This window comes from Cypionkella sp., assembly GCF_034376685.1.
Classification (GTDB): Bacteria; Pseudomonadota; Alphaproteobacteria; order Rhodobacterales; family Rhodobacteraceae; genus Cypionkella.
Genome location: NZ_JAXMJJ010000057.1, coordinates 1 through 49,734, shown reverse-complemented (window position 1 = coordinate 49,734; position 49,734 = coordinate 1). Strand labels below are relative to the sequence as shown.

Genomic DNA, 49,734 nt, shown 5'->3' with positions numbered 1-49,734 from the left:
GCCCCGCATCGTCGGCAAGTTCGATGAGGCGGGCAAGCCGTTCCTCAGCCTGTCCGCAGGGCTGAGCGTGGGCAGCGTCGCCGGGGCGATTGCAGAACGGCTGCTGCGGCTTGATCTGCCCGCTGATCTCGCCGCCCGGCTAACCGCCCGCGTCGAAGACCTGCATCGCATCGAGGCGCGTGCCGAGGCCCATATTCCCCCCGTCCTGCGCCTGCCGCATTACTGCGCCGGTTGTCCGCACAACACCTCTACCCGGGTGCCTGAAGGATCGAAGGCGATGGCCGGGATCGGTTGCCACTTCATGGCGCAATGGATGGATCGCCGCACCGATACCTTCAGCCATATGGGCGGTGAGGGTGTGGCATGGACGGCAATCAGCCGCTTTACCGATGAAAAGCACCGTTTCGTCAATATCGGCGATGGCACTTATTTCCACTCGGGCCATTTGGCGATCCGCCAGTCGGTCGCGGCAGGGATCAATCTGACCTACAAAATCCTGGTCAATGATGCCGTGGCGATGACCGGAGGCCAGCCGATTGACGGCGAGTTGACGCCCCAGCAGATCACCCATCAGGTCTATCACGAGCGGGTGGCGCGGATCGTGCTGATGTCTGACCATCCCGAAGTTTACCGCGCCGCAGACCTCGCCCCCGGCACCGAAATCCGCCACCGCGACGACATCGACGCGGTGATGCTGGCTTTGCGCGAAGTGCCCGGCGTCACGGTGATCGTCTTTGAGCAGACCTGCGCTGCGGAATTGCGCCGCAGGCGTAAGCGGGGCACGGCGGTGGACCCCGATATGCGGCTCTGGATCAACCCTGCGGTCTGCGAAGGCTGTGGGGATTGTTCGGTGCAGTCGAACTGCATCGCGATTGAGCCGCTGGAGACCGATCAAGGTCGCAAGCGCCGGATCAACCAATCGGCCTGCAACAAGGATTATTCTTGTCTCAAGGGGTTTTGCCCTTCCTTTGTCACGGTGCGCGGCGCGGCGTTGCGCAAGAACCAACCCCAAAGCGGGGCGGATGTTTCCGCCCTGCCCAATCCCCTGCTGCCCCAAATCGAGCGGGCTTGGAACCTTGCCCTTGCCGGTGTGGGTGGCACCGGCGTTCTGACCATCAGTGCCATTCTGGGCATGGCTGCCCATGTAGAGGGCAAAATCCCAATGGTGCTGGACATGGCGGGCCTCGCGCAGAAAGGTGGTGCGGTGATGAGCCATGTCCGCATCTCGCGCCCTGACCGCCCCATCGCCGCGCCCCGCATCGCGGCTGGGTCAGCCGACCTTCTGCTCGGTGCGGATGCCGTGGTGGCCGCGTCGAAGGACTGCATCCTTGTGTGCAGCCCTGATCGGACGCAGGCCGTGCTGAATACACACGTCACCCCGGTGTCGGACTTCATCCGCAATCGCGACTTTGACTTTAAGGAAGCCAGCTCCGAGGCCTGCGTGGCGGGGGTCGTGCGCTCGGCGCGGCATTTCCTGAACTTCTCGGATCTGGCCGCCCGTCTGACCGGCGATACGATCGGGGCGAACCTGATGATGCTGGGCTATGCGTGGCAATTCGGGATGGTGCCGTTGGCCAATGCCTCGATCCTTGAAGCTATCCGGTTGAACGGCACGGCAATCAAGCCAAACACCGAGGCTTTCAACTGGGGCCGCTTGTTGGCGCATGACCCGGCGAAGGTGGCCACTTTTGCTGGCATCGGGCAGGAGCCGCCCTCGCCCGACACCCTGCCGCTTGACGCGCTGATCACAAACCGCGCCGACCATTTGCGGGCATATCAGAACACCGGCCTTGCCCAGCGTTATCTGGACGGCGTCGCGCGGATCGCTTCCACCGCCCAGCCCGAACGCGTCGGTGACAATGACCTGACCCTTGTGGTGGCCCAGATCTACGCGAAAGTCCTGGCCTACAAGGACGAATACGAGGTGGCACGGCTGTACAGTTTACCCGACTTCCGCGCCGGGTTTGAGGCCGAATTCTCTGGCCCTTACCGCCTGTCGCTGAACCTCGCCCCGCCGATCCTGTCCAGCAAGGCCTCTGACGGTCGGCCCAGAAAGCGTGAATTCGGTGCATGGATCCTGCCCGTGCTTGGCCTGCTCGCGCGGTTCAAATTCCTGCGCGGCACTTGGGCGGACCCATTCGGGCATAGTCACGACCGCAAGTTAGAGCGTGACTTGATCGCGCAGTACGAGGACGATCTGACACTGGCAGAACGGGTGCTGTCCGCCGATACGCTGCAACTGGTGCGGGACCTGCTGTCGCTACCGCTAGAGATCCGCGGCTATGGTCCGGTCAAGCAAGCGGCCTATCAAAAACAGATGGCGCGGCGGGAGGATCTGCGCGCCACCTTGCAAGGCAATAGTCCCGTGGCGATGGCTGCGGAATAGGGAGGACCGGAATGTTTCTGGCATCAATGCAGTTCGATCTGGGCGATGAGGTCGGCGCGCTGCGCGACATGGTGCACCGTTGGGCGCAAGAGCGGGTGAGGCCGATCGCAGCCGAGGTGGACAAGCGCAACGCCTTTCCCGCCGAGCTTTGGGCCGAGATGGGCAGTCTTGGCCTGTTGGGCATCACGGTGCCCGACGCATATGGCGGTGCCGGCATGGGCTATCTGGCTCATGTGGTTGCGGTCGAGGAAATCGCCCGCGCATCCGCCTCGGTTGCCCTGAGTTATGGCGCGCATTCCAACCTCTGCGTCAACCAGATCAGACTGAACGGCAGCGCGGCGCAGCGGCAGAAATACCTGCCGAACTTGGTCTCGGGTGCCAATGTCGGTGCGCTGGCGATGTCCGAAGCAGAGGCAGGGTCGGACGTTGTATCCATGAAGCTGCGGGCGGACCGGAAGGGCGACCACTATGTGCTGAACGGCACGAAATGCTGGATCACCAACGGCCCAGACGCCGATGTTCTGGTAGTCTATGCCAAGACCGATCCCGATGCCGGATCAAAGGGCATGACTGCCTTCATCGTGGAAAAGACCATGAAAGGTTTCAGCACCTCGCCACATTTCGACAAGCTGGGGATGCGGGGGTCGAACACCGCCGAACTGATCTTCGACAATGTCGAGGTGCCCGCAGAAAACCTGCTGGGTGCCGAGGGCAAGGGCGTGCGGGTGTTGATGTCAGGTTTGGATTACGAGCGCGTGGTGCTGTCGGGCATCGGCACCGGCATCATGGCCGCCTGTCTGGACGAGATCATGCCCTATATGGTCAGCCGCAAGCAGTTTGGCCAAAGCATCGGCCATTTCCAACTGATGCAGGCCAAGATCGCCGATATGTATACCAAACTGAACTCGGCCCGCGCCTATGTCTACGAGGTGGCCCGCGCTTGTGATCGGGGCACCGTCACCCGGCAGGATGCCGCCGCCTGCGTGCTCTATGCCTCGGAAGCGGCGATGGAGGTCGCGCATCAGGCGGTGCAAGCTATGGGTGGCGCTGGGTTCATGAACGAAACCCCGGTCAGCCGGATTTTCCGCGATGCCAAGCTGATGGAAATCGGCGCAGGCACCTCGGAAATCCGCCGTATGTTGATCGGGCGCGAATTGATGGGGGCGATGACCGCATGACAGTCCTTGCCACGAATATCTCGCCGCGCAGTGCCGCGTTCCGCGCCAACCTTGCGGCAAACATGGCCGCGCTTGACACGGTGCGGGCGGCGGCAGAGCTGGCGTTTGCAGGCGGCGACAAGGCGCGCGACCTGCACCAAAGCCGGGGCAAGCTGTTGCCGCGCGAACGCATCGACCGCCTGCTTGATGCAGGTTCGCCCTTTCTGGAGATCGGCCTATTTGCCGGGCATGGGCTGTACGACGGTGCCAGCCCCTCGGCGGGCCTGATCGCCGGGATTGGTCGGGTCGAAGGCCAAGAGGTGATGATCATTTGCAACGACGCCATGGTGAAGGGTGGCACCTATTATCCGATGACGGTGAAGAAGCATCTGCGCGCACAGGAAATTGCCGCCGAAAACCGGCTGCCCTGCGTCTATCTCGTGGATTCTGGCGGGGCCAACCTGCCCAATCAGGATGAGGTGTTCCCCGACCGCGACCACTTTGGCCGCATCTTCTTCAACCAAGCCAACATGTCAGCGCAGGGCATCGCGCAAATCGCCGTTGTGATGGGGTCGTGTACCGCAGGCGGGGCCTATGTGCCCGCGATGTCGGATGTCACCATTATCGTGAAGGGGCAGGGCACGATCTTTCTCGCTGGCCCGCCTCTGGTGCGGGCTGCGACGGGCGAGGTGGTCAGCGCCGAAGATCTTGGCGGTGGTGACGTTCATACCCGGCTTTCCGGCGTGGCCGACCTCCTGGCGCATGACGATCTGCACGCACTGGCCCTTGCCCGCCGCGCCGTTGCCAACCTGAACCGCCAAAAGCCGCCGCAACTGGTGCTGCAATCGCCTGAAGAACCGCTTTACGACCCCGCCGAGGTGATGGGTGTCGTCCCGGCTGAGTTGAAGACGCCCTATGACATCCGCGAAGTGATCGCTCGCACGGTCGATGGCTCGCGCTTTGACGAGTTCAAACCACGTTACGGCACCACCATTGTCTGCGGCTTTGCGCATGTGATGGGCATTCCGGTCGGCATCATCGGCAACAACGGCGTGATCTTTTCGGAAGCCGCGCTGAAAGCCACGCATTTCGTCGAGCTTTGCTCGCAGCGCAAAATCCCCTTGGTTTTCCTACAGAACATTTCGGGCTTCATGGTGGGCCGCACCGCCGAAAACCGCGGTATCGCCAAGGATGGTGCCAAACTTGTGACAGCGGTTGCCACCAGTCAGGTGCCAAAGATCACACTTTTGGTCGGCGGGTCCTTCGGGGCGGGCAATTATGGCATGTGTGGCCGCGCCTATAGCCCGCGCTTCTTATGGACCTGGCCAAACAGCCGCATCTCGGTGATGGGCGGCGAACAGGCGGCAGGCGTCTTGGCCACCGTCCGCCGCGATGCGATTGAACGCAAGGGCGGCAGCTGGTCAGCCGAGGAAGAAGCCGCATTCAAGCGCCCCACGGTTGAGATGTTTGAGCGCCAGTCGCACCCGCTTTATGCCGCCGCCCGGCTGTGGGACGATGGTATCATCGACCCCCGCCGCACGCGACAGGTGCTGGCGCTGTCGCTGTCGGCTTCGCTGAACGCTCCAATCCCAGAGACGCGCTTTGGCGTGTTTCGTATGTGAGGCAAGCAAGATGTTCCGCAAGATCCTGATTGCCAACCGGGGCGAAATCGCCTGCCGTGTCATCGCCACCGCCCGTCGCATGGGTATAGCCACCGTCGCTGTCCATTCCGACGTTGACGCGGCCAGCAAACATGTGGCGATGGCCGATGAGGCGGTGCGTATCGGTCCCGCCGCCGTCGCCGAAAGCTATCTGAAAGGTGACGCTATCATTGCCGCAGCGCTGCGAACCGGGGCCGAGGCGATCCACCCCGGCTATGGCTTCCTGTCGGAAAACCCCGGCTTTGTCGAAGCAGTTCAGGCGGCAGGTCTGGTGTTTATCGGCCCCCCTGCCAGCGCCATTCGGGCCATGGGGCTGAAGGATGCTGCCAAGGCGCTGATGATCGAGGCCGGGGTGCCGGTCGTGCCCGGCTATCATGGCGAAAGTCAGGGCCCGACCCATCTGGCCGCCGAGGCTGGCGCCATTGGCTATCCGGTGCTGATCAAGGCCCGCGCTGGCGGCGGTGGCAAAGGAATGCGGCTTGTCACCGACCCCGACGATTTTGCCCAGGCGCTGGAAAGCGCACAACGCGAGGCCCGCACCAGCTTTGGCGATCCGGCCTGTCTGGTCGAGAAATTCATCACCCACCCCCGCCATATCGAGATTCAGGTCTTTGGCGACAGCCAAGGCAATGTCGTGCATCTGTTCGAGCGCGATTGCAGCCTGCAGCGTCGCCACCAGAAGGTGATCGAAGAAGCTCCCGCACCCGGCATGCCTGCCGAGGTCCGCGCCGCCATGGGCAAAGCCGCAGTCGAGGCAGCACAAGCGATCGGCTATCAGGGCGCGGGAACCGTCGAGTTCATCGTGGACGGCTCCGGCCCGTTGCGGCCCGACGGGTTCTGGTTCATGGAGATGAACACCCGGCTGCAGGTCGAACATCCGGTTTCCGAGGCAATCACCGGGCTGGATTTTGTTGAGTTGCAATTGCGCATCGCCGCAGGCGAACCGCTGCCCTTCCGGCAGCAGGATCTTACAATCAACGGCTGGGCCTTCGAGGCCCGGATCTATGCCGAAGATGTGGAAAAGGGCTTTTTGCCCGCGACTGGTACGCTGGATCATCTGCATTTCCCGCCGGGCGTCGAATTCACGCGCGGCGCGATCCGCATTGACAGTGGCATCCGTCAAGGCGATGAAATTTCGCCGTGGTATGATCCGATGATCGCCAAGGTCGTGGTCCATGGACCAGACCGCGCGGCGGCGCTGAACCTGTTGTCCACGACACTCGAGCACTGCCGGATCGCCGGATCGACCACCAATCTGGAGTTCCTCGCTGCCCTTTTCCGGCATGACGGGTTCCGCACCGGTGAAGTCGATACCGGCCTGATTGCCCGCGATCTGGATGCGCTGACTGCTGCAACTCCACTGCCCGCAGAGGCCCCGGCGCTGGCGGCACTTGCCGCGCTGAACCTGCTCGATCCACCCAAAGCGCCCGATCCGTGGGATCAGCTGACGGGCTGGCGCAGCTGGTCAGAGGCCGAAAGTTTTGCCGCGCTGGATCACAAGGCTGGCCCGCTGGCCCTGCGTGTCATCCATCTCGGCAACCGGCAGTTCCGCGTCACCGGGGCCGGGTTCGACACCACGCTCGCCCTGCTGGATCATCGCGATGGCGCGGTTCGCTTCGCCTGTGATGGCCTGCAATCCGTCGCGCATGTGGTCGCAACCGCAGACCGGATCAGCCTGTTCCTCTCAGGCCACAAACACGATTTCACCCGCGTCGATCCCCTGCGGGCTGCCGAGCACGATCACGCAGGCGGCGACGCGATCCTTGCGCCGATGCCGGGTCTGGTGGCCTCACTGCGCACCACGATCGGCGCGCGGGTGACCAAGGGCGACGCGCTGATCTTCCTTGAAGCGATGAAGATGGAGCACATTTTGACCGCCCCCCGCGATGGTATCGTGGCCGAGGTTCTGGTGGCGACCGGTGATCAGGTCAGCGATGGCACCGTCTTGGTACAGTTGGAGCCCGAAGATGGCTGATCCTGTCACGCTCTACGAAGTGGGTCCGCGCGACGGCTTGCAGAACGAAGCCAGCTTGATCAGCACCGCCGACAAGATCACGCTGGTCAACCTGCTTTCCGACTGTGGCTTCAGCCATATCGAAGTCACCAGTTTTGTCAGCCCGAAATGGGTGCCGCAGTTGGCCGACGCCGCCGAGGTCATGGCAGGCATCACCCGAAAACCCGGCGTGTCTTACGCAGCACTCACGCCCAACCTGCAGGGCTTTGAGCGCGCGATCACCGCCCGCGCCGACGAAGTGGCGGTCTTCGCATCGGCTGCGGAAGGCTTTTCGCAAAAGAACATCAACTGCTCGATCCGGGAAAGCCTTGAGCGTTTCCGGCCCGTGCTGCGCAACGCCCGCACCGCGATGATCCCGGTTCGGGGCTATGTATCTTGTGTGACCGACTGCCCCTATGATGGGCCGATTGCGCCTGATGCCGTGGCCGAGGTGGTCAAGGCGCTGTTCCAGATGGGCTGCTACCAGATCAGCCTTGGTGACACGTTGGGGGCGGCCACGCCCGATGCGATCGGGCGGATGCTGGATGCCGTGCTGCAGCACCTGCCCGCCAACCGCCTTGCGGGGCATTATCACGACACGCGCGGCCTTGCGCTGTTGAACGTCGCGGCCAGTCTTGACCGTGGGCTGCGGGTGTTTGACAGTTCGGTCGGCGGGTTGGGGGGATGCCCTTACGCGCCCGGCGCCAAAGGCAATGTCGCTACCGAATCCGTGGCCGCAATGCTGCACAGCTGCGGATTCGATACCGGGCTGGACCTTGATCGGCTGGCCGCTGCCGCCAGTTTTGCCCAAAGCCTGAGGAGACCCGCATGATCTGGCAAACGCTCGACATCCGCACCGATCCGCGCGGCGTGGTCTATGTCACACTGAACACCCCGGAACGCCGCAACGTGCTGTCCCCTGCGATGATCGCAGAGCTGACCGAGTTCGCGCGCACGCTGGATCAGGCCCGCGCCGTGGTGCTTTCGGGCGCGGGCCCGACGTTTTGCGCGGGCGGAGATCTGGCTTGGATGCAAGCCCAGATCGAGGCCGACCGCCCGCAGCGCCTGCGTGAAGCCCGCAAGCTGGCCGACATGTTGCAGGCGCTGAACACGCTGCCGTTTCCGCTGATTGGTCGATTGCATGGCGGCGCCTTTGGCGGTGGGATCGGCATGGCCTGCGTCTGTGACGTGGTCGTTGCGGCACGCGGCACGCAGTTCTGTTTCTCGGAAACCCGGCTGGGGATCATCCCCGCGACCATCGGCCCCTATGTTTTGGCCCGCATGGGCGAAGGTCATGCCAGACGTGTCTTCATGTCGGCCCGTGTTTTTGGCGCGGAGGAAGCCGAAACACTGGGTATCGTTTCGCGCGTGATTGATGCCGAGGGCCTTGGCGCCGCCGTAGAAGCCGAAGTCACGCCCTATCTCTCCACCGCCCCTGGCGCGGTGGCCGCCGCCAAGGCGCTCGCCCGCGCCCTTGGGCCCCGGATTGATGCCGAAGTGATTGACGACAGCATCCGGCGTCTGGCCGATATCTGGGAAGCCCCTGAGGCCGTGCTTGGCGTCAGGGCCTTTCTGGACAAGAAGAGCTCTCCTTGGAGTTGAAGGCGAATAAGATCAGAGGGGCCAGTAATCCGCCTAGTCTTCGGAGCTCGGCCCGTCACGACTGATCTGCTGGTGACAGGCGATCGCAGCCACCACCACGAGATATGAAGTGGCCCCCTCGACCTAATCCAGTTTGAGCCTGCCTCTGACCCAACCGAAAGGACCAGAGATGAAGCATAGCAGGTTCCCTGAAGACCAGATTATCGGCATTCTGAAAGAGCATGAGGCCATGTTCCAATTTGAGTTTACAGACATGGGTGGAGCTGCAGGGCTTCGGCTTCAGAGTTAAACTTCGCCGTGTACGGCGGTGTCGTGAGATCCCGCTGCACAACGGCTTTAGGCCCATTTCGATAGTTGGCCATAAACTAGGACGAATATGTGTTCTTCTATGTTCTCTTTCGGTATGTTGGCTGCGTAACTCCACTGCGGAGGCAACCAGCTCAATCAACAGCGCAAGTTCTAAAGCATGAAAGTCCTTCAGCCGGGGATCGCGCCTTCGTTATTCCCAATCCATGGGAAGCGGGGTTGGTTAGTTTGATGCCGACCTTGGGTTCGAGGCAATTGTGACTTCCAGCATTGTTCAAGCAAGTTGCGCACGCAACCACAGCGCTGCCACCATTTCTCCATCACGGTGGCAGGCATTGAGGCTATGAAACTCACCGCCGTTTAGAACTTTTTGGCTAGCGTCAGCGTGATTTCGCGGCCCTCGCCACGAATACAACCGACCGAGGCATCACATGTTGCCGCATAGTCTTTGTCGAACAGATTGGTCACACCAAATGCGGTCGAATAGCCGTCCTTCTCATAGCGTAGCGCCACATCAGCCAAGAGATAGCTGTCAACCGAGCGGGTGTTAGCGGTATCGCCCCACGATTGACCGACATAACGCAGCCCGCCGCCGAGGCTCAGGCCTTCAGCGCGACCCACAAAGGCGTAATCCGCCCAGACCGAGGCCTGATTGCGTGGCACCAAAGGCGTGCGGTTGCCAGAATCGCCATCGTTCGATTTGGTGATCTTGGCGTCGAGATGGGTGTAACCAGCGACCAGCGAAAGCTGTTCGGTCAGCTTGCCACGCGCTTCCAACTCCAAGCCGCGATGCCGCACTTCGCCGGTTTGGATCGAGAAGTTCGGATGATCAGGATCCGAGGTCAGCACATTCGACTTGGTAATGTCAAACAGCGCCGCCGCGAATTGCAGCTGTGTGCCGACCGGGGCATAGCGCACGCCGATTTCATATTGGCTGCCTTTGGTCGGGTCATACTGCGCCCCGTCAAAGGTTGTCCCGATATTGGTGGTGAAGCTTTCGGCATAGCTGGCATAGGGCACAAAGCCGTTGCCCAGATCCCAAGTCGCGCCGATCATACCGGTGGTGGCGCTATCGTTCTGCGTGCTGGAGGTGCCAGCCAGATGATCCACGACGCTGTTTTCCACCCAAGACCGCCGTAGACCCGCCGTCACTGTCACGCCATTGGACAGGCGCAGGTGATCCTGCACATAGATGCCTTTTTCTTCGATGGTGGTTGTCTGATCCTGATATATCCCCGGCATCGTCACCGGGAAGTCATAGCTTGGATCAGAGATCGGCACTTGATAGCTGTTGTCCCACCCCATCGTGCCAGACACTTCGCGACGCGACAGGTCGATACCAAAGGTCACAGTGTTTTCGGCCTCACCGAAAGTCGATTTATACTCAAGCTGGGTATCAAGCGCTGCGGTGCGCCCGACTTCCTCTACGGCGAAGGCCGCGAAGTTCATGCTGTCTGCGGAGGGGGTGTAATCCGGCAAGATCATGCCGTTGAAATAGAGATGGTCATAGCTTGTCGACTGCCGCGCCAGACGGAAGTTTTGCCGCAGCTTCAGATTGTCGCTGAACGCATGCTCAGCTTGCCAACCGATCGAGGCCTGTTTGGTGGCAAATTTGTTCCAAGGGTGTTGGGCATTGGTGAAAGAGTCCGGCAACGCCCCAAGTGCTGCATCATAATCTTCGCCAGCCACGGGCATGAAGCTGTTGGCGGTCAGATTGTCTTGCTGCCAATGCGCTAGGAAGGTGATCGAGGTGCGGTCGGTCGGCGCATAGGTAAGCCCGAACGCCAGGAGATCGCGGTCGTCTTGCGAGCCTTTGATCGCGTTCGCGCCGTTGCGGGTCAGCCCGGTAAAGCGCCACGCCAGTGTTTTGTCAGCATTGCTGCCGCCGGTATCCAGACCAAATTCGACGGTGTTGTGCGAGCCGTAAGAGACGCGGGCTTCGGTGAAAGGTTCAAACTCGGGGCGTTTGGTGATGATGTTGATCATCCCCGCCGCATCGTTTGAGCCATACAACACCGAGGACGGGCCTTTCAGCACGTCAATGCGCTGCACCATATAGGGGTCGATCTTAAAGCCGGTGAAGTTCATCGCTTTGTTCAGCAGACCATCGCGGTAGATGCCCGAGGTGCCAAGGTCAAAGCCACGGATCAGAAATTGGTCATAGCGATCATCGACTCCCCAAGGCGAGGCGACAACGCCGGGCACATAGGCCAAAGCATCTTCGATCTGCACCGGGTCGCGATCTTCAAGCTCTTGGCTGGTGACAACCCCGGTGGCTTGCGGAACTTCGGTGACTGGAACGCCGGATTTTATGCCCGTCGCGGTCGTTTGGACAGAATATCCGGTGCCGCCCGAGATGGGGGACGCGCCAGTGCCTTCAAGCACAATGGTGCCGAGATCCACGGCATCTTGCGCGAAAAGTGGCAAGGTGGCCAGCGCAGAACCGGTCAGAGCAACAGCAAAAAGCGGGCGTCGGCACAGGTGAAAGACAGTGCAAAAAGACATGGCAGATCCATCTGATAGGGGCCGCATCCAATCCGGTCTGCCGGAAAGTAGGATGGCGGGACGCAGCGAGGTTTGTTCGATGAGGTGCTTGCGCACATCGGTTCCTGCCGCGGTTGCATGGATATGCTGCCTAGGTGCGCCGCTTTTGCGGGGCGCAACCTGCGGTGTCAAGGCGTTGTGGGCATGCTTTGCAACACTGCGTCGGGCGATGTGGCCGGATCGCCATCGCTTGCCGCTGCCAACAGGGGAATAAGGCGGCCCAACGCCCAGTCAATCGACAAAGGCGACTGAAAGCTCATCGCGCCCATCATCTCTTTGTCAGACCAGATCGCGCGACCTTCGCGCGCAAGCCGCAGATTGCGCCATGTGGGCAAAGCCTCGATCACCGGGCGCACCGGTTCTTCGACCAACCAAAGCACGACATCCAGATCGAACATATCGAAGCGTTCCGTGCTGACCAGAAAGTTGCCACCGGGGCTGGCCATGGTGTCAAACACCACAGGGGTCTTAATGCCAAACATCGACAGCAGGCGATTGGCACCATCATTGCTGCGATAACCCATGATCTGGCCCTCGCTGAAATAGGCCGCCGTCCCGGTCAGACCGTTGAATTCTGAATGATCCTTGACGGCTTGGGCAACCTTGCCGCCGATCTGGGCGATCACCGCTTCGGCCTTCGCCTCTCGTCCGGTGGCCTGGCCGATCAGACGCAATTCTTCCTCCCACGGTGCCCCCCATGCGGGATAGCCTTTGGGTGGGCCGAGGACGGGGGCAATTTCAGACAGCAACGCATAGGTCTGCGCATCCATCGGGGCGAAAGTTGCGACGATAAGGTCGGGTTGCATCGACCAGACCCATTCCACATCAATCTCGAAACCCTTTTGCACGTCGGGCGTGGCGGCTACGGCGGCGCGTGCGGCTTCTGCCCACGGCCATGTGGCATAGGGGTATTCGCCAAACCAATCGTGAACACCGACGGGTGCTAGACCAAGCGCGTAAAGGAAATCCTGTTCGTGATAGCCGACCGAGACGATGCGCTTGACCTTGGCAGGGTCGATCACCGTCTCGCCAAAGCTGTTTTGCAGATGCACCTCCTCGGCAGCAGCGGGCAAAGGCATGGCTGTGCCAAAGCTAAGGGCAGCACAGAATAGGGCTCGGCAAAGCAGGCGCGCGCGGGTCCAAGCGGTCATGGCGATATCCTTTAAGGCTGATCGGATCACCTGGCAGACGGCTTGGCTTTGTCGGGCTAGCCCGATCAAAGTCAGGCGTCAAGTACCGGGGTTGACCTTCGCCCATGCGCCCGGCATTCAGGGGCCGGGCAAGCAGCCGCCAGCCGATTCCATTCGGAGCCTGCGCTGTGCACGTCCAATCCTCTATCTCGGCCCACATGATGGAGGGTGTCGCGCGTCGGATCGCGCTGCGCCTTGGTCTGTTGTGGCTGCTGGTGCTGTCGGCTTTTGTGGCAGCGCTTTGCCTTGGCGCGCGGGATTATGGGCCGGGGTTGCTGTGGCAAATCCTGCGAGGCTACGATGTCAGCAATCCTGCGCAAGCCATCATGGTCGAGATGCGGTTGCCGCGTGCGCTGGCGGCGGTGGTCGTGGGGGCGGCGCTGGCGGTCGCGGGGTTGATGATGCAGTCATTGGCGCGCAATCCTTTGGCTGATCCGGGGTTGACCGGTGTGAACGCCGGGGCCGCGCTGGCGGTGGTAGCTGGGCTTTGGCTGACCGGACCACTGACGGCAGGCGGCACGGCGGCGCTTGCGCTGACGGGGGCAGGGGTGGCGGCACTGGTGGTGCGCGCGCTGGCAGGGCAGGGCGATAGCACTCTACGTTTGCCGCTGGCTGGCGCGGCTTTTGCCAGCCTGTGCATGGCCGTGGTGGCGTTTGTGGTGCTGCTGAACCCCGAGGCACGCAACATTTATCGGTTCTGGATGGTCGGCTCTTTGGCCATCGCGAATGGCGAGGGCTTGATCCGGCTGGCTCCGGTGGCGCTTGTCGGTATCGGGATCGCGATCATGGTGGCGCGGCAGGTTGAGACGTTGATGCTGGGGGACGAGTTGGGGGCGGCGCTGGGCGTGAATGCCGGGCGGGTGATGAGCCTTGGTCTGGCGGCAATCACCTGCTGCGCGGGGGCTGCGGTGGCGATTGCGGGGCCGGTGGGCTTCATTGGCCTGATCGCACCGCACCTGGCGCGCCGTGTTGGCGCTGGGACGGGATTGACGGCGACCGTGTTGCTGGCTTGTCCGTTGGGGGCGATCATCACCTTGCTGGCCGATACAGTCGGGCGTCGCTTGGTGCGGCCCGCCGAGCTGCCTTTGGGCATCGTGCTGGCGATGGTCGGCGCGCCGGTGTTCATGTGGCTGGTGCGTCGCATCTTGCGGGGGGAGGCATGAGGATCTGGCTCTTGCTGCTGGTGACGCTGGCGCTGACGATGCTGGCGCTTGCGGCTGGGCGCAGTTGGCTTTGCCCGGTCGAGCTTATTCAAGGGATGCTTGCAGGGCCGGACGGGGCAGGCCGGATGATCTGGTCGCTGCGACTGCCGCGGGTGATCGTCGGGCTGGTGGCTGGCCTTGGCTTCGGCATGGCGGGGGCGGTGTTTCAATCGCTGTTGCGCAATCCGCTGGCCTCGCCCGATGTGATCGGACTGACGCAATGCGCGGCGCTTGGGGCTGTGGCGGCGCTGTTGTCGGGGGTGCCGCCGATGCTTGGGGCTTGGACCGGCGGGCTGCTGGCTATTCTGGCGCTTGGCTGGCTGGCCTCGCATCCGCGAGAGGGGTTGGCCCCGCGCGCCATGGTGTTGCAGGGATTGGGTCTTGCGATTTTGGCCAGTGCGGCAACCGAGGCGCTGATCTTGCGCGCGGGTGACGGCAATGCCTCGATGGCGATGGCATGGCTGAGTGGCACGCTGAACGGCGCGGGTTGGCCCGAGGCGCGTCGGGCGCTGTGGTTGTTGCCGCTGATGTTGCCGTTGATCTTGGCGGTGCGGGTGCTGGATCGGCTGGAGTTGGGCGATGATCTGGCGCGGGCACTTGGCTTGCGGGTCGGACTTCTTCGGACGGGGCTGGGCTTGAACGCGGCACTCGTCGCGGCAGGTGCGGTAGCACTTTGTGGGCCGCTCGGGTTTGTCGCCCTTGCCGCAGGCCCGGTGGCGCGTTGGTGCAGCGGCGGGCGGCCCGATCCGCTGGTTGCAGGGTTGGTCGGTGCTGCATTCGTGACACTAGCCGATATACTCGCCCGCTCGATCGCCCCGGCGGCGCTGTTGCCGACCGGGCTTTATACCGCGCTGATTGGCGCGCCGCTTTTGATTTTTGTCGTGCGCCAGCAGGCGCGCCGCGAAACCATGTGATGAAAAACAGGATGCGCTATGCCCTTTGATGTTCAGGACTTAACCCTGCGCCTTGGCGACACGACGGTGCTGAACGGCATCAACTGCCGATTGCCAGAGGGCGGCATCACCGGCATCATCGGTGCAAATGGCAGCGGTAAAACCACACTTTTGCGCTGTCTTGCCGGTGTTCTGCGGCCTCAGAGCGGCCGCGTCTATCATGCGGGCAGCGATATAGCCCAACTGGCCCCCAAGACCCGTGCCCGTCGCATTGCCCTGCTGCCGCAAACGGCGCTTGCTCCAGCGGGCCTAACTGTTCAGCAGCTTGTGGCGCGGGGGCGCACGCCTTGGCTGCGCCCGTTTCAGCCCATGACGCACGGCGATCATGCGGCGGTTGCTCGGGCGCTAACGGATGTAGGAATGACCGATCTGGCCGCGCGCCCGCTCGACAGTCTGTCAGGCGGACAGCGGCAACGTGCCTGGATCGCTTTGGTGTTGGCGCAGGACACCGGCACGGTACTGTTGGACGAGCCGTTGAATTTTCTGGATCTGCCACATCAAACCGAGCTGGTGCATCTGCTCCGCCGTTTGGCCAGTGTGCGCAGCGTGGTGATGATCCTGCATGATCTGACCATCGCAGCGCGGGTTTGTGATCATGTGCTGGCGCTGAAGGCGGGGCAGCTGGTAGCAAGTGGCCCGCCAGCCGAGGTATTGGCCGAAGCCCCATTGCGCGCTGCCTTTGGCATTGATTTTGAGTGTCTTTCGCTGCCGGGCAGTGGCAAACCTGTGGTATTGCCGCAAGGTTTGTGACCGGGTGCCTGCCTAACGTGCCAATGCCTCAAGGCAAAGCGGTGCAAGTTGCGTATGCACGCGCCCAATGATTGCGTGGACCCGTGCGGCGGACAATCCAAAGCGTTCGGCCAGATGGTTTTGCGCCTCACCCATCACCCGATGCTGATAGAACATCTCTCGGTCGCGGTCGGGACAGCTTTGCAACAAAGTGTCGATGTTTTTTAACGTCTGTCGCCCGAAGACGCTGGCCTCGGGGTTGTCGCTGGTCACCGGCAAATCGGGCAGATCGCCAGTGATCAGGTGGCGGTCGCGCCGCAAGCGGTCAATCGCCAGATTGCGCACCATACGCCGTGCGAATTGTGCGGGACGCTCGATCTCGGCGGCGGCTGTTTCGCGGCTGAGGCAGCGAAGCGCCGCTTCCTGCAACACATCCTCGGCCCGATCTGCCGCGCCAAGAATGCGGATGGCTTGGCAGAGCAGGATCTGCCTTTGGCTGATCAACTCTTGCAGCAGCGGGCAAATGCGGTGTTGCGGCACTGGCTCTTTGCGCACAGGCCGGTTCGAACCGTTGGTCACGGCAGTTCTCCACAAGGCAGGACCGTACCCGGTTGGGCGGGTCAATTCGATTGCTTTCTGCCGACGTGCAACGTAGGTGGATGGCCGTCACATTTCACAACCAAAAGGTGAGCGCAAGACATGACGGTCCGTTTGCCGCCTCATTCAGCGGCGATCAGCCGGACCGCCTGCGCCTGCTCTGCCGAGATGGCGATTTCTTGCGCGCGCGCCGCCAGAACTGACAGCAAAGTGTCGGAAAGGCCGTGGGTTGGCTCGCTGTAGCCCTGCACATAGACCGCAGGATGAAAGCCCTTGCGCATCGGCAGGCGGTATTGGCGATCCGGTTCGGGGGACTGCATCCAAGGCGTCAGGGTGGACAAACAGGTCGCCGCGATGTCGCGCCGATAGCCGGTGCAAAGTATCACATGATCGTAAACCTGGTCCTGTCGGCCGTCTGGTCCTGTCAGAGTCAGGGTGACCGTGGCAGTGTCGCGCCGCGCCGCGATTGGGCTAGTATCGCGCAGCAAAGCATGCCGGTTTTCCCCCACAACATCTTGCTCGTAAAGCAAGCTGTAGATCTGGTGCAGCAGGTCGCCATCGGTCACCGCATAATTCGTGGTGGCGAAATCGCGCAGGAAACTGTCACGCTGCTGGCTGGGCATCGCGTGCAACAGATCGGTATGTGCGATGTCGAATACCTCATTCACAAACGGGCTGTCATCAGCGGGTTTCAGAGCATGGCCGCGCAGGATCAGATCCACCGACAACTGTGCCGGATGATTGGCGAGGGTGGCGAAAATCTCTGACGCGCTTTGGCCACCGCCAATGACGGCAATGCGCTGATTTGGCCTGACCTGCGGCAACAACTTTTGGGTGAAATCGTTGGAGTGGCTGATGCAAGGGCTGTCCCGCAGCGGCGCGAACAGCTCGGGCCAGTGCTGTTGGCCGCCCGGTGCCAGCACGATCTGGCGGGCTTGGCGGAGGGTGATACGGCCCGCGCTGTCCTCGGTATGGATGCGCAGATGCGTCACCTCGCCATGCTGCTCGACGGGCTCGACTTTGGTGACACGCTGGTCATAGGCGCAGGCACTGCCCAGCTTGGCTGCAGCCCATGACAGATAGTCGTTGAACTCGACCCGGCTGGGGAAAAAGCTTTTGCGGTTGATGAAGCGCTCTAGCCGGCCTTTGGCGTGCAGATAGCTGAGGAAGGAAAAACCAGAGGTTGGATTGTGAAGCGATACCAGATCTTTAAGGAAGGAAATTTGCATATCGGCGCCGGGCATCATCATGCCGGGATGCCAAGAAAAGCTAGGCTGTGTCTCTAGGAAAAGTGCATCAATCGGGCTTTTGCGCTCGTGCAGCGCAATCGCCAAAGCCAGGTTGGACGGGCCGAAGCCGATGCCGATCAGGTCGTGAATGCGGTCTGACATGGGGTGCCTCACAGCAGGGTTGCGGGGGACAGACGCAAAGGCTGGCCATCGGTTTCGGAGGGGCGTGCCCAGAGGCGGCTTTCGAAAAAGTGCTGGCGGTCAAGCTGCACAAGCGCTGCGCGCTTGTGGGCAAAGTCAAAGTCGCGCAGCCGGGCAAAGCCGCCACGGCCAAGGTTGCGCAACTGTTGGGCGTGGCTGGCGCGTGGCTCGCCCAGAATGGCGGTTGTGCGCGGCTCACTGAGGAACATGTAGTGCATCAAGGAGGGCAACCATGCAGTGACATAATCGGCACCCCGCACGTCGTCTTCACCGATCAAGACATGCCAGCCGCGATCCCATGCGCCGCAATCATGCACCGCACCAAGGCGGTTTTCTCGCGCCCAATACAGCTCAAAATAAGCAAAGTCACAGCCATCCAGCGCGCCGATCACCTGCATCATATGCGGGTCGGCGGCCATTCGTTTGATATAGGCGTGGTGCTGATCGAGGCTGCCAGTTTCCTCAAAAAATTCAGCAACACGCGGGTCGTTTTGCCAGCGGTGGAAGGTGGGCAGATCCTGCATCGTCAGAGCGCGCAGGCTGAACCATTGGCCCAACCACGGGATGTAGCGGCGATACAGCAGCCCCTCGGGTTTGGCGGGGCGCAGGGGGTGGCGGCCATGCGGGCCTTTGATGTGCAAGGTTGGGAAGCTTGGAGTCGGTCCTATCAACCAGCGATCCGGCACCTGCCAGAACAGCGCGGGAAAGATGGCATGACCGCCCTCGAATGCCACAGCTGCCCCGCAGGCCACCAGGGCGGGGATCAGCGGTTGCCAGCCGGGGCCATCCAACAGGATCAAGGCTTCATCGCCTTGCGTGCTCAAAGCCTCAAATGCTGCGAAGGCGGCGGCGATTGTGCCATCTTGCGGGGCAGACAGCCGCAAGCGCCCCGTGCTTTCCTCAACCACAGAGAGAGTCTGCTCTGCCGATCCAGACAGATGCAGGCGGTCGCCATCGCGTACGGCGAGATACGAAGCGGGGTGGGGAAGGGGGTGATCGAAGCTCATGCGGTCCATCCTGAATGGGTCTGTCAGGTAGACGTGGGGCTGGGGTCAAAATTAACCCCAGCCCAGAAATTAAATGCTGAGAAGATGCTTGGGTTTGGAAATGTTCAGATCAGCGTAGCGCCAAAACACAATGCAGCGCCCGGTTCACCGCAACTGGCAGCACCGACATATGGGTTTCATTGACATAGGTTTCATAGCGGGCCGTCACGCCCGGCAGGCTTGCCAGATGCGCGGCCATATCTTGGGCCGCAGCAATCGTGCGGGTCTTGGCCTTTTCAGCCAACCGCTGAGGCGCATCCTCGGCCTCGCGCTGGAACGGAGCGAGCAGGTCGCCCTCCCACTCACCAGCCGACAGATGCACGCTGAGTTGGCGTCCCGCCGGATCGAAATCTTTCAGATGAGCCAGCAGCGCGCTGTCTTCCCATGTGATCGAGGGACTGGCGGCGATCCAATGGCTGAACGCACCCGGTTGGGTGAACAGCAGCCAAAGCGCGAACAAACCGCCGAAGGAATGCCCGAACAGCCCGGCATGGTTGGGGTCAAGCTTGACCTGTCCCGCCAGAAATTCGCGCATATCTTCCAGAATGAAACGCGCCAATTCGCCACCGCCCCCGGTTCTGACGTCGGGTGTGCTGGGCCAGAATGGCGGGTAGGTCGCACCGGGTGGCGGGCCCAGATCCCAACTGCGCTGAAGTGGATCATAGGCATCCTCGGTCGGATAACCGACCGCGATCAGCACGCCCCAACCTAGATTGCTGCCCGTGGGATAGCTCGCCTGCGCACGCATGATATCAACGGCGGTGCCGATCACCGCATTGCCATCGGTCATCGTTAGCGAGGGCCAACCGGCCGCAGGGGCTTCCCCCGGTGGCAGCCACAGAAACACCCGCCGCAGGGTGCCACTGATGCTGTCTTGCAGATCGAACCAGCGGGTGCCGCCGCTGTTGGCTTGGCCTTCGGCCATCAGTTTTGCTGTCATCTTTTCGCTTCTTCAATGGCGTTCAGCACATCTGCCACCAAGGCGCTTGGTTCCTCAAGCCCTGCCGCGAAACGCACCGACCTTGCACTGACACCAAAGCGTTGGAAGGAATTAGCACTGCCCGACAGGCCAAGCGCCGCCTGTGCCGGGATGATCAAGCTTTCCGGCCCACCCCAGCTGACGCCGATCTTGGCCACGCGCAGCGCATTGGCAAAGCGAGGAATGTCGATGCTGTCGTCAAGATCAAAGGCAAACAGACCGCCATAACCCGACAGCCCCGCGCGACCGGCATGCGGGTGAAAGCCGGGATGCCTGACGGCCGCCACCAGCGGATGGTCTGTCAAAGCCCGCCCCAGCGCCAAGCCGTTCTCCATGTGCCGCGCCATCCGCAGGTTCAGCGTCTGCATCCCGCGCAGCACAAGCCACGCGTCAAACGGCGACATTTTGCCGCCCAGATAATGGTAAGCCTCGTGGTTGATGCGGGTCATCAGCGCCTTTGACCCCGTCACCAGTCCGGCGATGGTGTCACTGTGGCCGCAGAGGTATTTTGACGCTGCGTGGATGATCAGATCAATTCCAGCCTCGGCTGGACGTTGGTAAAGCGGCGTCGCCCATGAATTGTCGATCACCGAGATCACCCCCAGATTTCGGGCGGCCTGCGCAATCGCGGGCAGGTCTTGCAAGGTGAAGGTCCAGCTGGTCGGGCTTTCCAAATAGACCAACTTAGCGCCGGGAAGCGCTGCGATCACCGCATCGGTGTCGCTACCGTTCACATAGGTCGTGGTCACACCGAATTTCTTCAGCACCACCTCGAACAGCCGGAACGCATCAGAATAGAGGTTCTCAACCGCGACGACCCGGTCGCCTGCCTGCACAAAAGGCATAATGGCCGCCGCAACCGCCGCCATACCCGAGGCAAAACCGCGCGCGGCCTCGGTGCCTTCCAGCCGGGCGATCAGGCTTTCCAACTGCGCCACCGTGGGGTTGTTGCCGCGGGTATAGATGAAGCGATCGGAAGTTCCCGCGAACACCTCAGCCATATCTTCGTACCGCTCGAACAGGAAGGATGAGGTCTGAAAGATCGGCACCGAAGTCGCGTGATGCGGCTGTGTTGTGCCGGGGGCAAGCAGCATTTCGGTGAAGTCGGGGGCGGCGCGGAAATCGGGGGCGGCGGGCAGATGGGTCATGCGGGAACTCCGGTTGGATGGCTGTGCGGCAAGCGCCACAGGATGAAACCAGCCGCCATCCCGGCAAGGGCGGCGGCAAGACAAAGCGACAGGGCAAGCCCTTGGAAACCATAAGCAGGGGTGAACAGCGCCAACAGCGGCAGCAACAACCAGCAAGAGGGCGCGAGGCCCAGGAGGGCGGCGGTTCCGGCGCGCTCGGTGGCTTGCAAAGTGACTTGCGCGACACTGCGCAGCGCGATCAGCGGGAGTACCGTGGCGATCATCAGCAGTGCAGGTTTGGCCAGCGCCGCCGTGGTCGGGCTGGCGGCAAAAAGCATCAGCGCAAGATCGGGGATCGCGAAGACAAACCCTGCCGCCAGCGCCGCAGCCCCACAGCTTAACACCGCAAGCTTGCGCGCAGCCTGCACCAGCCGCGCGGTATCCCCCGCGCCTGCGGCATGGGCCAGCACGGCTTGCGCGCCAAGGCAGAACCCATCAATCGGCAGGCTGGCCAATGTCACCAGCCGCAAGACGATGCCAAGTGCGGCCAGCCCCTCGACCCCACTAATGCCTGCGGCCAAGCGATACAGCAACAGCGCCGATCCGGTGGCGGCCAGCACGGTCGCGGTTTCAGGAGCCCCGACGCGCAGCACCGGGCCAAGCCCACGCCAGTCAAAATGCGGCCGCAGCAGAACCTGCCCGCGCCGGGTGGCGAAGTACCAAGTGTAGAGCCCAAGTGTGATGACTTGCGACAAAATCGTCGCTGCCGCCGCCCCACCGATACCCCAACCAAAGCCAAAGATGAACAACGGGTCCAGCATGATGTTCAGCCCAAAACACAGCGCAAGGCTGATCAGGCTGAAGCGGGCATTGCCCTCACCTATCGCGATAAAATCGCACAGGATCTGGATGATCCCCAACCCGGCAGAAATTGCCATCAACAGCAGGTAAGCCTCGGCTGGTGCGCGGATTGCGTCGGAAGCACCAAGCAGATCCAACAGCACCCCGCGTCCAAGCATCAGCGCAAGCATAGCCACTACAGATAGGCATAGACACAAAGCCATCGCCGCCGATGCGATGCGGCCTGCCTCGGCAAGTTGACCTGCCCCAAGCCTGCGCGCAATCGCAGTGGCGGTGCCGACACCAAGACCGACGCCCAAGGCTGCGGTCACCCCGGCCAGCGGCAATGCAAGGCTGACCGCAGCCAAAGCCTCGGTCCCCAGATGGCCGAGAAATGCACCATCAACGCTTTGATGCGCGGCATTCAACGCCAATCCACCCATCGCCGGAAGGCCACCGCGCAGCAAGGTGCGGGTCAGATCGGGCGAGCCAAGATCAAGCGGGCGCATCGGATATCCCTGTTAGGTCACAGTCCGAAGACGGGTGGGGATCAGAGAACTTCACCCCCGCCGGTAAATTTTGTCGGATTGCGTGTGAGGGGTGAATTTTTTGCGCCTCCGCGCGTCTGAAGGTCAAACAGCCATGTGCAAGGGAAAGCTGATGACCCGTTCTTTCACCGCCGATGCCGATTGGTGCATCTTGTGCAATGCCGAGGGCCGCTATTCCGTCTGGCCCGCGCTTTACGACCTGCCCGTCGGTTGGACCCGCATCGGTAGCCCCACCAGCCGCGACGCTTGTCTGACCGAGATCGAGGCGCTCTGGCAGGATCCGCGCCCGGTTGCTTTGCAACAGGCGATGGATATGCAGTTGGAGTCAACACAATGAACGAAATCCTGCATCTGAAACCGGCTGATGGCTTTCCTCTAACCGACGTAGAGCGTCAAATCTGGGCGCATGATCAGGTAGGCGAGCTTGGCCCCTTCGCGCGATCCGTCCTCATGCTGCGCTTTACACCCGCCCATAGCGGGGCGGCACTGACGGCGGCGGCAGAAGCGATGATCCTGACGCATCCGGCCTTCGCCACGCGACTGATCAGACTGCCGGGTGGAGAGATGCGGCGTGTGCAGGAAGAGGCTGCACGGTGCGTCTTGCATCGCCACGGCCCGGCGGTAGACCCGGCGGCCGTGGCGGCGGAGCATCTGGCGGCTTTGCGATTTGATCTGGTGCAGGGCCCGCTTGCAGCGGTTGATTTGTTTCCGGGCTATGGCGGCACGCATGTGATGAGCATCGCGCTGCATCCGCTGCTGGGCGATGCCAGCGTGCTCGACGCGATGCAGGCGGCGCTGCTGAGCGTGCTTGCGGGCAGACAGGTGCAGTCTCTGCCGCTGGCAGCGCCGGAAGCGCGGGTGTCGCGCGAGGTGCTGCACCGCTGGCGCGCACGGCTGGAGGCGGGTCATACCATCGCCCGCCTGCCACAACGCCACGGCGGCAGCGAAGGCGCAGTTCGGTCGACCACCACGCATCGGCTTTCGATGCCGCTCGTGGATGCAGAGGCCACGCTGACCGCCGGTTTAGCTGCGCTGCTGGCGCGCTATACTGGCTTGGATCAGTTGCGCTTTGGCTTTGGCCAGCTATCGCTTGATCCGGCGCGGCGCGGCGATGATCTGTTGCCGCTTTGTGTCGATTATCACCCGGCAGAAGGCTTTTCCGCCTTCCAAAGGCGGATCGCCCAAGCGATGCGTGATGCCCGCGCGGATCGGTTGCCGTCCGAGCTGTTGGTGCAGGATTTGCTGCGGCAGGCTGGGGCGGATCGGCATCCGCTGGGGGCGTTGACGCTTCATGTGCGTCCTGCGCCAGACTTGCCCGCAGGCGTTGCTTGCCTGCTGGCCCCCCGGCCCGCAGCGCAGGGTGAATGCGTGCTGCTGGCCGAAGTTGCCCCGGATGGTATTGTGAGCCTCACGGCGGATCACGCCGAGGGGCTGCATGAACCCACTCTGATCGCCCGCTTTCTCTGCCATCTTGACCGCCTGCTCGCGGTGGCTTTGGCGAAACCAGATCAGCCCCTCGCCACCTTGCCACTGCTCAGTGATAGCGAGTTGGCCGATCTGTCCGCGCCTTATCCTGATGATACCGCGATAGACCGCCGCGCCACGCATGAGATCATCGCAGCCCAAGCACAGTTACATCCCGAAACGCTGGCACTGATCTGCGGTGAGGATCGCCTGACCCATGCCGAGTTGAACCGTGCCGCCAACCAGCTGGCGCATAGCCTGATCGCTTTGGGTGTTGGAGCCGAGGTGCCGGTCGCCATTCTGATCGAACGCGGGGCAGATGCCGTGGTCGCTATTCTTGGCGCGATGAAGGCAGGCGGGGCCTATATTCCTGTCGAGCCGGATCACCCGGCCAGCCGGAACCACCATATCCTGACCGATGCCGGGGTACGGGTGGTGGTGACGCGGCGGCGCTTCGTGGATCGTCTGCCGGCCGGGCTTGTGGCGCATGTGCTGTGCATTGACGATCTGTCACCCGGCGATTTCCCCGAAACCGATCCGGCGGTGACGATCCATCCCGATCAGATCGCGTATATCATGTATACCTCAGGCTCGACCGGCAAACCCAAAGGTGTCGCGGTGGAGCATGGCCCGCTCTCCTCGCACAACCAGACCACCGCGCGGGTCTATGAGATGAGTGCGGAAAGCCGTGAACTTCCCTTCCTGCCATTTTCCTCGGATGGCGGGCACGAGCGTTGGATGGTGCCGATGATGATGGGCGGCGGGGTGGTGATCCCAGATGGTCCGCTCTGGACGCCCGAGCAGACCTTGGCCGCGATGCGCCAGCACGGCTGCAACAATGCTTCGATCCCGACGACCTATCTGCAACAGCTTGCGGAATGGGCGGAGACCACCGGGGAAGCGCCGCCGATGCGCCTGTATTCCTTCGGCGGCGAGGGTTTGGCGCAGACCACTTTTGACCTTTTGTCACGCGCCCTGAAGGCGAAAATCCTGATCAACGGCTACGGCCCGACCGAAACCATCATGACGCCGATGGTCTGGAAGGTGAATGCGGGCACCAAGTTTGACGGGACCTATGCCCCGCTGGGCCGCGCTGTTGGTGATCGCCGCGCCTATGTGCTCGACTGCGATCTGATGCCATGCCCGGTGGGCGTGGTGGGGGAAATCCACCTTGGCGGTTCCGGTGTGGCGCGCGGCTATGTCGGCCGCCCCGGCACCACCGCGGATCGCTTTATCCCCGACCCGTTCGGCCCGCGTCTGGGTGGGCCTGCGGGGGCGCGGCTGTATCGCACGGGCGATCTGGGGCGCTGGCGCGAGGATGGCACCATCGAATTCCTCGGTCGGGTCGATCTTCAGGTCAAGCTGAATGGCTACCGCATTGAGCCCGGTGAGATTGAGGCCGCTTTGCTGGCCGAACCCGACGTCAGTGAGGCTTTGGTGCTGCTGCGCGACGAAGATGGCGACAAGCGGTTGGTGGGCTATGTCGTGGCACCGTCCAGCGTGGCAGGCGAGGATCTGCTGGCTTCATTGGCCGCGAAGCTGCCCAAGCATATGCTGCCTGCGGCGGTGGTGGTGCTCGACCGCATGCCGATCAACCCCAACGCCAAGCTGGACCGCGCCGCCCTGCCTTTACCGGGCCGCGTGCAGCGCCCTGCGAAAGGTGAACCCGCGCTGGGCAAGGCCGAGACAGATATTCTGGCGGTCTGGCGTGCCGAGATCGGCCATGATCAGATTGGCGTCACCGATGATTTCTTCGCGATGGGCGGGCAATCATTGACGGCGCTGAAGGTTCTGGTGCGGCTGCGCAAGCTGTGGCCACAAGTGGCGCTGACTGTGGCGGATTTGTTTGACGCTCCCACAGTGCGCGAACTGGCGGCGCGGATAAGCGCGGGCAATGCCACCGGACGCAGTGCGATCACCCTGCGCGCCAGCGGCTCCAATCCCCGGCTGTATTGCTTTCCCGGCCTCTTGGTCTCGACCCGCGAATATCTGCGCCTGACGGATTATCTGGGGTCAGATCAGCCGGTGACAGGGTTTCTGTGCCATTCATTAAATGAAGCCAAAGCGATGAATGTCTCGGTGCAGGATGTGGTGGCGGAATATGTCGACCATATCCGCGCGGAATCACGCGGGACCCCTTGCGCTTTGCTGGGTTGGTCTTGGGGCGGGCTGCTGGCTTGGGAAGCCGCACGGCAGTTGGCAAACGATGTCGATATCCGGTTGATCGCGCAGGTTGATGTCTGCGATCTGGGCAGCGACTTCGCCCCCGGCGCTGTGCCGCGCTTTGCCCCCGGCGAGCGCGCACGTCTGCAGGTAGAGCTGGATGATTGGCTGTCGCACAGCCAGATGCGCAGCGAATGGGATCGGCTGATTGGCGCGATGGACGGCGAATGCTACGCGCAGTTCCTGCGCTTTATCGGCAATGAGGCTGATCCGCTGCCAACGGACGGGCCCGAAGTATCAAGTCGCGAGCACACGTTCTGGGTACTGATCGACAATGCGTTGGTGTTCCGCCGCCACAGCCTTGCGCCGCTTGATGTGCCGGTTGCCTCGTTCAGCGCGGGCGACAGCCTGAGCCGGGGCCTCAATCTGGTGGATTGGCGTCGCCTGTCGCCGCGCGCAAGTGCGGCGGAGATCATACCCGGGACCAACCATCTACATGTTATCGGTGATCGGCTTTTCCATGCCCGGCTGAAGATCCACATGGACCGGATATCGAAACAGGTCTAGGCTGGGAATAGACGGTGTTCCTGTTCCGGGGCTGCTTGGCGAACTGAATGCCGTTGTCGGTGAGAATGGTGCGGACTTGGTAGGGGGACGGTTTCGAGCATGTGCTGCAAAAACTCCCACGCGGTGCGTCTGTCAGCCGTTTCAACGAGTTGAGAGACGGCGAACTTGGCAGTTCGGTCGATGCCAACGAAAACGTAGAGTTTGCCTTCAGCCATCTGCACTTCGGCGATGTCGATATGAAAGAAGCCGCCTCTCGGCGATGCACGCATCGCCTGCTGGCCAATGGATAGGATAGCGCTTGAACTTCTGGCGCTTGGGCTTGTCCCCTTCGACATCCGGCAAATGCGAGATGCCGTGTCGTTGCAGGCACCGATGCAGCGCTGACCGCGTCAGGTGCGCGATCGACGGTTGCAGTGCATAGAGGCAGTCATTCAGTGACAGCAACGTGTGGCGCCGGAATACGACCACCATCGCTTCTTCGGCCTCGGTCAACACCGTAGATCGCGGTTCCGACGGCCCAGTCTTCATATCCTCGACCGCCGCGCGTTTCCGCCACTTCGCCACCGTCTTGGGGTTGATGCCCAGTTCCCGGCTCAGCTGCGTGAGCGAAGCTTGCGATCGCTGTATTGCTGCTCTGACGGCGTGCGTGGTCGTGGCGCTCCCGTGACGGACCTGTCCCATATAGCTTCCTTCCATTCCTGAGAAAAGGATCGCACCATCAAACCGGGGGATCAAACACCTAGGATGTACACTTGCGATCAACTCGACCGGCGACACATGGAGGTTGCGCGTGCGATCTTAAATGCGCCGGCACGCTGATACAGACAGTTGCTAGTCCAGCGGCAGTTCGGTAGTAGATTTGATTTGTCGCAGCACGAAACTGGTCGACGCCGTGTGCACGATGCCACGCGAAAGCAGGTGGTGCATCAAGAAGCCTTCCAGATCCTCTGCATCGCGCGTCACGACTTTCAGGATATAGTCGAAACCGCCTGTCACACGGGCGCAGTCCGTGATGCGGGTCTGTCCCTTCACGAAGCCGTCGAACTGCGCCACGGTGGCCTCTGTATGTTCGGTCAGAGAGACTTGGATGTAGGCCACAGCACCCAGGCCAAGTTTGCGTTGATCAAGCAGCGCCACATAACCCCTGATCACCTCCAGATCTTCCAATCGTTTCAGCCGCCGCCACGCGGGGGACGACGACAGGCCTGCCGCCTCGGCTAGTTCCTGAGTCGAGGCGCGACCATCCCTTTGCAAGAGCCGCAGCAGTCGGCGATCTGCCTCAGTTATTTCAAATTCAGGCATAACATTTCCTATTTTGGCATACTTGGAGAATTTGATTTCATGAAACTGCCGCTGATACCGAAATCAGGCAAGAAATTTCTACGAAGCCGGGCAAAGCTGTTAGAGCTTAGATCAAAGGGGGCAATCCAATGCCGAAATCCACCGATTACGTTGCAAAACAACCAGACGCGGCCGGACGCATCCTCTATGACAGCGCCGAAGACAGTGTTTGGCACGATCTGATGATGCGGCAGATGCCCTCAGTGGAGGAGCGGATGGCGACACCGTATCTCGAAGGTTTGGCACTGCTGGATTTGCCAAGCGACCGCGTAGCGCAGTGTAAGGAGGTGTCTCAAACCCTTGGTGCCACGACGGGTTGGCGGGTCGAGCCTGTGCCTGCGTTGATCCCTTTTGGACGGTTTTTCTCGCTTTTGGCGGATCGATGTTTCCCGGCGGCTTCGTTCATTCGTCGGCGCGAGCATTTCGATTACATCGAAGAGCCGGACATTTTCCACGAAATTTTTGGCCATGCTCCCCTCTTGACCGATGCGCGCTTTGCCGCTTTCAGCCATGCCATCGGGCAGGCGGGAATGCAGGCTGAAAAGACCGATTATGTGTGGTTGATTCGGCTTTACTGGTTCTCGATCGAGTTTGGTCTGACACGGGAAAATGGAGAGATCAAAGGGCTTGGCTCTGGCTTGGCGTCATCGATAGCTGAGTTGCAGTGGGCGATATCGGACAAGCCGGAACTGCGGCCTTTCGATGTGATCGACATTCTGCGTATGCCATACCGGATCGACATTTTGCAGCCGGTCTATTTTTTGATCGAAGATCTGGATGATCTGTTCGCGGCCGCCCAGCGGAATCTTTTGGCCGATGTGGCAACCGCGCGTGCGCTTGGTCTGCATGCGGCAAGATATCCAGCGAGGCGGGCTTGAAGGACGCTGTGGGCGTGCCGCAGGTGCGAGGCTTTGTCACGACAAAGGGGTGACGCTGCCTGATCCATTGGATGGCAGCGCGTCGGGATCGTGGAGGATCTGCACTATCCTACCCCCCGCACCGCGCATCGGCGGCCCGGTTTGTTTGTCCGGTATCAGACCTCTGCCCGCGCCAGCCTGCGACGCTCTACCCTTGCACGGATTGCGGCGACGTCTGTCACCGGGGTCGCGGCGAACAACTGCTGGGTGTAGGGATGCTGCGGATTGGCGAACAGCGCCTCGCGGCTACCCTGTTCCACCGCCACACCCTTGCTGAGCACCAGCACGTCGTCAGCGATGTAGCGCACCACGGAAAGGTCATGGCTGACGAAGACATAGGTCAGGTTGAATTCGTCCTGCAGATCGGCCAGCAGGTTCAGCACCTGCGCCTGCACCGACAAGTCCAGCGCAGAGACCGGCTCATCCAGCACCAGCAAGGCCGGATTGAGCATCAAGGCCCGTGCAATCGCGATCCGCTGTCGCTGACCGCCCGAGAACATGTGGGGGTAGCGGTTGAAATGCTCGGGCGCGAGACCGACTTTTGCCAGCATCGCTTCGGCCTTTTCTCGGCGCTCCGCTGCGGGCATTGTGGTGTTGATCAGCAGCGGCTCCATCAGCACATCGCCGACCTTCTGGCGTGGGTTGAGGCTGCCATAGGGGTTCTGAAACACCATCTGCACCTTGGATCGCATCTCGGGCGTCAGGCGTTTACGGCCAATATCCACAGGCTGCCCGTCGATCTTCAACACCCCACCCGAGGGCGCATCAATCAGCGCGATGATCCGCGCCAGCGTCGATTTGCCAGAGCCACTTTCGCCGACGATGGCGAGGGTCTTGCCCTTCTCCACCGTAAAATCCACGCCTTTCACGGCGCGCACATGTTTGGAGCCTGCGAACATGCCGCTGCTGACCAGATAATCCTGCGTCAGCGCCTTGCCTTCGATCACAACCTTAGAGTCTTGGCTCATAGCTTTGCCTCCGCTGCCATGAAATCGGCGACAGTGGGCAAACGATCGCCTTTGGCATTCTCGGGCAAGGCCGACAACAGCGCACGGGTGTAGGAATTCTGCGGGTTTTCGAACAGGCTTAGCACATCGGCTTCTTCCATCTTGCGGCCCTTGTATTGCACGATCACCCGGTCGGCGGTTTCGGCCACAACGCCCATGTCATGGGTGATCAGGATCAGCGCCATGCCGTGTTTTTCTTGCAAATCCATCAACAGATCAAGAATCTGCTTCTGGATCGTCACGTCCAGCGCGGTCGTCGGTTCATCCGCGATCAGCAGACGCGGATTGCTGGCAATCGCAATCGCGATCATGACGCGCTGGCACTGCCCGCCCGACATCTGATGCGGGTAGGCGTTCAGCTTGGTTTCAGGTTCAGGGATGCCCACGGCATTGAATAACTCCACCGCCCGCGCGCGGGCAGCTTTGCGGTTCATGCCAAGGTTGAAGCGCAAGACTTCCTCGATCTGGAAGCCCACGGTGAACGAGGGGTTGAGCGAGGCCACGGGTTCCTGAAAGATCATGGTGATCTCGCGCCCGATCAGCTTGCGGCGCTCGGCCGCGCTCATCTTCAGCAGATCGCGGCCGTCATAGGTCATCTCATCGGCAGTGACGGTGGCGGTGTCGGGCAAAAGGCCCATCACCGCCAGCATCGACACCGATTTGCCAGAGCCGCTTTCGCCGACAATCGCCAGCACTTCGCGGGGGCTGACCGAGACGTCGACGCCGTCAACTGCGGTGAACGCTCCGGTTGAAGTCGCAAAGCGCACGGTGAGGTTTTTGATGTTCAGAAGGGCCCCGGTTTTGGTGTCCATCGCTCAGCTCCGCTTCAGCTTGGGATCGAGGGCATCACGCAAGCCATCGCCCATCAGGTTGATCGCCAGCACCGAGATCAGGATGGCTAGGCCGGGCAAGGTGACGACCCACCACGCGCGCAGGATGAACTCGCGCGCTTCTGCCAGCATGGTGCCCCATTCCGAGGACGGCGGTTGCGCCCCCATGCCCAGAAAGCCCAAGGCGGCGGAATCGAGCACGGCGGACGAGAACGACAAGGTAGCTTGCACGATCAAGGGGGCGAGGCAGTTCGGCAGGATGGTTTTGAACATCAGCCGCATGGTGCCTGCGCCTGCGACGCGGGCAGCGGTGACATACTCGCGCTCCTTCTCGCCCATCACGGCGGCGCGGGTCAGACGGGCGAAATGCGGTTGATAGACGATCGCAATGGCGATCATCGCATTGGTCAGGCCCGGCCCCAGTACCGCCACCAGCACCAAGGCCAGCAGCAGCGACGGGAAGGCGAGGATCACATCCATCACCCGCATGATCACAGTATCGACCCAACCGCCGAAGAACCCCGCCAGCAGGCCGACGAAGATGCCACCGATCAGCGCAATGGCGACCACAACCACGCCGATGAACAGCGAGTACTGTGCACCATAAATCAGCCGCGACAGCATATCGCGACCCACGGCATCGGTGCCAAGCAGGAAGTCAGCCCGCCCACCCTCTTGCCAGAACGGCGGGGCCAACAGCGCGTCGCGGTATTGTTGCGTTGGATCATGCGGGGCGATGACTTGGGCGAAAATGGCCAAGATCACCAAGCCGATGAACACCCACATACCGACAACAGCACCGCGGTTTTGCCGGAAGTAAAACCAGAAATCGGCCAACATCTGACGGCGGATCGCGGCATCGCTGAGTTTGATTGTTGTATCGCTCATTTGTGACGGATCCTTGGATTGATCAGGCCGTAGGTCAGATCGACCAGCAGATTGACGACCATCACCAGCCCGGCAATCAGCAGTAGACCGCTTTGCACGACCGGATAGTCACGGCGCGAAATCGAATCAATCATCCACTTGCCGATGCCGGGCCATGAGAAAATCGTCTCAGTCAGAATGGCTCCGGCCATCAGCACGCCGATTTGCAGGCCAATGGTGGTGATCACCGGAATCATCGCGTTGCGCAGCGCATGCACGCCGATCACCCGCGACGGCGACATGCCCTTGGCCCGGGCGGTGCGGACATAGTCTTCGCCCATCACTTCCAGCATGGCCGAGCGGGTTTGCCGCGCGATCACCGCCAAGGGGATGGTGGCCAGCACGACGGAAGGCAGGATCAGGTGCGAGATTGCCGATGTGAACGCGCCCTTCTGCCCCGAAATCAAGCTGTCGATCAGCATGAAACCCGTCACATCGGGGAAGAAATACATCAGCGAGATGCGGCCAGACACCGGAGTCCAGCCCAGAATGCCGGAAAAGAAGATGATCAGCAGCAGGCCCCACCAGAAGATCGGCATCGAAAATCCGACCAAAGCGGCGGTCATCGATACCTGATCAAACCACGATCCGCGCTTGATCGCCGCCATCACGCCGACCGGCACGCCAATCAGGGTGGCAATCAAGATGGCGACCAGACCCAATTCAACCGTCGCCGGGAACAGGGTCAGGAATTCGGCCATCACCGGCTTTTTGGTGACCAGCGAGTTGCCAAGATCGCCTTGGAACAGCCGTCCGAGAAAATCGAAATATTGCACCCAGATCGGGCGGTCAAAGCCAAGCTGTTCGGACAGGATGGCGTGACGCTCGGGTGAGATGCCACGCTCGCCTGCCATCAGCAACACCGGGTCGCCGGGCAGGATGCGGACAAAACTGAACGCAATAAGGGTGATGCCCAGAAACGTCGGCACCAGATACAGCAGTTTGCTGAGAATGAATCTGATCATGGGGGATCCTTAGGCCAACACTTGGCCAAAATGTCGGATGCGCGGGAATGGTCCCCGCGCATCCGGTGAGAAGGGCTGACTTATTCGGTCAGATCGACGGTGTCGAAGGTGAAATCGCCCAGCGGGCTCATCACAAAGCCGGTGACGTTCTTAGCCATCGGCACATATTGCGTCGAATGGTCCAAGGTTGCCCAAGGCGCTTGATCCTTAAAGATCACCTGCGCTTGTTCATAGAGCTTGGTGCGCTCTGCCACGTCTGCGGTCTGTTTGGCGGTTGCCAGCAGCGCCGAGAACTCTTCGTTGCACCAGAACGCGCGGTTTGCACCGCCCGGCTGCGCAGAAGCGCAAGACAACAGCACGCCCATGAAGTTATCCGGATCGCCATTGTCGCCGGTCCAGCCCAGGATCACGGCACCATCACGGCCCGCTTCCATCGACTTATCAAGATATTCGCCCCATTCGTAGGACACGATTTCCACCGTGACGCCGACTTTGGCAAAGTCTTCCTGCATCAGTTCCGCTGCACGCCGCGCGTTCGGCATGTAGGGGCGCTGCACCGGCATCGCCCAGATCTTCATCGACAGATCCTTGACGCCTTCGGCTTCCAGCGCTGCTTTGGCGGCAACCGGATCATAGACGTCGTCCGCGATGGCATCGTTATACGACCACATCGTTGGCGGGATCGGGTTTTTGGCGACTTGGCCAGCGCCCTGGAACACCGCGTCAATGATGGCTTGCTTGTTCATCGCCATGTTCAGCGCTTTACGCACCTTCGGATTGTCGAACGGCGCTTGCGTGGTGTTATAGGCGAGGTAGCCGACGTTCAGGCCAGCCTGCTCTTCAACTTTCAGGTTCGGATCTTCCTTGATCGCCGCCAGATCGGCCGGAGCCGGGTACGGCATCAGTTGGCATTCGCCAGCTTTCAGCTTTTGCAGGCGCACCGCCGCATCCGGGGTGATCGCAAACACCAGATCATCGATCTTCGGGGCCGGGCCCCAGTAGTCGGCGTTTTTGGCGTAACGAATCACCGCGTCTTTTTGATAAGCTACGAATTTGAACGGGCCGGTGCCGATTGGCGCGTTGTTCAGATCTTCCTTGGTGCCAGCGGTTTCCAGCACGCTTGCATATTCCGCCGAAACGATCGAGGCGAACGGCATCGCGATATTCGCCAGGAACGGTGCTTCCGGGCGGGTCAGCACGAATTTCACGGTGTAATCGTCAACCTTGACGATGTCCTTGATCAGCGACGGCATTTCCATCGAGTTGTAATACTCATAGGTGATGCCCGCGATGTATTGGTTCCACGGGTGATCTGCCGCAGCTTGACGTTGATAGCTGAAGATCACGTCATCGGCGTTGAAATCGCGCGACGGGGTGAAAACTTCGTTGGAGTGCCACTTCACGCCCTGACGCAGCTTGAAGGTGTATTCCATCCCATCAGCCGAAACTTCCCACGATTCAGCCAGCGCAGGCTCGACTTCGGTGGTGCCCTTTTTGAACTCAACCAGACGGTTGTAGATCGGGTGGGCCGAGGCATCAAAGGTGCCGCCAGCGGTATAGGGTGCCGGATCAAAGCCCTCGGGCGAGGCTTCCGAGCAGTAGACGAAGGTTTTGGCAAGCGCAGGCATGGCGGTGGTCATCGCCAATGCGGATGCCGCGATAAGGATACGGGAAAGCATTTTCATGTCTTGGTCCTTTCACTCTCTGTTAAGCACTGTCCGGCCCATTCAGGCGGGCCGGTTTTCTTCACGGGCACAGTCGCGGCTGCGCCTCAGGTCGTGGGGTTTCCGAACGGATCATCCAGCCGCTCGGCAGGGGGCACAAACCAGCGCGGGCCGGATTGTGTCATATAAACAATATCTTCCAGCCGCACGCCGCATTCGCCGTACACGCAAAGCATCGGTTCGATGGAAAAGCACATGCCCTCGGTCAAGGCTGTGTTATTGCCAGCCACGATATAGGGCGCTTCGTGAATATCGAGGCCAAGGCCATGACCGGTGCGGTGAGGCAGGCCGGGGACGCGGTAGCCGGGACCAAAGCCCGCAGCGGTCAGCACGCTGCGCGCCGCATCATCGACCGCGCCGCAGGTCACGCCGATCTGCGCTGCTGCAAAGGCCGCGCTTTGCGCCTGACGCTCCAGTTCCCACAACTGACGTTGCCGGAGGCTGGGGGTGCCATAGACATAAGTGCGGGTGATATCCGAGGCATAGCCGTGCAGCGTGCCTCCCATATCCACCAGCACCATATCGCCTTGTTGCAGATGTTGCGTGTCCGGCACACCATGCGGGTAAGCTGTGGCCTCACCGAACTGCGCGGCGGCAAACAAGGGTTTCAGGCCAAGTGCCACATGCGCCGCAAGGATGAAATCGGTGACTTCAGTGGTGGAAATCCCCACGCGCAGCCCGGCATGCACTGCCTTCTGCACCGAAAAACTGGCATCCATCGCGGTCTGGATCAGCGCAATCTCGGCGGCGGATTTGCATTGCCGCTGCGCCTCAATCATGGCTTGTGCTGAAATGATCGGCCCCGCAACCCGCATCATCAGCGCCGAGGCAAAGGCAAACGGCGTTGCCGGATCAAGCGCCAGTCCCGCACCCGGCGCATCCATCGCCGCCAGTTCCGCCGCAATCAGCGCATAAGGGTCCTCATGTTCCTCCCAAGCCGCCACATTGCCATCAACCCGCAGCATGGCGCGCAATTTGGGCACCTCAAACTGCGGCGAGACATAGATCAGCGGCCCAGAAGATGGCACCAACGCGCCGTGAATCCGTTCTGACAGGTCCAGCCGCAGCCCGGTGTAATACGTCAGCGAGGATGAGGCATCCAGCCAGACCGCTTTCACACCCTCCCGCAGCATCCGAGCCTGTAGCCCCGCAAGCCGTGCCTGCAACTCGGCCAGTGCAATCGGCTGGGCTGTGACGCGACGGAAGGCGGTAAGGGCGGTCGCAAAATCGGTCATGAAACTTCCACTGTCTGTTTGCGACGCTATACAGGGGCAGGCATTGGCAAGCGACCTCGTCCCGCGCAGCCGAGCTTTGCGCCGAGCTCCCCACCGACGCATTTTTCAACTACCCCGGATTGGATCCGATATACAATATTAAAGTTCTTCCCGATTTGAAGGCGAGTGGGTAGACCGTTCAATAAATGCGGGGGGCACTATGGCGCTAAAGGGTGTGGACGTTTCCAAGATGGTCTCGGCAGGTGGGCTGGTTTTTGAGGCCCTGCGCCGGGCCATCATAGAAGGCGAGCTGAAAGATGGCGACCCGCTGCGTCAGGACGAGATCGCGCGTCTGTTCCACACCAGCCGGATTCCCGTGCGCGAGGCGATCACCATGCTGGAGCAGCAGGGCCTGGTGAAAAACCATCGCTTCAAAGGGGCGGTCGTGGTCGGCCTGTCCATCACAGAGGCGAGCGAGATCTTTGATTTCCGTTGTAACATCGATTCGCATGTGATCCGTGCTGCGGTGCCGCATATGACGCCTGCGCTGATTGCCGAGGCGCGCGCGATCTGTGCCGCCTTTGCCAGCAGTGGCGACCCCATGCACTGGGGCAATCTGAACCGTGCGTTTCATCTGACATTGTATCAGGCCAGCAATTTGCCATTCCATCTGGGCACGCTCACCAACGCGATGGACAGATTGGACCGCTATGTGCGCGCGCAGCTTTTGCTGACCGAAGGCCATGCCCGCGCCAATGCCGAGCATCTGGAGATCCTGGACGCTTGCGCGCGGGGCGATGCCAATGCCGCTGCCGATCTGACCGTCGCGCATATCCGAGGCGCTCAACAGGGCTTGCGCGAGCATTTGGCGAAGATCCAGGCAAAGTTTGGCACCGCCGAAGCCACCTAAGGCTGAGACTGATCTGAGGTCACCGAATTGCCGTGCAAAACACAGTCCTCGGGCGCCGAACTTTATAGTGGTTTTGCGCAAGTGTTTTTGGTGCGGTATGCCATCCAAGCTGAACACTTCTATGTTTGTCTCAGTATGCGAAATGGACGCGGTTTTTAGTGCCCGGCAGTCTGCTTCTCGTGTCGGCAGCAATTCTGCGGCGCTAAAGATGGGTTCGGGTGAGCACCGACGGGATTCAGGGGCACAAGCGTGGAGCAGAGAACCCTCATAAGTCGATCAAATTGGTAGACAGGAGCCAAACGGGCGCTGGATGCCACCCGGAGACATAGTCTTATTCCGCTGCAGCTTACGGATTGGCGTCGGCCTGCGCGCATGGGTCTGCTGGCTGATCTGCTGGAAACCGCTCCACTGCCCTGCAAGGCGCCCTTCGTGCCGATGGTGGGTGGGGCCTGCTTGTCAGCGACACCGGAGGAGTCGGCGGCTTTGAAAATGGCCGAGAAGTGTGCGGTTATGACACTGGTGATTGGCGCTGATCTCGTGCTGTGGGTGCCTAGTGATGTTTTGGTGGTCCGAGCTGGTGCTGTGGTTCGCGTGCTCTTGGGGGCGGCCCGATTGTGGTAGGCCAACGCCTGCCAATCCTGATCGCGACAGGGTCAGTGAACTTCCGCTGGGCCATCTGGCCCTGCGGTATTGGTGCAGTCCGAGCGGAAGCAGGATCTACATTCCGCGGTGAGGGTGATCTTCCGATCGAAGCATGGTGACAGGTTGAGGATTTTGATCTGGGACGGCAACGAGGCACTTCTGGTCCAGATCGCTGCGTCCAAGTATTCCGAGCAGATGCCGCAGAATATAGCTTACGGTCATTGCGCGGTATGGCGTGCCGATTGACCGTATGGTTTTGACCGACTGGATGGGGACGGGCTCGCTGATCATCCCGGTGGTTGAACACAGGAGTAAGCGCCTGATGTCAGAATGCGCACGGCTCTATGTCGATGAAACGACTGCGCCGACGTTGGAACCTAAACGCGGCAAGAGGAAGACTGGCGATCTCTGGGCCATTCGGCGCGCTGATCGAGGCTGTAACGGTGTCGTGCCGCGAGGGGACCGCTATCGCTCCGGCCAATACGCTGCCGAAATCCTCGACAGCTTCAACGGCACGATCCAGATCGATGCCTACGGCGGTTACTCCCATCTCGCCACGCGCAAACGCAAAGGGAGGTGAACGATTGCGGCTGGCTTGTGCCGAGCACATGGACGCAAGAAGCCGATCAATGCCAAGCCCCAGAAGGGGGGGGCGGTCATCCTGGGCGAAGCGGCGTTGCGCATAGTAGACACTTTGACTTTTCAGCAAGGCTTAGGTCGCAATCAAGCGTCGTCCAATCAAGCGTCGTCTTTGTGCGAGCTATCGGTAAACCCCAGACCGTTGAGCTTTGCGATGATCGGCCTGCACGTGATCATGGAAAAGCCTGCCTAATCTTCAATGCGTTACCAACGACTGCGGGCAGCAATAATGTTGTAATGCTTTTTTAGAACAACTCCTTAACCGCTTCCATCGCCACATAGGTCGAAGTTGACGCGACATGTGGCAGGGCCGAGATGCGCTCGGCCAGCACACGGCGGTAATCCTGAATATCGGTGGTGCGGACTTTCAAAAGATAATCGAAGCGGCTGGCGATCATATGCGCCTGTTCGACCTCTGGCACCGCCAGCACAGCCTTGTTGAAGGCTTGCAAGGCGGCTTCACGCGTGTCGGACAGCCGAACCTCGACAAAAGCCACATGGGCTTGGCCCATGCGGATCGGGTCAAGATTGGCGCGGTAGCCGGTGATCACGCCGCCATCTTCCAGCCGTTTCATTCGGGCCTGGGTGGGAGATTTCGACAGACCGATGCGGCGGCCGAGTTCGGTGGCGCTGATCCGGCCATCCATGCTGAGTTCGCGCAGGATGGCATGGTCGAAACGGTCTAGCTCGGCCCGGTCGATTGGCATGGCGCGGTGATCCTTTTACGGCGTTTCGGCTGAGATTCTTTGTATAATGAGGGAAACAGCCTGTCAAACCTGCGCTATCATGGGCGAAATCTTTAGGGGGCCGACATGAGCGATGCGTGGACTGTGATTGAGCGTGATTCTCTGCGTGACGAGGCGGCGCTGGTGCAGGGCCTGATCGCCGAGGCGGGGATGGACGGCGCTCAGCGCGCGCGGGTGACGGCTTTGGGCGCGGATTTTGTGCGCCGGATCCGAGGCAGCGCCAAGCCGGGGCTGATGGAGGTTTTCCTCGCGGAATATGGTCTTTCGACCGATGAGGGCATTGCGCTGATGTGTCTGGCAGAGGCGCTGTTGCGGGTGCCGGATGCCGAGACGATGGATGCGTTGATCGAGGATAAAATCGCGCCGAGCGATTGGGGGCGGCATCTGGGAAAATCGGCGTCGTCGCTGGTGAATGCCTCGACCTGGGCGTTGATGCTGACCGGAAAGGTGCTGGATGAGCGCGAGCCCGGCGTGGTGGGCCATCTGAAAGCGGCGGTGAAACGCTTGGGCGAGCCGGTGATCCGTGGCGCGGTGACGCGGGCGATGAAGGAGATGGGGCGCAACTTTGTGCTTGGCGAAACCATTGAAAAGGCGATGAAACGCGCCACCGTGCTGGAAGGGCAGGGCTATACCTACAGCTATGATATGCTGGGGGAAGCGGCGCGGACGGAAGCCGACGCGCGGCGCTATCATCTGTCGTATTCGGCGGCGATCACCGCGATTGCGAAAGCGGCGACCACTGGCGACATCCGCAGCAATCCGGGGATTTCGGTGAAACTGTCTGCGCTGCATCCGCGCTATGAGGTCGCCAAGCGGGCGCGGGTGATGGAGGAATTGGTGCCGCGGGTGCGGGCCTTGGCGGGGCTGGCGAAAGCGGCGGGGCTGGGGTTCAACATCGACGCCGAGGAGGCGGATCGGCTGGCGCTGTCGCTGGAGGTGATCGAGGCGGTGCTGTCCGATCCGGCCTTGCGCGGGTGGGATGGTTTTGGCGTGGTGGTGCAGGCTTATGGGCGGCGTGCGGGGGCGGTGATCGACTGGCTTTATGCGCTGTCGCAGCGCTTGGATCGCCGCATCATGGTGCGGTTGGTGAAGGGCGCCTATTGGGACGCCGAGGTGAAGCGGGCGCAGGTTTTGGGGCTGGCGTCGTTTCCGGTCTTCACCCGCAAACAGGCGACGGATGTCAGCTACATCGCCAATGCGCGCAAGTTGTTGGGCATGACCGACCGGATTTATCCGCAGTTTGCCACCCATAACGCGCATACGGTGGCGGCTATTCTGGAGATGGCGGACGATAAGAAAGCCTTTGAGTTCCAGCGCTTGCACGGCATGGGCGAGCGGTTGCACGAGATCGTTCTGACCGACAATGCCACGCGCTGCCGGATTTATGCGCCGGTGGGCGCGCATCGCGATTTGCTGGCGTATCTGGTGCGGCGGCTTTTGGAGAATGGTGCGAACTCCAGCTTCGTGAACCAGATTGTCAATGAAGAGGTCAGCCCGGAAACCGTGGCGGCTTGTCCGATATCGGCGATGGAGGCGATGGTGCCAGTGGCTTCGCCTGCGATTGCGACGGGGCCGGGGCTGTTTGGCGCGCGGAAGAATGCCAAGGGCTGGGATTTGACCGATGCGGGCGATCTGGCGGCGATTGCGGCGGCGCGCGGGCCGCATGAGGCGACGCTGTTTGAGGCGCGACCGATGCTGGCGGGCCATAGCGTCGGCGGCTTGCGGCAAGAGGTGCGTAACCCCGCGACGGGCGCGTTGGTGGGGCATGTGCTGAACGCGTCAGAGGCGGATGTGGACACCGCTTTGCGGCTGGCAGAGCCTTGGGCGGCGGATGCGGAAACCCGTGCGGCTGTGTTGCGGCGGGCGGCGGATTTGTATGAAGCTTCGTGCGGCGCGATCTTTGCGCTGCTGGCGCGCGAGGCCGGGAAATCCTTGGCCGATGCGGTGTCTGAATTGCGTGAAGCGGTTGATTTTCTGCGCTATTATGCCGATGGAGCAGTAGGTCTGACCGCCCCTGCGCGTGGGGTGTTTGCCTGCATCAGCCCGTGGAATTTCCCGCTCGCGATCTTCTCGGGGCAGATTGGCGCGGCGCTTGCGGCGGGCAATGCGGTGCTGGCGAAACCTGCGCCGCAGACGCCGTTGATTGCGGCCCTCGCGGTGGATCTGCTGTGGCAAGCCGGGGTTCCGGCCAGCGCGTTGCAACTGCTGCCGGGCGATGGCGCGGTGGGTGGGCTGATCACGCGCGATGCGCGGGTGAAGGGGGTGGCGTTTACGGGATCGACTGAGACGGCGCTGAAAATCCGCCGTTCGATGGCGGAATTTATAGACCCAACCGCCCCGTTGATCGCGGAAACTGGCGGGTTGAACGCGATGTTGGTCGACAGCACGGCGCTGCCGGAGCAGGCGGTGCGCGATATTCTGGCCTCAAGCTTCCAATCGGCGGGGCAGCGTTGCTCGGCGTTGCGCTGCCTGTATGTGCAGGAAGATGTGGCGCATGTGGTGCAGGAAATGCTGTTTGGCGCGATGGATGAATTGCTGTTGGGCGATCCTTTGGATCTGGCAACCGATGTCGGCCCGGTGATTGATGCGCAAGCGCAGGGCGGTATCCGCGATTACATCGCAGCGGCGCGGGCGGAAGGCCGGGTGTTGCGCGAAATGACCGCTCCGGCGCAGGGCACGTTCATTGCGCCCACGGTGATCAAAGTGCCGGGGATCGACGCGATGCCGCGGGAGATTTTCGGGCCGGTGCTGCATATCGCCACCTTCAAGGCGGGCGAGGTGGATCAGGTCGTGCAGGCGGTCAATGCCACTGGCTATGGGCTGACCTTTGGCTTGCACACGCGGATTGATGACCGGGTGCAGGCGGTGACAGAGGCGCTGCATGTCGGCAACCTTTACGTCAACCGCAACCAGATCGGTGCAGTGGTGGGAAGTCAACCCTTTGGCGGTGAAGGACTTTCTGGCACCGGGCCGAAAGCGGGTGGGCCAGAGTATCTGCACCGCTTCACGGTGATGGCGGCTGCGGCGTCGGATGCGACCAGCCCGGATTTGCCCGAGGCCGAGGTGACAAAGGCACTGCAAAAACTGCCCGCAGCGCAAGACGCTGCCCATGCGCGGGTGTTGCCGGGGCCGACGGGTGAGTCGAACCGGCTGACTGCCAGCCCGCGCGCACCGCTTCTGTGCCTTGGGCCGGGGGCGCAGGCGGCTGAGGCCCAGGCGCAGGCGGTGCGGGCTTTGGGCGGTCAGGCGGTGCTGGCCGATGGGCTTGCTCCGCTGGCGCTGACCCGGTTGCAGGGGTTTTCCGGTGCCTTGTGGTGGGGAGACGCTGCGCAGGGTCGGGCGCGGGCGCAGGCTTTGGCCGCGCGCAAGGGGCCAATTCTGCCGCTGATCGGCGATATGCCGGATGTGGCGCATGTGATGCTGGAGCGGCATGTCTGCATTGATACCACGGCCTCGGGTGGCAATGCGCAACTGCTGGCTGAAGTCTCGGGCGGATAAACGCGCTAGTCTTTTGGGCGGCCTTGGCAGGATTTCACGGCAATGCTAGGTCGTCTGAGAGCGTTTTGCTCGGGTTAATGTGGAGTTTTACGATGCGTTTGATCGCCCCCTTCGCGGTGCTTGCCACCGTGCTGAGCCTGTCGGCTTGCAAAGAAGAAAAAGCTGTCTGCACTCAGGAAGAGGCGCAAAAGAAGGTCACCGAGATGATGACCAAGATGCAGGATGTCGCCACCAACCACCCGGAAAAAATGGAAGCTTTGGGCAAAAAGGCGCAAGAGTTGCAAAGTGATTTGTCGGGCGTCGCCAATGATCCGGCCAAGGCCTGTGACGCGGTTGATCAACTGATCAAGGCGATGGAATAAACTGATTTGCTGCGGAGCCTGCCCCGGATGCGGGCGGGCTCTTGCATCTGGGGGCGCAGGCCTTAGGATTTCGAGGTTCTCCGAAAGTCAGGCCAGATGTTTCCAATCCGCGATCATAACCCTTCGGGCCGCGTGCCCTATGTGACCTACACGTTGCTTGCGGTGAACATAGCGGTGTTCTTGTTCTATTGGTTCAGTCTGCCAAGTGATTTTGCTCTGGCGAAGTTCTATTACACTTGGGGTGTGGTGCCCGCTTGGCTGATGCAGGGCGAGGGGTATTCCGGCCTGATCACCCATATGTTCCTGCATGGCGGCTGGATGCACCTGGCGGGCAACATGTTGTTTTTGTGGATATTTGGCGACAATCTGGAAGACCAGATGGGTCATGTCGGCTATCTGCTGTTCTATCTTGCCTGTGGGGTGCTGGCGGCTTTGTTGCAGGTGGCGGGCGATCCGAGTTTTGATGGGCCGCTGATCGGGGCTTCGGGGGCGATTGCCGGGGTTCTGGGGGGCTATCTGGTGCTGTTCCCGCGCGCCAAAGTCGACGTTTTGTTCATCTTCGTGATCTTTTTCCGGGTGTTTTCGATCTCGGCCTGGATCGTGCTGGGAATTTGGTTCGCGGTGCAAAGCTTTAACGGCTATGCCGCAACCGATGATGGCGTGGCTTACCTCGCGCATATCGGCGGGTTTATCGCCGGGGCGGTTCTGGTGCTGCCCGTGCTGATGCGGCGCGGCGGCGCGGGGTTTTGGGCGCGGAATCAGGGCAAGCCACCGCATCCGGCAGCAGAATATCCGGTGACACCCAGCCGCATCCCGCGCGTGCCAAGGCGCTAGGCTGCAGGACCGGGGCCACGATTTTTCTCAAAAATCGGTTTCGCTTAGCAGCGCTTATGCGTCGCGGATGATTTTGGTCAGGGGGGCGAACAGCGCCTCATTTGCGCAGATCAACGCGCCCTTTTCCAATATGTCATAGCCTTCGCGCACTGGGCCGATCAGACCGCCGGCTTCTTTCACCAGCAGGATACCCGCGGCGATGTCCCATTGCTGCAACTCGCGCTCCCAATAGCCATCAAAGCGGCCAGCGGCGACATAGGCGAGGTCCAGCGAGGCGACACCCCAGCGGCGCATCCCAGCGCAGGCGGGCATCAGGCGGGCAAGGTCGGCCAAAGTGGCGGGCAGGGTCTTCTTGGTGCTGAACGGCACACCCGTGGCGAACACCGCCTCGTGCATGGCGCGGCGGCCGGAAACCCGCAGGCGGCGGTCGTTCATCCATGCGCCCGAACCTTTTTCGGCCCAGAACATCTCATCCTTGGCGGCATCGAACACCACGGCGGACACAATCTCGCCCTTGTGTTCCAGTGCGATGGAAATCGCCCAATGCGGCATGCCGTGCAGGAAATTGGTGGTGCCATCCAACGGATCAACGATCCAGCGGCGGGTGGGGTCCTGGCCATCTTGCTCGCCGGTTTCCTCGCCCAGCCAGCCATAGGTCGGGCGCGCGCCCATCAGATCCTCTTTGATGATCCGCTCGGCTTCGCGGTCGGCCTTGGTGACAAAATCACCGGGGCCTTTGGTCGAGACTTGCAGGTTCTCGACCTCGCGGAAGTCTTTCACCAGCGCTTTGCCAGCGCGGCGGGCGGCCTTGATCATCAGGTTGAGGTTGGCACTGCCTTGCATGGGCGGACTCCGGTCTGTGTAAGCTGGGGGGCATACACGGGTGAGGCAAATAAGGAAAGGGGGGGATCAGCGGTTCAGTTCGGTTGCGAAGAACGGCTCGGGGCTGTCGACCTCGATCAGTTTGCGCTTTTCAACCTGCCAGAAGCGACTGCCCACGGCGCGGATGAAATCGCGGTCGTGGCTGACCAACAGGCAAGTGGCACCTTGGGTCAGCAATTCGGATTCCAGCGCCTCTTGGCCTTCGATGTCGAGATGGTTGGTGGGCTCGTCCAGCAGGTAGAAATTGGGGTTGGACAGGCGCAGCAGAAGCATCGCGAGGCGGGCTTTTTGGCCACCGGACAGTTTACCCAAAGGCCGGACCTGCCAATCGGGCTTGATGCCAGCGCCGGCGAGCAGGGTTTTGGTGGTCTGGTCATTGGCATGTTGGCTGATCAGGGCTTGCGGTGTCAGCGTGTCGGGCAGCTGCGCGAGGTTTTGGTCGGAATAGCCCAGCACAAGGGTCGGCACGGCTTTGATCGCGCTGGGCTGGCCTTGGATCGCGGCGAGTACGGCGCGGATCAGTTGCGATTTTCCGGTGCCATTCGCGCCCAAGATCACCACGCGGTCGCCGCGTTCGATCCATTTCTGGCCGGTATGAAACAGCGGGCGGGCGTCGGGGGTGGTGATGGCCGCGTCGCTCAGGGTGATCAGGGCTTTGGCATGGGTGCCGGAATTCGCCAGTCTGATCGCGCCGGACGAGGTTTCGCGGTGGGCGGGGCGGGCGGCAGCTTCGAGCTTTTCGGCGCGGTCTTTCAGTTGTTTGGTCTTGGTGATCAGCAGATCCGAGCCGGAGTTGATGCCGATGTTCTTCAACTTGGCGGCTTGGCGGCGGAGTTGATCGGCTTTGTTCAGATCGTTCTCAAAGCGGCGACTATCGGCGGCATCGGATTCCTCCAAGGCGGCGCGGGCGCGGGAATAGGGCAGCGCGAAGATCCGACTTGCGGTGGCGCGCAGGAACAGGCTGCGGGTGGTTGCTGCATCAAGGAAGGCGCGGTCGTGGCTGGTGGTGATCACGGCGGTGTCGCGCGGCAGCGCCGTCAGCCAGCGTTGCAGGATGCCGATGCGCGACAGATCAAGGTGGTTGGTCGGCTCGTCGAGCAGATAAAGGTCAGGCTCATGGATGGCGGCGCGGGCCAAGAGGGCGGTGCGTTGCCAGCCGCCGGAGAGGGCAGATAGCGGGGTGTCGCGCAGGGCTTCAGGGATCGACAGGTCATCCAGGACAATCTCGGCCCGCCAGCTTTCGTAGTCGGCTTGGTCGGCGGGCAGGGCTTTGAGCGTGGCCTCGCGGAAGGTCAGGGTCAGCAGGCTGGCGGGCACGTTTTGATCAACCAGCGCGGCTTTCAGGCCGCGGGCGCGGGTGACTTCGCCAGAGGTTGCCCCCAGCGTTCCGGCCAAGCAGCGCAAAAGCGAGGATTTGCCGCGGCCGTTGGCGGCGATCAGGCCAAGGCGGTCGCCGGGCTCGAGAGAGAAGCTCAGATCGGTGAACAGGGTTTGGCCAAGGGTGAGGGCCAAGGATTTGGTGGCAAGCAGGGTCATGATTCTATCCGCGATGAAATAGCGCAAAAGCGCCAGAAGAAGCGCCGAGGCGCCCAGGGGGCGGACCGAAACCTGATCAGGTGGAACCTGCGATGCGGGTCTGGTCAGCCCTGCGACAAAGGCAGGGCCGATGCAGGGCCATAGGTGCGTGGGTGGCAGATCAAGTTCATGCACCCCTCCTGTGGCTTGTGTGCTTGCGTAGGGTAGCGGCTGTCCAAACGGAAATCAATCATGTGCAACCGGGGCTTCGCCGGGGGCCATCACGCGCGGCTGCGCCTTTTTCAACAGCCAAGCCAAGGGCAAAGCGCAGAGCGTAATCACCATCATCAGATAGAAATCGTCTATGTAGCTGATCATCAGGGCTTGGGTTGAAACGAGCCCCTCCATCTGTTGCAGAGTGGCGGCGGTCAGCGTGCCGGGCGGCACCACCATGTTGAAGTTGGGGTTGTACGACGAGATCGACACCGACAGATCGGCATGGTTGACCTGCACATTGCGGGTCAGCATCAGGGTGACCATCGAAATCCCGATCGACGAGCCGATGTTGCGCACCAGAGAAAACAGGCTGGTGGCATCGGCGCGGAAGGCCGGATCAATGGTCGCGAAGGCGATGGTCGACAGTGGCACGAACACCAGACCAAGGCCGAGGCCTTGCAACACGCCCGTCCAGATCACCGGGGCGGAATCCATCTGCGGGGTAAACTGCGTCATATAGTGCAGCGAGGCGGCGGTCAGGATCAGCCCGACCGAGACCAACAGGCGCGCATCGACCCTTTGCACCAAGCGCCCCACCACGATCATCGAAATCATCGTCCCCACCCCGCGCGGGGCCATCACCATGCCGGTGGTGATGGTGGGATAGCCGAAGATTTTTGACAGCATCGGCGGCAGCAAGGCAAGCGAAGCCAACAGGATGATGCCGATGATGAAGATGAACACAAGGCCAGTGGCAAAGTTGCGGTCAAGGAACATGCGGGGATCAAGGAAGGGTTTATCGGCCCCCAAGATATGAATGATGAACACCCACATCCCGGTCAAGGTCAGGAACAAATAGAGCCAGATCTCGGTGGACGAGAACCAGTCGACCTCGCCGCCGCGATCCAGCATCAGTTGCAACGCGCCGATGCCCAAGGACAGCATGGCGAAACCGAAGAAGTCAAAGCGGCGCGGGCGGGTGATGGATTTTGGCAGGTAGGCAGCGCAACCGAGGAAGGCGATGATGCCAATCGGCAGGTTGACAAAGAACACCCAGCGCCAGTTGAAGCTTTCGGTCAGCCAGCCGCCCAAGGTGGGGCCGATGATCGGGCCGACCATGATGCCCGCGCCCCAAAGCGCCATCGCTTGCCCCGCCTTTTCGCGTGGGTTGATGTCGAGCAGGAAGGTTTGCGACAAAGGCACGATGGCCGCGCCAAACACGCCTTGCAGCAGACGGAACAGCACCATCGACGGCAGGCTCCACGCCAGACCACAGGCGATGGAACTGGCGACGAAGCCTGCGATGGCGATCAGGAAAAACTCACGCTTGCCGATGCGGTCGGATATCCACCCCGTCGCCGGTGTCATGATGGCGGCGGCCACGATGTAGCTGGTCAGCACCCAGGTGATGGTGTCTTGGCTTGCACCCAGATCGCCCGTCATGGTGGGAAGTGCCACGTTGGCAATGGTGGTATCCAGCACCTGCATGATCGTCGCCAGCATGATCGACAGCGTGATCAAGCCCTTGTGCGGGACTTCGGTGGAGGCGGTGCTCATGGCGGGTTACTTCAGAAAGCCGGGGATCAGGTCTGACAGGCTGCGGTGACGCCCGGTATCCACCGACACAGACGCGCTGACCCCCGAGGACAGGCCTTTGGCATCGTCAGGGTTGACCAGACGCAGGATGACGGGGACGCGCTGGGTGACTTTCACCCAGTTGCCGGTGGCATTCTGCGCGGGCAGCAGCGCGAATTCCGATCCCGTGCCTGCGCCGATGGCGGCGACAACCGCTTCGATCTTGCGGTTTGGATCGACGTCGAAACTCAGCTCAGCCGGAGAGCCTACGGTGATGCCCGCCAGTTGGGTTTCCTTGAAATTGGCGTCGACCCAGACGTCATCGGTCTGCACCAGCGCGAACAGGCTCTGCCCAGCGCTTACCATCTGGCCCGGTTTGAACGATGAGGCTTGGTAGATCACGCCATCAGCGGGGGCTTTGACCACGGCATTGGCATAGTTGTAGGCGGCTTGCTCGCGGGCAATCACGGCGGCGCGGACGGCGGGATGATTGTCGGTTGGCATCTGCGGATCGCCGCCCAAAGCCGCGAGGGCTGAGGCCACAGCCTGCTTGGCCAGATCACGCTGATCCTGCGCGGTGCGTTCGTCATGGCGGGCGTCGATCAGGTTGGAGTCGCTGGCCACACCTTTCGCGCCAAGGCTTTCCTGCCGCTGGCGCTCAACAGTTTGATAGGCGGCTTCATCCTCGGCCAGTTGCAGATTGGCTTGGGCGGTGCCGTAGGCCAGCTTCAACTGCTCAACGGTGATGCGGGCGGCATTGACGGCGGTTTCGGCCTCGGCCTGCGCCAGTTTGAACGGCACCGGATCAACTTGAAACAACACATCGCCGACTTTGACGGTCTGGTTGTCGCGCACCAGCACCTTGTCAATCCGACCCGCCACCGAGGAGGCCACCGAGATGCGGGCCTGGTGCAGATAGGCGTTTTCGGTTTCTTCATAGCGCCCGCCCATCAGCCAATAGCCGCCAGCGGCCAGCAGCAGCACCAGAGGCCCGGCGATCATCAGCACGCGGCGTTTCTTGCGCGGGGCGGGGGCGGGGATGGTGGCTGCGGTGATCGGGGTGACGGTTGCTGGCGGGTTCGGCGCGGGGCTGTTGGTGGAAATGGCGGTCATATCAGGTGTCCTTAACGTCAGCCGCTGCATCGCACACGGCCTGAGACAGGGTTGCGGTCACCGAGGCAAGCCCGGCGATCAAAGCGGCACGCGCCTCGGGCGCAAGGCCCGACAGCGCTTCGGCAAAGACAGAATCTGCCATTGCCTTCAGATCATTGCGGATCAGCAGCGTGGAGGCGGTTGGCACGATGACCCGCACGCGGCGATCATCGGGATCGGGTTCGCGGGCGACCCAACCGGCCTGCTCCATCCTGTCGACAAGGCGGGAAACCGAGATCGGCTCGATCTCCAGCTTGTCAGCGATGCGGGCTTGGCTGGCGCGGCCTTCGCGCAGCACCACGGCCAGAAGCCGCCATTGCGCCGAGGACAGGCCATATTCCGACGCCCGCTGCGAAAAGCGTTTGCGCACCAGACGGGAGGCGTCGTGCAGCAGGGGGCCAAGCTGATCTTGTGCAAAATTCATTAGGCATAGATATAATAAGCGTGCTTACTATTCCAATGCAAATCCTGCATGGCTGGCTTGCGGCTCGCGCTTTAGCTGCGTTGCAGCTTGACCGCCTCCGAGCGCCCTAGTTTCAGGAAATGGCCGATATAGGGTTTTGCGGCATCTTCCTCGCGCGTGGCGGCGTAAAGACGTTTGGTGATGCTGCCCGGACCCAAGGGCCGGGTGATGTAATCCGCGTTGGACTTCACATCGCGCAGCACCCAATCGGGCAGCACCGCCACGCCGCGATTGGAGCCCACCAGCATCAGGATCACCGCCGTCAGCTCGACTGGGCGTTGAGCACGCGGCTCAATGCGGGCGGCGGTCAAAAGTTCGGTGAAGATATCCAGCTTGTCGCGCGGCACCGGGTAGGTGATCAGGGTCTGATCGCGGAAATCTTCGGCCTCGATCATCGCCTTGGCGGCCAGCGGGTTTTGCGAGGAGGCGATGAACATCGGGTGATAATCAAACAGCGGGTTGAAGCTGATACCGGGTAGCGGCTCGGGGTTGGAGGAAATCACCAGATCGACCTCTTCGCGCAAAAGCGCCGGGAAGCTGTCAAACGCCAGCCCGGCGCGGATGTCGACATCGACCTCGGGCCAGGCATGGCGGAACAGTTCCAGCACCGGAAACAGCCAGTCGAAACAGGCGTGGCACTGGATGGCGATGTGCAAACGGCCGGTTTTGCCCGCCTGCAACGCGCGGAATTCTTCCTCCAGCGCGGTGATTTCGGGCAGGATACGCTCGGCTGCGCGCAACATGCGGATACCTGCGGCGGACAGCGTCATCGGCTTTGAACGTCGCACGAACAGCTCCATGCCGACCTGCGCCTCAAGCCCCGCGACCTGATGGCTCAGCGCCGATTGCGTCATGTTCATCAGATCGGCGGCCCGCGCGAGGCCGCCCGCC

The 49,734-nt window shown here is 61.6% G+C and carries 38 protein-coding genes and 3 pseudogenes; 18 read left to right on the top strand and 23 right to left on the bottom strand.

Features of this window, described 5'->3' with window-relative positions; genetic code table 11:
* The 6 genes from U1A24_RS11885 to U1A24_RS11860 form a co-directional block, all read left to right on the top strand.
* A partial coding sequence (locus tag U1A24_RS11885; protein ID WP_322322185.1) for an indolepyruvate ferredoxin oxidoreductase family protein occupies positions 1 to 2,386 on the top strand: 2,386 nt, incomplete at its 5' end.
* Positions 2,387 to 2,397: 11 nt separating this feature from the next.
* Positions 2,398 to 3,564, top strand: a complete 1,167-nt coding sequence (locus U1A24_RS11880) for an isovaleryl-CoA dehydrogenase (RefSeq protein WP_322322184.1) — start codon at positions 2,398 to 2,400, stop codon at positions 3,562 to 3,564.
* A complete protein-coding gene (locus U1A24_RS11875; RefSeq protein ID WP_322322183.1) occupies positions 3,561 to 5,165 on the top strand; it encodes a carboxyl transferase domain-containing protein in 1,605 nt (534 codons plus the stop codon). Before U1A24_RS11880 ends, U1A24_RS11875 begins: the two co-directional genes overlap by 4 nt.
* 10 nt (positions 5,166 to 5,175) lie before the next feature.
* Entirely contained in the window at positions 5,176 to 7,179 is a 2,004-nt protein-coding gene (locus U1A24_RS11870) for an acetyl/propionyl/methylcrotonyl-CoA carboxylase subunit alpha (RefSeq protein ID WP_322322182.1), read from the top strand.
* The gene (locus tag U1A24_RS11865; protein WP_322322181.1) at positions 7,172 to 8,029 is read left to right on the top strand and encodes a hydroxymethylglutaryl-CoA lyase; all 858 of its coding nucleotides are present in this window, start codon (positions 7,172 to 7,174) and stop codon (positions 8,027 to 8,029) included. The genes U1A24_RS11870 and U1A24_RS11865 overlap by 8 nt, the downstream gene beginning before the upstream one ends.
* Positions 8,029 to 8,799 (top strand): crotonase/enoyl-CoA hydratase family protein, encoded by a 771-nt coding sequence (locus tag U1A24_RS11860; protein WP_322322186.1) that lies wholly within the window; start codon positions 8,029 to 8,031, stop codon positions 8,797 to 8,799. Before U1A24_RS11865 ends, U1A24_RS11860 begins: the two co-directional genes overlap by 1 nt.
* A gap of 666 nt (positions 8,800 to 9,465) precedes the next feature.
* On the opposite strand, the gene U1A24_RS11855 is transcribed toward U1A24_RS11860, so the two are convergent.
* A complete protein-coding gene (locus U1A24_RS11855) occupies positions 9,466 to 11,532 on the bottom strand; it encodes a TonB-dependent siderophore receptor (RefSeq protein WP_322322180.1) in 2,067 nt (688 codons plus the stop codon).
* A gap of 245 nt (positions 11,533 to 11,777) precedes the next feature.
* Positions 11,778 to 12,800, bottom strand: coding sequence for an ABC transporter substrate-binding protein (locus tag U1A24_RS11850; protein WP_322322179.1), 1,023 nt, complete (start codon positions 12,798 to 12,800; stop codon positions 11,778 to 11,780).
* 167 nt (positions 12,801 to 12,967) lie between these two features.
* On the opposite strand from U1A24_RS11850, the gene U1A24_RS11845 reads away from it, so the two are divergent.
* From U1A24_RS11845 to U1A24_RS11835, 3 genes are read left to right on the top strand one after another with little or no spacing between them, the layout of a single operon-like run.
* On the top strand, positions 12,968 to 14,002 hold the full coding sequence (locus U1A24_RS11845) for an iron ABC transporter permease (RefSeq protein WP_322322178.1): 1,035 nt from the start codon (positions 12,968 to 12,970) through the stop codon (positions 14,000 to 14,002).
* Positions 13,999 to 14,955 (top strand): iron ABC transporter permease, encoded by a 957-nt coding sequence (locus tag U1A24_RS11840; protein WP_322322177.1) that lies wholly within the window; start codon positions 13,999 to 14,001, stop codon positions 14,953 to 14,955. The genes U1A24_RS11845 and U1A24_RS11840 overlap by 4 nt, the downstream gene beginning before the upstream one ends.
* Before the next feature lie 18 nt (positions 14,956 to 14,973).
* Positions 14,974 to 15,744 (top strand): ABC transporter ATP-binding protein, encoded by a 771-nt coding sequence (locus U1A24_RS11835; protein ID WP_322322176.1) that lies wholly within the window; start codon positions 14,974 to 14,976, stop codon positions 15,742 to 15,744.
* Positions 15,745 to 15,756: 12 nt separating this feature from the next.
* Here the strand turns inward: U1A24_RS11835 and U1A24_RS11830 are convergent, their stop codons facing one another.
* The 6 genes from U1A24_RS11830 to U1A24_RS11805 form a co-directional block, all read right to left on the bottom strand.
* Positions 15,757 to 16,302, bottom strand: a complete 546-nt coding sequence (locus U1A24_RS11830) for a sigma-70 family RNA polymerase sigma factor (protein WP_322322175.1) — start codon at positions 16,300 to 16,302, stop codon at positions 15,757 to 15,759.
* A 140-nt stretch (positions 16,303 to 16,442) separates the two neighbouring features.
* On the bottom strand, positions 16,443 to 17,711 hold the full coding sequence (locus U1A24_RS11825) for a lysine N(6)-hydroxylase/L-ornithine N(5)-oxygenase family protein (RefSeq protein ID WP_322322174.1): 1,269 nt from the start codon (positions 17,709 to 17,711) through the stop codon (positions 16,443 to 16,445).
* Positions 17,712 to 17,719: 8 nt separating this feature from the next.
* Positions 17,720 to 18,757, bottom strand: a complete 1,038-nt coding sequence (locus tag U1A24_RS11820) for a GNAT family N-acetyltransferase (protein ID WP_322322173.1) — start codon at positions 18,755 to 18,757, stop codon at positions 17,720 to 17,722.
* Between the two features lie 109 nt (positions 18,758 to 18,866).
* Positions 18,867 to 19,736 carry an alpha/beta hydrolase gene (locus tag U1A24_RS11815; protein WP_322322172.1) on the bottom strand — a complete coding sequence of 290 codons (870 nt, stop codon included), beginning with the start codon at positions 19,734 to 19,736 and terminating at the stop codon, positions 18,867 to 18,869.
* On the bottom strand, positions 19,733 to 20,923 hold the full coding sequence (locus U1A24_RS11810) for a PLP-dependent transferase (protein ID WP_322322171.1): 1,191 nt from the start codon (positions 20,921 to 20,923) through the stop codon (positions 19,733 to 19,735). The genes U1A24_RS11815 and U1A24_RS11810 overlap by 4 nt, the downstream gene beginning before the upstream one ends.
* Positions 20,920 to 22,251 carry an MATE family efflux transporter gene (locus tag U1A24_RS11805; RefSeq protein WP_322322170.1) on the bottom strand — a complete coding sequence of 444 codons (1,332 nt, stop codon included), beginning with the start codon at positions 22,249 to 22,251 and terminating at the stop codon, positions 20,920 to 20,922. Before U1A24_RS11805 ends, U1A24_RS11810 begins: the two co-directional genes overlap by 4 nt.
* 151 nt (positions 22,252 to 22,402) lie before the next feature.
* On the opposite strand from U1A24_RS11805, the gene U1A24_RS11800 reads away from it, so the two are divergent.
* Entirely contained in the window at positions 22,403 to 22,627 is a 225-nt protein-coding gene (locus U1A24_RS11800) for an MbtH family protein (protein WP_322322169.1), read from the top strand.
* Positions 22,624 to 26,484, top strand: a complete 3,861-nt coding sequence (locus tag U1A24_RS11795) for an amino acid adenylation domain-containing protein (RefSeq protein WP_322322168.1) — start codon at positions 22,624 to 22,626, stop codon at positions 26,482 to 26,484. The genes U1A24_RS11800 and U1A24_RS11795 overlap by 4 nt, the downstream gene beginning before the upstream one ends.
* A 19-nt stretch (positions 26,485 to 26,503) precedes the next feature.
* Here U1A24_RS11795 and U1A24_RS11790 read toward each other — a convergent pair.
* Positions 26,504 to 27,165: pseudogene (locus U1A24_RS11790) on the bottom strand (IS481 family transposase); the annotation flags it as partial.
* A 150-nt stretch (positions 27,166 to 27,315) separates the two neighbouring features.
* The gene (locus U1A24_RS11785; protein WP_322322167.1) at positions 27,316 to 27,786 is read right to left on the bottom strand and encodes an Lrp/AsnC family transcriptional regulator; all 471 of its coding nucleotides are present in this window, start codon (positions 27,784 to 27,786) and stop codon (positions 27,316 to 27,318) included.
* A gap of 128 nt (positions 27,787 to 27,914) precedes the next feature.
* Between U1A24_RS11785 and U1A24_RS11780 the strand changes: the two genes are divergently transcribed.
* Complete coding sequence (locus U1A24_RS11780; RefSeq protein WP_322322166.1) at positions 27,915 to 28,703, top strand: phenylalanine 4-monooxygenase; 789 nt, start codon at positions 27,915 to 27,917, stop codon at positions 28,701 to 28,703.
* A 155-nt stretch (positions 28,704 to 28,858) separates the two neighbouring features.
* Here U1A24_RS11780 and U1A24_RS11775 read toward each other — a convergent pair whose 3' ends face one another.
* From U1A24_RS11775 to U1A24_RS11750, 6 genes are all read right to left on the bottom strand, one after another.
* Complete coding sequence (locus tag U1A24_RS11775; RefSeq protein ID WP_322322165.1) at positions 28,859 to 29,710, bottom strand: dipeptide ABC transporter ATP-binding protein; 852 nt, start codon at positions 29,708 to 29,710, stop codon at positions 28,859 to 28,861.
* Positions 29,707 to 30,561 carry an ABC transporter ATP-binding protein gene (locus tag U1A24_RS11770; protein WP_322322164.1) on the bottom strand — a complete coding sequence of 285 codons (855 nt, stop codon included), beginning with the start codon at positions 30,559 to 30,561 and terminating at the stop codon, positions 29,707 to 29,709. Before U1A24_RS11770 ends, U1A24_RS11775 begins: the two co-directional genes overlap by 4 nt.
* 3 nt (positions 30,562 to 30,564) lie before the next feature.
* Positions 30,565 to 31,467, bottom strand: a complete 903-nt coding sequence (locus tag U1A24_RS11765; RefSeq protein ID WP_322322163.1) for an ABC transporter permease subunit — start codon at positions 31,465 to 31,467, stop codon at positions 30,565 to 30,567.
* On the bottom strand, positions 31,464 to 32,471 hold the full coding sequence (locus U1A24_RS11760) for an ABC transporter permease subunit (protein ID WP_322322162.1): 1,008 nt from the start codon (positions 32,469 to 32,471) through the stop codon (positions 31,464 to 31,466). Before U1A24_RS11760 ends, U1A24_RS11765 begins: the two co-directional genes overlap by 4 nt.
* An 80-nt stretch (positions 32,472 to 32,551) precedes the next feature.
* Positions 32,552 to 34,150: an ABC transporter substrate-binding protein gene (locus tag U1A24_RS11755; RefSeq protein ID WP_416136364.1), complete on the bottom strand. Its 1,599-nt coding sequence runs from the start codon at positions 34,148 to 34,150 to the stop codon at positions 32,552 to 32,554.
* Positions 34,151 to 34,242: 92 nt separating this feature from the next.
* Positions 34,243 to 35,430, bottom strand: a complete 1,188-nt coding sequence (locus tag U1A24_RS11750; RefSeq protein WP_322322160.1) for a Xaa-Pro peptidase family protein — start codon at positions 35,428 to 35,430, stop codon at positions 34,243 to 34,245.
* A 199-nt stretch (positions 35,431 to 35,629) separates the two neighbouring features.
* Between U1A24_RS11750 and U1A24_RS11745 the strand changes: the two genes are divergently transcribed.
* The 3 genes and pseudogenes from U1A24_RS11745 to U1A24_RS11740 form a co-directional block, all read left to right on the top strand.
* Positions 35,630 to 36,319, top strand: coding sequence for a GntR family transcriptional regulator (locus tag U1A24_RS11745; protein WP_322322159.1), 690 nt, complete (start codon positions 35,630 to 35,632; stop codon positions 36,317 to 36,319).
* Positions 36,320 to 37,012: 693 nt separating this feature from the next.
* Positions 37,013 to 37,069, top strand: a pseudogene (locus U1A24_RS21710) (hypothetical protein); the annotation flags it as partial.
* Positions 37,070 to 37,111: 42 nt separating this feature from the next.
* Positions 37,112 to 37,646, top strand: a pseudogene (locus tag U1A24_RS11740) (IS66 family transposase); the annotation flags it as partial.
* A 199-nt stretch (positions 37,647 to 37,845) separates the two neighbouring features.
* Here U1A24_RS11740 and U1A24_RS11735 read toward each other — a convergent pair.
* Entirely contained in the window at positions 37,846 to 38,307 is a 462-nt protein-coding gene (locus tag U1A24_RS11735) for an Lrp/AsnC family transcriptional regulator (RefSeq protein ID WP_284325031.1), read from the bottom strand.
* A 105-nt stretch (positions 38,308 to 38,412) separates the two neighbouring features.
* Here U1A24_RS11735 and putA point away from each other — a divergent pair, with 105 nt between their 5' ends.
* The 3 genes from putA to U1A24_RS11720 all read left to right on the top strand — a co-directional run bounded on the left by putA (position 38,413) and on the right by U1A24_RS11720 (position 43,040).
* A complete protein-coding gene (putA, locus tag U1A24_RS11730; protein WP_322322158.1) occupies positions 38,413 to 41,844 on the top strand; it encodes a bifunctional proline dehydrogenase/L-glutamate gamma-semialdehyde dehydrogenase PutA in 3,432 nt (1,143 codons plus the stop codon).
* 92 nt (positions 41,845 to 41,936) lie between these two features.
* A complete protein-coding gene (locus U1A24_RS11725) occupies positions 41,937 to 42,206 on the top strand; it encodes a hypothetical protein (protein WP_322322157.1) in 270 nt (89 codons plus the stop codon).
* Between the two features lie 96 nt (positions 42,207 to 42,302).
* On the top strand, positions 42,303 to 43,040 hold the full coding sequence (locus U1A24_RS11720) for a rhomboid family intramembrane serine protease (RefSeq protein WP_322322156.1): 738 nt from the start codon (positions 42,303 to 42,305) through the stop codon (positions 43,038 to 43,040).
* 54 nt (positions 43,041 to 43,094) lie between these two features.
* Here the strand turns inward: U1A24_RS11720 and U1A24_RS11715 are convergent, their stop codons facing one another.
* The 6 genes from U1A24_RS11715 to U1A24_RS11690 all read right to left on the bottom strand — a co-directional run.
* Positions 43,095 to 43,883, bottom strand: a complete 789-nt coding sequence (locus U1A24_RS11715) for an inositol monophosphatase family protein (protein ID WP_322322155.1) — start codon at positions 43,881 to 43,883, stop codon at positions 43,095 to 43,097.
* A gap of 66 nt (positions 43,884 to 43,949) precedes the next feature.
* The gene (locus U1A24_RS11710; RefSeq protein ID WP_322322154.1) at positions 43,950 to 45,458 is read right to left on the bottom strand and encodes an ABC-F family ATP-binding cassette domain-containing protein; all 1,509 of its coding nucleotides are present in this window, start codon (positions 45,456 to 45,458) and stop codon (positions 43,950 to 43,952) included.
* A gap of 225 nt (positions 45,459 to 45,683) precedes the next feature.
* On the bottom strand, positions 45,684 to 47,210 hold the full coding sequence (locus U1A24_RS11705) for a DHA2 family efflux MFS transporter permease subunit (RefSeq protein ID WP_322322153.1): 1,527 nt from the start codon (positions 47,208 to 47,210) through the stop codon (positions 45,684 to 45,686).
* Positions 47,211 to 47,216: 6 nt separating this feature from the next.
* Positions 47,217 to 48,341 (bottom strand): HlyD family secretion protein, encoded by a 1,125-nt coding sequence (locus tag U1A24_RS11700; RefSeq protein ID WP_322322152.1) that lies wholly within the window; start codon positions 48,339 to 48,341, stop codon positions 47,217 to 47,219.
* 1 nt (position 48,342) lies between these two features.
* Positions 48,343 to 48,804: a MarR family transcriptional regulator gene (locus U1A24_RS11695; protein WP_322322151.1), complete on the bottom strand. Its 462-nt coding sequence runs from the start codon at positions 48,802 to 48,804 to the stop codon at positions 48,343 to 48,345.
* Positions 48,805 to 48,875: 71 nt separating this feature from the next.
* Positions 48,876 to 49,734: LysR family transcriptional regulator (locus U1A24_RS11690; protein ID WP_322322150.1), on the bottom strand; the 859-nt coding region annotated here is incomplete at its 5' end.

Excerpts from the sequence above, each read along its gene's own strand:
- U1A24_RS11880 (WP_322322184.1), top strand. The coding sequence starts at position 2,398 with ATGTTTCTGGCATCAATGCAGTTCGATCTGGGCGATGAGGTCGGCGCG.
- U1A24_RS11875 (WP_322322183.1), top strand. The coding sequence starts at position 3,561 with ATGACAGTCCTTGCCACGAATATCTCGCCGCGCAGTGCCGCGTTCCGC.
- U1A24_RS11870 (WP_322322182.1), top strand. The coding sequence starts at position 5,176 with ATGTTCCGCAAGATCCTGATTGCCAACCGGGGCGAAATCGCCTGCCGT.
- U1A24_RS11865 (WP_322322181.1), top strand. The coding sequence starts at position 7,172 with ATGGCTGATCCTGTCACGCTCTACGAAGTGGGTCCGCGCGACGGCTTG.
- U1A24_RS11850 (WP_322322179.1), bottom strand. The coding sequence starts at position 12,800 with ATGACCGCTTGGACCCGCGCGCGCCTGCTTTGCCGAGCCCTATTCTGT.
- U1A24_RS11840 (WP_322322177.1), top strand. The coding sequence starts at position 13,999 with ATGAGGATCTGGCTCTTGCTGCTGGTGACGCTGGCGCTGACGATGCTG.
- U1A24_RS11835 (WP_322322176.1), top strand. The coding sequence starts at position 14,974 with ATGCCCTTTGATGTTCAGGACTTAACCCTGCGCCTTGGCGACACGACG.
- U1A24_RS11825 (WP_322322174.1), bottom strand. The coding sequence starts at position 17,711 with ATGTCAGACCGCATTCACGACCTGATCGGCATCGGCTTCGGCCCGTCC.
- U1A24_RS11820 (WP_322322173.1), bottom strand. The coding sequence starts at position 18,757 with ATGAGCTTCGATCACCCCCTTCCCCACCCCGCTTCGTATCTCGCCGTA.
- U1A24_RS11815 (WP_322322172.1), bottom strand. The coding sequence starts at position 19,736 with ATGACAGCAAAACTGATGGCCGAAGGCCAAGCCAACAGCGGCGGCACC.
- U1A24_RS11810 (WP_322322171.1), bottom strand. The coding sequence starts at position 20,923 with ATGACCCATCTGCCCGCCGCCCCCGATTTCCGCGCCGCCCCCGACTTC.
- U1A24_RS11805 (WP_322322170.1), bottom strand. The coding sequence starts at position 22,251 with ATGCGCCCGCTTGATCTTGGCTCGCCCGATCTGACCCGCACCTTGCTG.
- U1A24_RS11800 (WP_322322169.1), top strand. The coding sequence starts at position 22,403 with ATGACCCGTTCTTTCACCGCCGATGCCGATTGGTGCATCTTGTGCAAT.
- U1A24_RS11795 (WP_322322168.1), top strand. The coding sequence starts at position 22,624 with ATGAACGAAATCCTGCATCTGAAACCGGCTGATGGCTTTCCTCTAACC.
- U1A24_RS11785 (WP_322322167.1), bottom strand. The coding sequence starts at position 27,786 with ATGCCTGAATTTGAAATAACTGAGGCAGATCGCCGACTGCTGCGGCTC.
- U1A24_RS11780 (WP_322322166.1), top strand. The coding sequence starts at position 27,915 with ATGCCGAAATCCACCGATTACGTTGCAAAACAACCAGACGCGGCCGGA.
- U1A24_RS11775 (WP_322322165.1), bottom strand. The coding sequence starts at position 29,710 with ATGAGCCAAGACTCTAAGGTTGTGATCGAAGGCAAGGCGCTGACGCAG.
- U1A24_RS11770 (WP_322322164.1), bottom strand. The coding sequence starts at position 30,561 with ATGGACACCAAAACCGGGGCCCTTCTGAACATCAAAAACCTCACCGTG.
- U1A24_RS11765 (WP_322322163.1), bottom strand. The coding sequence starts at position 31,467 with ATGAGCGATACAACAATCAAACTCAGCGATGCCGCGATCCGCCGTCAG.
- U1A24_RS11760 (WP_322322162.1), bottom strand. The coding sequence starts at position 32,471 with ATGATCAGATTCATTCTCAGCAAACTGCTGTATCTGGTGCCGACGTTT.
- U1A24_RS11755 (WP_416136364.1), bottom strand. The coding sequence starts at position 34,150 with ATGCTTTCCCGTATCCTTATCGCGGCATCCGCATTGGCGATGACCACC.
- U1A24_RS11750 (WP_322322160.1), bottom strand. The coding sequence starts at position 35,430 with ATGACCGATTTTGCGACCGCCCTTACCGCCTTCCGTCGCGTCACAGCC.
- U1A24_RS11745 (WP_322322159.1), top strand. The coding sequence starts at position 35,630 with ATGGCGCTAAAGGGTGTGGACGTTTCCAAGATGGTCTCGGCAGGTGGG.
- U1A24_RS11735 (WP_284325031.1), bottom strand. The coding sequence starts at position 38,307 with ATGCCAATCGACCGGGCCGAGCTAGACCGTTTCGACCATGCCATCCTG.
- putA (WP_322322158.1), top strand. The coding sequence starts at position 38,413 with ATGAGCGATGCGTGGACTGTGATTGAGCGTGATTCTCTGCGTGACGAG.
- U1A24_RS11725 (WP_322322157.1), top strand. The coding sequence starts at position 41,937 with ATGCGTTTGATCGCCCCCTTCGCGGTGCTTGCCACCGTGCTGAGCCTG.
- U1A24_RS11720 (WP_322322156.1), top strand. The coding sequence starts at position 42,303 with ATGTTTCCAATCCGCGATCATAACCCTTCGGGCCGCGTGCCCTATGTG.
- U1A24_RS11715 (WP_322322155.1), bottom strand. The coding sequence starts at position 43,883 with ATGCAAGGCAGTGCCAACCTCAACCTGATGATCAAGGCCGCCCGCCGC.
- U1A24_RS11710 (WP_322322154.1), bottom strand. The coding sequence starts at position 45,458 with ATGACCCTGCTTGCCACCAAATCCTTGGCCCTCACCCTTGGCCAAACC.
- U1A24_RS11705 (WP_322322153.1), bottom strand. The coding sequence starts at position 47,210 with ATGAGCACCGCCTCCACCGAAGTCCCGCACAAGGGCTTGATCACGCTG.
- U1A24_RS11700 (WP_322322152.1), bottom strand. The coding sequence starts at position 48,341 with ATGACCGCCATTTCCACCAACAGCCCCGCGCCGAACCCGCCAGCAACC.
- U1A24_RS11695 (WP_322322151.1), bottom strand. The coding sequence starts at position 48,804 with ATGAATTTTGCACAAGATCAGCTTGGCCCCCTGCTGCACGACGCCTCC.